Here is a 43,259-nt window from a genome sequence, read left to right on the forward strand (position 1 = left end):
GAACGGAAAGAAACAGCTTTCCATGAAGAATATGATAATTTCATCAAAGAACTGTCTACAGAATTTAACAATAAATTATGGGATAAGGTGACATTAGTGAAAGATGCTAAAATTGTAACTACAAGTTTTTTTGATGTATATAATGAGTATTATAATAATAACTGAGGAGGATTAAAATGTTGAATGATTCAAGAAACCAAAGAAGAAAAAATAGAAACAAACAGTTAATAAAATCTATAGCTATGATATGTGTATTAGGAATTGTTATTATAGCAGGTCTGGTAGGAATTGGTTATGGACTTTATAAAGGCGTTAAAAAGAATGAATCTTATCAAACGCGAGAAAATGCTATGAAAGAAGATTCTAATAAAAAAGGTGCGAAAGAAAAAGAGATCACTCCTGAACAAAAGGAAGAACTAGAAAAACAGAAGCGTGAGGAGTTACTTGCTCAAGCGAATAAAACAGCAGCAGGTTACGATTATGATAAAGCGATTGAAATGATCAAAGGATATGCAGATTATAGTAAATATGCAGAATTAACTGCAGCAATATCAAGTTATGAAGAAACGAAGAAAACGATGGTGAAATATGATGCAGTAGATACCATAACACATATTTTCTTTCATTCTTTGATCGTAGATACGAAAAAAGCATTTGATGGTGATGATAAAGAAAAAGGTTATAATCAGGTCATGACTACAGTAGATGAATTTAATAAAATTTTGCAGCAAATGTATGATAAAGGATATGTTTTAGTAAGTATTCATGATATGGCTGTGAAAAAAGCGAATGGGGAAGGAAAAGAAGTATTTACTCCTGGTGAAATTTATCTGCCGGAAGGGAAAAAACCTTTTGTTTTGTCACAGGATGACGTATGTTATTATGAATATATGGAAGGAGATGGATTTGCCTCTAAAATTATTATTGATAAGAATGGCCGTCCAACCTGTGAATACATAAAAGATGATGGAACTGTAGTAACAGGTGATTATGATTTGGTACCGATAATTGAGAGTTTTATTGAGAAACACCCTGATTTTTCATATCGTGGTGCAAGAGGAATTCTTGCAGTAACAGGTTATAATGGTGTATTTGGTTATCGTACTGACCCGGATTATGCATCCAATCCTACGTATCAAAAAGACTGTGAAGATGCCAAAAAAGTAGCCCAAGGTTTGAAAGATGCCGGTTGGGAAATTGCTAGCCATAGCTATGGACATAGAAGTTATCAGGCGATAGATATGGATAAATTCAAAAAGGATGTTGATAAATGGGAAGATACGGTTCAACCTATAGTAGGAGACACAGATATTTTGATTTATCCTTTTGGAGCAGATGTCGGATCTTGGAAAGGTTATGAAGGAGAACGTTACGAATATTTGAAAAATGCCGGTTTTAATTACTTCTGTAACGTAGATTCTTCTAAATACTGGGTACAAATTAAAGATGATTATGTAAGACAAGGGCGTAGAAATATAGATGGTGTACGGATGTATTACGATATGATTGATGATTCTATTGATCAATTATCTGATATCATTGATGTGAAATCAGTCTTTGATCCAGCAAGACCAACACCTGTAGATAAAATGTAGATGCTTAATATAAGAATTCATATACAGTTAGAGATGAAAATTCTCTAACTGTTTTTTTGTGTAAATATTAAAGAAATAGATAAATATTTTCTTTAAAGAGTGGAATACTATGAAATGAAAGTGAGGGAATTATTATGAGTAAAACTAAGATAAGATTATATTTATTTACATTAGTTATTGCTGCGGTCATGATTGGAGCCGTCTATTATATGAATTATTTAAATAAAGATAAAAAAATAACAGAAGGAACTTTGGTAGAAAACTGTATGGAGGAGAAAAGTGGCTGGAGAAATATTATATATCAAGATCGAACGTAGAGTAAGAGTAGAATCTAAAGAAGTAAACCTAGGTGATATTGCATCATTAGAATGCAAAAATAAAAATATTTTAAATCGCTTAAAAACATTAAAAGTGCTGCAGCTGGATACGAATAAAACAAGACAAGAAGTAGTATCTATCATGAAAGTTATTTCTTTAATCCATAAAGTAGTTCCTGATCTTCAAGTAGAGAATCAGGGAGAGAAAGATTTTATTCTTTATTACGGAGAACAAAATCAAAAAAATGAGATTAAGAAGTGGTTAAAAACGATTTTTATTACTTTGATTGTTTTCTTTGGCGCTATGTTTACTATTATGACATTTCATAATGATGTTAATTTAACTGGTGTATTCAAAAACATTTATTTTTTGGTAATGAATAAAAAGCCAGATGGTTTTTCTGTTTTAGAAATTAGCTATTCGATTGGTTTAGCAGTTGGAATTATTGTATTTTTTAACCATTTGGGTGGTAAATTTCTGACAAGTGATCCGACTCCTATGCAAGTAGAAATGAAAACTTATGAAGAAGAAGTAGACAAAACAATTATAGAAGAAAAAAATAGAAAAGGAATTGATATCGATGTGGATTAAGCAGATATTTTTATGCTTTTTGGGATTGGCTTATGGTGGTGTTATTTCAGGAGCTGTATTTGCATTTGTTGTATCAATTGGTGTGATACAGCGTTTGGTCCAAAAAACAAAAACAGCTGGAAATGTTCTTCTTTATGAAGATGCCATTTTATTAGGAGGAGTTATCGGTACCATTATCTCTATATTCCAAGTTCCGTTACATCAATATTTATTTGGTGTAGGGTGGATATTACTATTGCTTTTCGGTTTATTTTCAGGAATTTATGTTGGGTGTTTAGCGATATCTCTTGTAGAGGTAATCAATACGATACCAATCATTACACGACGTATTAAAATGAAACATGGTATCAGATGGATGTTACTAGGTATTGCTTTAGGAAAAATGATAGGTTCTTTGATTTATTTTTATAAAGGATGGTAAAACAAAAAATTAAAAAGAAAGAAGGAATATCTATGGATGAAGCTACGAAAAATCAACAAAAAAAATACAACGAGTATGTCAAAGCGGTAACACCGACACATAGTTTATTTAGAAATATGTTACAAGCTTTTTTGGTAGGCGGACTAATTTGTGCAGCAGGTCAGGGGATTTTGAATTATTGTCAGAGCCTAGGACTTAATAAAGATATAGCAGGTGGTTGGACAAGTTTAATTCTGATTTTATGTAGTGTCTTACTTACAGGGTTTAATTTGTATCCGAGCATTGCCAAATTTGCAGGAGCTGGTGCTTTAGTTCCAATAACAGGTTTTGCCAACTCAATAGCAGCACCTGCGATTGAATTTAAAAAAGAAGGTCAGGTATTTGGTATTGGAAGTAAAATTTTTACGATTGCCGGACCGGTCATTCTATTTGGTATTTTTACTTCATGGATAGTGGGGCTTATTTATTTTTTATTAGGTATTGCAGGAGCCGTCAGTCTTTAAACTTGAATAAATCTAATGGTAAAATAGTAGAAAAGGAGATAAAAGTATGTCACAAACGAAAGGTCAAAGCAGTATTCAATTTGCAGAGGCTCCTTATATAATTGAATCATCATCGATTGTAGGGCAAAAGGAAGGAGAAGGGCCGCTTGGGAAATTGTTCGACTCTGTAGAGCAAGATCCTATGTTACAAAAGAAAACATGGGAAGAAGCTGAAAGTGAACTACAAAGAAAGGCAGTACAGAAAGCAATAGATAAATCAAATTTGACGCAGCAGGATCTAAGATATTTGTTTGCAGGAGACCTGTTGGGTCAGTCAATCGCATCATCGTTTGGTCTTATGCAATTTCAGATTCCTTTATTTGGTCTATATGGAGCGTGTTCGACGGCAGGAGAATCCCTATGTGTTGCAGCCATGACAGTAGCGGCAGGATATGCGGATAATGCAGTTGCAGTTACTTCCAGTCATTTTGCAAGTGCTGAAAAGCAATTCCGTTACCCGTTAGAATATGCAAATCAAAGACCGTTGTCAGCAAACTGGACAGTAACCGGAAGTGGTGCCTTTATTTTGGGAACGAAAAGGAGTAAAGCAAGAATTACAGGAATAACTCCCGGTAAAATCGTAGATTATGGTATAAAAGATTCTTTTAATATGGGCGCAGCAATGGCTCCGGCCGCTTGTGATACGATCTATCAGAATTTTATGGATTTTAATCGTTCAGACAAAGATTATGATAAAATAATTACAGGTGATTTAGGACTGATAGGAAGCAAGATATTAATTGATCTGTTGAAGGAAAAAGGCTTTGATATTAGTCAGATTCATATGGACTGCGGTGTGGAAATATATGATGGGGATAATCAAGATACTCATGCAGGTGGCAGTGGATGTGGCTGTTCGGCAGTTACATTATCAGCTTATATATTACCTAAAATTCATAAGGGTGAGTGGAAAAAAATTCTTTTCCTTCCTACCGGAGCTTTATTATCAACCGTTAGTTTCAACGAAGGGCAAAGTGTTCCGGGTATTGCACATGGAGTCGTAATTGAACATTGCTAAATATTTGGAAACAATTTTATAGTATTGGTTGATAGCCTACTTTTTGTATGGTAAAATAAGTAAGAACTATAAAATATCATAGCAGACAGGTTGAAAGGAATAAAAATGAAATTATTAATAAAAAATGGCAGAGTAATTGATCCGGCATCAGGAAAAGATGGTCAGTATGATGTTCTCGTTGTAGATGGAACTATAAAAAAGGTTGCAAAAACAATTGAGGAAGAGGCTGATAATGTTCTTGATGCTAAGGATTGTTTTGTCATGCCCGGACTTATTGATTTACATGTACATTTAAGAGAACCGGGATTCGAATATAAAGAAACGATTGAAACAGGATGTAGAGCAGCAGCAAGTGGTGGGTTCACTACAATTGTTGCTATGCCAAATACAAAACCTGTAGCAGATTCGAAAGAAATCATTCAATTGGTTCAGCAAAAAGCAGAATCCTGTTCAAAAGTCAATGTTTTACAGGCGGGAGCCATTACAAAGGGACAATTGGGACAAGAGTTGGCAGACATAGAAGGAATGGTATCAATAGGCTGCCCTGCAATCAGTGAAGATGGAAAAAGTGTAAGGAACGCCCATTTATATAAGCAGGCTATGGAAATTGCAGCAAAGAAAAACATTCCCGTTCTTGCTCATTGTGAAGATATAGATCTGGTGAACAGCGGCGTGGTAAATCAAGATGATAGAATGAAAGAACTGAATCTACCCGGGATTAGTAATTGTGTAGAAGATGTCATAATAGCCAGGGATATTTTATTAGCAAAAGAAACAGGCACAAAGCTGCATTTGTGTCACTGTTCTACAAAAGACAGCGTTCAATTGGTAAAAATGGCGAAAGAAGAAGGCCTGTCAGTTACTGCAGAAGTTTGTCCTCATCATTTTACATTAACTACAGATGATTTGGATCCTCAAAATTCCAATTTTAAAATGAACCCGCCTCTTCGTACCAAAGAGGATGTTGAGGCATTAAAGTTAGGATTGAAGAATAATATTATGGATGTGATTTCTACGGACCATGCACCTCATGGTGAAGAGGAAAAGAAAGCAGGTATGTTAAAAGCACCATTTGGAATAGTAGGGCTTGAGACAGCTGTACCATTAACGATAACAGAATTAGTGGAAACAGGCTATTTAACCCCTATGCAGATGGCAGAAAAATTGAGTTATAATCCTGCAAAAGTGTTAGGAATAGACAAAGGTACACTCTTAGAAGGGAAAACTGCTGATATTGTTATAATAAATCCAAACGAAGAATATTCCATTGATACAGCACAATTTGAATCCAAGGGAAAGAATACACCTTTCCATGGAAGAAGAGTAAAAGGAAAAGTATGTGCGACAATTGCAGATGGGACTATTATATACAAAAGATAGAGAAACAAGGAGAGGTCAGGACAATGATTAATAAATTGATTAATAAGATTAAAAAAACAAATGCACCAATTGTAGTAGGTTTAGATCCGATGTTAAGTTATGTACCGGAACATATTCAAAGAAAATCTTTTCAAGAGTATGGGGAAACATTGGAAGGCGCTGCAGATGCCATTTGGCAATTTAATAAAGAGATAATTGATAAAATATATGACTTGATTCCGGCGGTTAAACCTCAAATTGCAATGTATGAGCAATTTGGAATTGAGGGTCTGAAAGCTTATCAAAAGACTGTGAATTATTGTAAAGAGAAAGATTTAATTGTAATAGGTGATATCAAACGAGGTGATATAGGTTCGACTTCTGAAGCATATGCAATTGGACATTTAGGAAAAGTGCAGATTGGTTCGAAGAAAATTTCAGCTTTTAATGAAGATTTTGTAACAGTAAATCCTTATTTGGGAACAGATGGAATAAAACCGTTTGTAGATGTATGTAAAGAAGAGAAAAAAGGTCTATTTATTTTGGTTAAAACATCCAATCCATCCAGCGGAGAGTTTCAAGACAGATTAGTAGACGGACGACCTTTATATGAATATGTAGGTGAGAAAGTTGCCAAATGGGGAGAAGGGCATATGGGAGATTCTTACAGTTACATTGGAGCAGTCGTAGGGGCTACGTATCCTGAAATCGGAAAAGAATTAAGAAAAATTATGCCAAAAGCATTTATTCTTGTGCCGGGTTATGGTGCACAAGGAGGAAAAGGGGCTGATTTAGTTCATTATTTTGACGATAATGGATTGGGAGCAATCGTAAATTCCAGCAGGGGAATCATAGCAGCCTATAAACAGGAAACTTATAGTCATTTTGGTGCAGAAAATTTTGCTGACGCTTCTCGTCAGGCAGTTATTCATATGATAAAAGATATCAGTAATGCTTTGGATAGATGTTAATGGAATGAATTTTAAAATATTATTTCAGGAAATAGGAGAAAAGGTATGGAACAGAAGTTTAGAGAGAAGGCAGTTATTATTCGTCAGGAAGAAATTGCAACCGGTATATTTAGCATGTGGCTTAAAACAGAAAAGATTGCTAAGGCTGCAAGAGCAGGCCAATTTATTGCTGTATATTGTAATGATGGAAGCCGGTTATTACCCAGACCGATCAGTATTTGTGAAATAGATAAAGATGATGATGCAGTTCGCATTGTTTATCGTGTTGCCGGAAAGGGAACTGATGAAATTTCATTTATGAGAACAAGTATGCAGCTGGATGTAATGGGACCTTTAGGAAACGGATTTCCTATTAAAGAAAAAAAAGCATTACTGATTGGAGGAGGTATTGGGATTCCGCCGTTATTACAGCTGGCAAAAGATTTAAAATGTGAAACACAGATTGCAGCAGGTTATAAAGAACAACTTTTTTTAAATGAAGAATTTAAAAAGGTTGGTAATTTATACATAGCCACAGAAGATGGTGAGCATGGAACAGAAGGTAATGTAATGGATGCTGTTAAGAGAAATGATTTGGATGCTGAAATTATTTATGCATGTGGACCTACTCCTATGTTGAAAGCTGTGAAAGAATATGCGAAAGAAAAGAATATCGAAGCGTGGCTGTCTTTAGAAGAAAAAATGGCATGTGGAATCGGAGCTTGTTTATCATGTGTCTGCAAATCTAAACATAAAGATGCTCATACCAATGTAAATAATAAACGTGTTTGTAAAGAAGGACCTGTCTTCAGAGCGGAGGAGGTTGAGTTATCATGAATACAAAAGTCAATATTGCAGGCGTAATTTTGAATAATCCGGTAATGACAGCTTCCGGAACATTTGGATCGGGAGAAGAATACAGTCAATTTGTGAATTTAAGTCAATTGGGTGCAGTAGTAACGAAAGGTGTATCCATTGTTCCTTGGGAGGGGAATCCTACACCAAGAATAGCAGAAACTTATGGTGGCATGATTAATGCAATTGGATTGCAGAATCCCGGTATTGATTTATTTATTGAAAGAGATATACCATTTTTGACACAGTTTGATTCGAAAATTGTAGTAAATGTATGTGGAAAAACGATGGAAGATTATTGTGAAGTTGTAGAAAAACTTTCGGATATGCCGGTGGATTTATTAGAGATGAATGTATCTTGTCCCAATGTCAAAGAAGGAGGGATTGCATTTGGTCAAAATCCAAACGCATTAGAAAAAATAACGAAAGAAGTTAAAAAATTTGCACGTCAGCCAATCATTATGAAACTCAGTCCGAACGTAACTGATATTGCAGAGATGGCTAAAGCAGCTACAGCCGGAGGGGCAGATGCTTTATCACTTATTAATACTCTGACAGGGATGAAAATTGATATAAACCGCAAATCATTCGCAGTAGCGAATAAAACCGGAGGTCTTTCCGGTCCTGCAATTAAGCCGGTAGCAGTCAGAATGGTTTATGAAGCAGCAAATGCTGTAGACATTCCAATTATAGGAATGGGTGGAATCGTGAATGCAGAAGATGCATTGGAATTTATTATGGCTGGTGCTTCTGCCGTAGCTGTTGGGACAGGAAATTTCATAAATCCTTATGCAACATTGAATGTATTAAAAGGTATCGAAGAATATATGGAAAAGAATCATATTGAAGATATCAATGAAATAATTGGATGTGTCAGATAGTTATATGAATATGAAATAATATACAATAATAAAATTTGAGGAGAATAAGATGGAGCAATATAAAAAAGAGTTTATAGAATTTATGGTAGACTGTGGTGTTTTAAAATTTGGTGATTTTGTTACTAAAAGTGGAAGGAAAACTCCATTTTTTGTTAATACTGGTTTTTATAGAACCGGTTCACAACTTCACAAATTAGGTGAATACTATGCGAAAGCAATTGAAAGTACATTTGGAACAGATTTTGATGTTCTATTTGGACCGGCATATAAAGGGATTCCTTTAGCAGTTTCAACAACCATGGCTCTTAGCGAACAATATGGAAAAGATATTAGATATTGTTCCAATCGAAAAGAAATAAAGGACCATGGAGATACCGGTATCCTTCTTGGGAGTCCAATTGCAGATGGAGATAAAGTATTGATTATTGAAGATGTAACTACAGCCGGCACCTCTATTCAAGAAACATTACCTATCATCAAAGAACAAGGAGATGTAAAGGTAGTAGGGCTTGTTGTATCAGTGGATCGTTTAGAACGAGGTCAGGGTAAGAAAAGTGCTTTGGCAGAGATTAGTGAAACATATGGTTTGAAAACGACTTCTATCGTAACAATGAAGGAAGTAGTTGAACATTTGTATAACAAAGAATATAAAGGTAAAATAATCATCGATGATCATTTAAAATCAGCAATAGATGCATATTATAAGCAATATGGAGTGGAGTAGAGGAGGAATTTTAATGGGTGAAAAAATATATAAATCAATGGCAATTACAGGTGCAGGAAACATTGTAATCGGAATTATAATCATAGCCACGGGAGTCGCTTGTGGAGTAATATCCATAATTAACGGTGCCCGTTTGTTGAAAAATAAATCAGATTTGATATTTTAATAAGGGGAGCAAACCCCTTAATTTCTGTTGTTACAATAGTTTTTCTGCATAAAGAGAGGAACAGAAAATGAAAGTGAAACATGCGAAAATAATTCGAAGGTTAGGATGGATTGCATTTGTTATCTACTTAATCTTTCTAATCTATTTCATGTTCTTTGCAGAAGGATTTGGAAGAGTTAATTCTCAAAATCGAGAATATAGTTATAATATAGTTCCATTTCGAGAAATAAAAAGATTTATTCGTTATTCGAACCTTTTGGGGGGAAAGGCAGTTTTAATAAACCTAGTGGGTAATGTAGTAGGATTTATGCCGATTGGATTTATCCCGCCTATCATTACCAAAAGATGCAGGAGTATATGTTTTATGACATTGTTGGGATTAGAGTGCAGTCTGCTTATAGAGATTTCTCAATTGATTTTTAAAGTGGGCAGCTTTGATGTTGATGATTTAATATTAAATACTTTAGGAGCAGCCGCAGGGTATTTGGTTTTTGCAATCTGCAATTTATTAAGGAGAAAGTATTATGGCTAGGAAACAAAAGAGAAGACGTAAAGTGAAGTTTGGAAACCGTAAACATTCGATAAGAGGTATTTTGTCAACGATAATGGCAGTTTTTTCCTTGATAATATTTTGTATATTAATCATTGTTTCTTACAAAATGAAGGGAAATGGAGGCATATATCTTGGAACTATAGGTATTGCGGCACTATTTATCAATATTGTAGGGATTATGGCAGGTATAAATAGTTTCAAAGAGAGGGAGAGAAATTACTTATATTCTAAGATCGGTCTGGTGGTTAATGTTATTTTGTTAATAACCTGGGGTATCATTTATGCCTTAGGTATGTAAAAAAATAGAAGGGGTATAAAATGGAACGATTAAAACAACAAATGAAGTTTATTTTAGAAATTGACAATTTAAAGAAAGTACAAAGGCAATCATATCTGAGCGATGGTAGTCGCAAAGAAAATGACACAGAACATTCATGGCATCTGGCAATGATGTGTTTTCTTTTAAAAGAATATGCACCAAAGGAAATTGATGTTTTAAAAACCATGACAATGGTATTGATTCATGACATTGTAGAACTAGATGCCGGAGATACTTATGCGTATGATGATGCCGGAAACAGTACCAAGAGGGAGAGAGAAGTGAAGGCAGCAGAACGTATTTATGGTATACTTCCAAAGGAGCAGGATAAGGAATTAAGAAATCTTTGGGAAGAATTTGAAGAAGGTACTTCTGAGGAAGCTAAATTTGCAAACGCATTAGATAAAATACAACCGATTCTTTTAAACGATGCTTCAGAGGGAAAAGCATGGAGAGAACATGCGGTTGAAATAAATCAAATCTTAAAAAGAAATGAAAAGACTCCGAAAGGAGCACCAGAATTGTGGGAGTATTGTGAAAAACTTCTAGAAGATAATATTAAGAAAGGAAATATCAAGGCAGAAGGAGGAGTAGTATGAAGGCTCAAAAAGAAATAGATCTGGAAGAATTGGAAGAAAGACTAGCCCTTTCTATTGATAGGATCACACAAATTCAAAAAGAAGAAACTGTTTCAGAAATTGTAAGGGACTATTTTGTAAAAACAGCATCTTTTATTTTAGATATGAAACAGTTGTTTGATGATGTACAAAATAATTTTTTAGATGAATTGACGATGGAAGAATGCAGGATGAAGAATCAAAAGCTTTATCTGGACATCATGCCTGAGTCTTATGAAAAAAGTTATGCAAATCCCAGATATGCGCAAACAGCATTAACAGAAGATTATGGAAAGATTTTATGTTTTTTGTATACAGAAATTCGTGGAATGATTGTTTATGCTTATGAAAAGCGAATGGAAGAAATGGTAATATTGTGTGAATTATTTATAGAGATATATAACTGTTTTGAAGCAGAAGAATTACCAACTTATCAGAGTTTACGCGATATTATTTATTGGTTTGAGAGTGATTATTCGGATTTGACGGTAGCTTATCGAATTCGGGAACAGTTGGATCCTGATCTTTCTTTTGCAACAGATATTATCATGCAATCAGATTTATCAGATTTAAGATATTTATATAAATTTGGTGAATATATTTCTGAAAATGAAATTAAGATTGCAGAATTTATGAATAATCTTCCCGAACAGCAAGTTCGGGAAATGGCAGATACTTATACCGAAGGATATCGAATAGGATTTGTAAATGGAAATAAAGATTTATCAAAAAAAGAAGTCGTAAATATCCGCTATTGCATAGGTTTTGAACGGATGATCCGGTATGCAATACAAAATTTTGAAAAGATGGGATTAAGGCCAACTATATACCGGGCTGCTGTTATGAGTATTCATAAGAGAAGCCATCATAAAATCGGTTATTTTTCTATGTCTCCAAATAAACAATATGATTATGATCACAAAGCAGACCAAGGTTTGTATTTAGATAAAAAATTTGTAGAACGAAAATTAGGTGTTATGCGGAATACCTATGAAACCTATAAAGAGTTAGCTTATAAGCATGCAGGTCCGGCAGTAGTTGAAATTTTCGGAGAAATTCCTTTTGTTCCGGAAAGTAAACCAGAAGCAGTTGATTTTGATGATACACAGCAAAAACTTTTAGTATACTTTGATAGTGAGTCCGGGCAGTTGGTGAACCAATATATTAAAGGGGAAGAAAGAAGTTTTACTATTATTGCTTTTCCAGTTCCAACGATTGGAGACAAATTTGAAGAAATATTTAAAGAAACCGTAAAAATTAATACACTTGATTATACTTTATACCAAAATATCCAACAGACGATCATAGATGCTTTGGATGGAGCTTTGTATGTAGAGATTCTGGGAGAAGGAGAAAACAGGACTAATTTAAAAGTATCTCTGCATCAATTAAAGAATCCGGAAACAGAAACTGTTTTTGAGAATTGTGTGGCAGATGTTAATATACCGGTTGGAGAAGTGTTTACATCACCAGTATTGAAAGGAACTACAGGAACCCTTCATGTAAGTCGTGTTTATTTAAATGAGTTAGAGTATAATGATTTAGAGATTGAATTTAAAGATGGTATGGTCGCTTCTTATATTTGCAAAAATTTTGCAAAAGAAGAAGAAAATCAAAAATATATCAGAGAAAATGTACTATATCATCACGATACACTACCAATGGGTGAATTTGCGATCGGCACAAATACAACTGCATATATTATGGCTCAGAAATATAATATTGCAGAAAAACTTCCAATTCTGATAGCGGAAAAAATGGGACCTCACTTTGCGATAGGAGATACTTGTTATAGTCATTCTGAAGAGGTTAAAGTTTTGAATCCAAACGGAAAAGAAGTCGTAGCAAAAGATAATGAAATTTCCATTCAAAGAAAAGAAAATCCAAGTAAAGCGTACTTTCATTGTCATACAGATATTACGATTCCATATGATGAATTACAACAATTATCGGCAGTTATGGCTGATGGTACAAAGCATTTGATCATCCAAAATGGCAGATTTGTATTACTGGGTACAGAAGAATTAAATAAGCCATTTGAGTAAATTTCTAAGCTATTGGTTGAAAGAGTACTTGAAACGAATGGGAAAATAGGATAAAGTATAGAAGATATTAAGATAATGCCAATCGTAGGAGGAATTAAGAAATGGATTACAAAAAAGCAGGTGTAGACATTGAAGCTGGTTATAAATCAGTGGAACTAATGAAAAAACATGTACAGGGAACCATGAGACCGGAAGTTTTAACTAACATTGGTGGTTTTTCAGGTGCTTTTTCAGCAGAAGCTTTTAAAAATATGGAAAAACCAACTTTAGTATCAGGTACAGATGGAGTGGGTACAAAGTTAAAACTAGCTTTTCTCTTAGATAAACATGATACCATTGGAATCGATTGTGTAGCTATGTGTGTCAATGATATTGCATGTGCAGGAGGAGAACCTCTTTTCTTTCTAGATTATATTGCTTGCGGTAAAAATGATCCTGAGAAAATTGCTACCATTGTAAGTGGAGTGGCAGAAGGATGTAAGCAGTCCGGTGCGGCATTAATCGGGGGAGAAACAGCTGAGATGCCAGGGTTTTATCCTATCGATGAATACGATTTGGCGGGTTTTGCAGTAGGTGTAGTAGACGAAAAAGATTTAATTACCGGTAAAGAATTAAAAGAGAATGATGTATTAATAGGAATTGCATCCTCTGGAGTACACAGTAATGGATTTTCTTTAGTAAGAAAAGTATTCAGCATGACAGAAGAAGCACTGAATACATATTATGATTCTTTGGAGAAGACATTAGGAGAAGCTCTTATTGAACCAACTAAAATCTATGTGAAAGCATTACGCTCTATTAAGGAAACAGGTGTTACCATAAGAGCATGCAGCCATATAACCGGTGGTGGATTTTATGAAAATGTTCCAAGGATGTTATCGGAAGGAATGCATGCAGTAATTGAAAAGAATAGTTATAAAGTACCTGCTATTTTTGAAATGCTTGCAAAAGATGGTGATATCAAAGAAGATATTATGTACAATACATTTAATATGGGAATTGGTATGGTAGTTGCCGTGAGTCCTGAAGATGTTGATAAGACAATAGATGGAATAGAAGCTGCAGGAGAAAAAGCTTTCAAGATAGGCTATGTTAAGAATGGCGAAAAAGGAGTTACTTTATGTTAAAGATTGCAGTATTAGTATCTGGAGGTGGAACGAACCTACAGGCTATTATTGATGCAGTAGAACAGAGAACGATTACAAATACAAAAATTGAAGTTGTAATTAGTAATAATAAAAATGCGTATGCTTTAGAAAGAGCAAAAAAACACAACATAGACAGTAAATGTATTTCACCAAAGGATTTTGAAACAAGAGAAGAATTTCATGATGCTTTGTTAAAAACCTTGGAAGACCATCAAATTGATTTGATTGTTTTAGCTGGTTACCTGGTTGTGATTTCAGAAAAAATGATACAAAGATATGAAGATAAAATTATTAATATTCATCCATCGTTGATTCCGGCATTTTGCGGAACAGGTTATTATGGACTTAAAGTTCATGAAGCTGCATTAGAACGTGGTGTGAAGGTAGCAGGTGCTACCGTACATTTTGTGGATGAAGGTACAGATACAGGTCCAATTATTTTACAAAAACCAGTACAAGTGGAAGAAGGAGATACTCCGAAAATCTTGCAACAAAGAGTGATGGAGCAGGCGGAATGGATTATTTTACCTCAGGCCATTGATTTAATTGCAAATAAAAAAATACAAGTAGTAAATAAAAAGGTGAAAATACTTATTTAAGTATTTTCCCTTTTGATGTAATAAAAGGAGGAACCTATGAAAGTTTTAATCGTTGGAAGCGGAGGAAGAGAACATGCTATTGCATGGAAAGTGTCACAAAGCTCCAAAGTAGAAAAAATATACTGTGCACCTGGAAATGCAGGAATTGCGGAATATGCACAGTGTCTGCCTATTGGTGCAATGGAATTTGAGAAATTAGTGGCTTTTGCTGAAGAAGAAAAGATTGGTTTAACAATTATTGGAATGGATGATCCTTTAGTTGGAGGAATTGTTGATGTATTTGAAAAGAAAGGACTTAGAGTTTTTGGTCCAAGGGAAAATGCAGCTATATTAGAAGGGTCTAAAGCTTTTTCAAAAGATTTAATGAAAAAGTATAATATTCCAACTGCAGCTTATGAAAATTTTGATGATGCGCAAGAGGCTTACGAATATTTAGAAAAAGCAGAGTTTCCGATTGTTTTAAAAGCGGATGGGCTGGCACTTGGTAAAGGAGTACTCATTTGTAATACGATAGAGGAAGCGAAGGAAGGCGTAAAAACAATTATGCTTGATAAACAATTCGGGGCGGCAGGAAATCGTCTTGTAATTGAAGAATTTATGGTCGGAAGAGAAGTTTCCGTTTTGTCTTTTGTAGATGGAAAAACGATAAAGACAATGACATCAGCTCAGGATCATAAGCGGGCAAAAGATGGAGATGAAGGACTTAATACAGGCGGAATGGGAACTTTTTCGCCAAGTCCATTTTATACGGATGAAGTAGATGAATTTTGTAAAAAATACATTTATCAGGCAACCGTTGATGCTATGAAATCAGAAGGAAGAGAATTTAAAGGAATTATATTCTTTGGATTGATGCTTACCAAGAATGGTCCAAAAGTATTGGAGTATAATGCTAGATTTGGAGATCCGGAAGCACAGGTAGTATTGCCGAGAATGAAAAATGATATCATTGAAGTTATGGAAGCATGTATCGATGGAACGTTGGATCAATTAGAATTAGAATTTGAAAACAATGCTGCTGTATGTGTGGTTCTTGCTTCAGACGGTTATCCGTTAGCATATGATAAAGGTTTAGAAATTAAGGGATTAGAAAATTTTAAAGAAAAAGAAGGGTATTATGTTTTCCATGCAGGTACAAAATTTGATAATGAAAAAATTGTTACCAATGGAGGGCGTGTATTAGGTGTGGTTGCAAAAGGGGAAGATTTGAAGGCAGCCAGAACTAATGCGTATGAAGCAACCAAGTGGATTGATTTTGCCAATAAGTATATGCGTAGTGATATTGGTAAAGCAATTGATGAGGTATAAGGAGAAGGTAATTATGTTAAAAAAATGGTGGAAACAAACAGCTGCAATTGCTCTGGCATTTGCATTAATATTTCAAAGTCCAGCTGCCTTACTTAATGTAGCTGCAACAGCGACGAATGAAAATGAAGAGAATACAGTACCTTCTAATAACGAAGAAACGAATGGCTCTGACACGAATCAGAATCCAACTGAAACGGAGAAAAATGAGTCAGACAACAATGAAACAGATACAGAAAAAAGCAATGATGAATCCAATCAAGATTCACAAGAATCAGAAAATACAGAGAATACAGAAGAAAATGCTCCCCAAGAGACGAGTTCACAACCGGAAACAACGGTACAAGAGAATCCAGAAGAAAACACCACCCAGACTGAAACTAATACAAATACTACAAAAACGCAAGAAACAGTTTCTCAGCCAACTGGTGATAAAACGATTCAAATCGATGGAGTAAATTATAAGATTTCAGACGGTTTTTCTCAAGACGATGCTCCTGCTAATTTTTCAATTACTTCTTTAGATTATAACGGAAACACAGTTTCAGCATTAAAATTTAATAATGGTGAAATTTATCTTTTGTATTTGGTCAAGGACGGTAATTATAGCGGATCATTCTTTGTATATAATCAAACGGATAAAAGTGCTTATCCGTTCCATAAGATTGGAAATGATGAAAATTATATTTTTGTATTAAAAACTCCGGAGGGAGAGAATGTACCGGATGGATTTGCTGAAACTACATTATTAATAGAAGAAAATACTGTAAGTGCATATCGTTATAATGCAGCTACAACATCATCAGGAAATCAACCTAATGCTGATAGTTCGAAAACTGAAACTGCAACTGAGGAAACGGATTCTGATGATACTACAAATACATTATCACCTGCAGATTTTTATCTTATTTATGGAATGAGCAGTGATGGTTACCGAGGTTGGTTTCAATATGATGCAGGATTAAAAAATTATCTTCGTTACATATCTTTTGGGGAGAAAGATAAAGAAGAAAATTCAGATTCTGTAAAGCAACTGGAAAAAGTCCAGGGACAATTAGATAGTTTAAATAAGAAGTATGAGACAGTAATAAAAAATAGAGTACTGATTATAAGTGGTCTTATCATTTTCATATTTGTTCTAATTATTATTATTACCGGACTAATTTTTAAAGTCAGAGATTTAAAATACAGTAGTGACTGGGATGATGATGACGACGATGATGATAATGATGACATTGGGGACGGTAAGCGCAAATGGAATGATGATTACGATTATGATGTAGATGATGAAGATGATTATAGCCAGGAAGTAGATTTAACAGACGTAGACTATAAAAATAATAAATTAGAAAAAAAGGTAGAAGAAGGGATAAAAGATGAAAGTAATAATCAAAGTTTTATACAAGATAATAAAACGTCTCTGCCTACTATGGGTTCTGATTTTAGAGAAGAAAATAGGATATCTCCAAAAGATATTATGCCGAGTATGGAAATTAGCAGTGAAGAAACAATAATGGCTGAATCTGAGTTGGCTAAAGAAGTTGCTAAAGCAATGAGTGGACAGCAAGAAAGACCTAAACCTGAATTCGATGAATCTTCTGAAGACAATTTTAATTTCGAATTCGTTGACTTGGATTAGTTTTACAGGGAGGAAACGAAAGATGGCGTATATGTGGGGATACATCGGAGGTATGATAACTGTTTTATATATGGTTATTGCGCTTGTAAGAAAAGTAATTTTTAGAGATAAATATCTTATACTTAAAGATGGAGTATTGGGATGGATTCTTTCAATTTTTTGGCTTTATATTTATTTAATTGCTTGTTTAATTATTTTTATTATTACTAAGGTGCAGGGGAAACCATTTACAATAAAAAAGTCAAAAATTATAGTAAGTGCAGTACTTACAATTTTCTTTTTATTTCTAAGCATGTTATAAAAAAATAAGAATCTTCTGAATTTTATTTAAATTCAGAAGATTTTTTATAGTAGATATTGTTAGAGTTGTGAAAAATAATAGTAAATAGAAATGAAATATAATTCTTGAAAAATATTATACTTGTGATAACATATATATAACAGAGGTGATACTATGATTATAGAAATTGATTTTAATAGTGATGAGGCCATCTATATTCAACTTCGCAATCAGATTATAATAGGGATTGCAACTTCCAGATATCAAGAAGGTGATACGCTCCCTTCCGTTCGTCAATTGGCAGATCATATTGGAATAAACATGCATACCGTTAATAAAGCATATAGTGTGTTAAAACAGGAAGGTTTCATTAAGCTGGACCGCAGAAAAGGTGCAGTTATTGCGCTCGATGTGGATAAGTTAAGAGGGCTTGAAGAGATGAAACGAGATTTGCGTGTTTTGTTAGCTAAGGGAAGATGTAAGAATATAACGGCAGATGAAGTCCATCAAATTATTGATGAAATTTATTGCGAATATAAATATGAAGAACCATAAGAAAGTCAAACTTTAGGAGGATTATCATGCAGAATCATTATACAAATAAAGCAGAAAAAGCACTCGTATTAGCAGAGAAGGCTTCCAAAATGCTGCATCAAAGTTATATAGGAACAGAACATATTTTAGTGGGTCTACTAAAAGAAGGGAGTGGCGTGGCTGCTCAGACTTTAATGTCTGGAGGTCTGGAAGAAGGTGCATTGTTAGAAGCCATAGAAAATCTTATAGCTTTGGATGGACGCGTTCAAGTAATGGATCCACAAGGATATTCACCAAGTGTAAAAAGAGTTTTAGAGTCATCAGCAAAAGAGGCAGAAAGATTCAAATCAAACTTGGTTGGAACGGAACATATACTAATGGCAATTATTAAAGAGACGGATTGTGCAGCAGCTCGTTTATTAAATACCCTTGGAATCAATATCCAGAAACTTTATGTTGAAATATTAGTTTCAATGGGGCAGGATGGAAACTTGTATAAAGAAGATTTTCAAAACGGAAAACCTTTACGTAAATCTTCAGATAACCTAACACCAACGTTAGACCAATACTCCAGAGATTTAACAGAATTAGCTAAGGAAAGAAAACTTGATCCGGTAATAGGAAGAATGGAAGAAATCCATAGATTAATTCAAATCTTAAGCAGAAGGACAAAAAATAATCCATGTTTGATCGGAGAGCCTGGAGTGGGAAAATCTGCTATTATAGAGGGACTTGCACAACGTATTATAGCAGGTGATGTTCCTGAGACTGTATTTGGAAAGAGAGTTGTGATATTGGACTTGTCAAGTATGATAGCAGGTTCAAAATATCGTGGAGAATTTGAAGAACGTATCAAAAAAGTATTAAAGGAAGTTAAAAATGACGGAAATATTTTAATGTTTATAGATGAAATTCATACAATTATTGGAGCAGGAGGAGCAGAAGGAGCTCTTGATGCATCTAATATATTAAAACCATCTCTGGCAAGGGGTGAGATACAATTAATAGGTGCGACAACAATTGAGGAATATCGAAAATATATCGAAAAAGATGCAGCTTTAGAACGAAGGTTCCAACCAATAATGGTGGAAGAACCAACAGAAGAACAAACTTTAGAAATATTAAAAGGGTTAAGAGCGAATTATGAAAAGCATCATCAAGTTATAATTACAGAAGAGGCGATGATAGCAGCAGTAAAAATGTCGAAACGATATATTAATGATAGATTTTTGCCTGATAAAGCAATTGATTTAATAGATGAGGCATCTTCCAGAGTGCGTCTGGGTGGATTCAAAGAGCCGGAAGAACTGCAAGAATTAGATCAATTTATTGGAAAGCTGGAACAACAGATCGAAGAAGCTATTTCGAATGCACAATATGATGAAGTGAAACAGCTGAAAGAGTTACAGACAAAAAAAGTAAAAGAAAAAGAGACGCTTTTGAATAAAAAAGTAAGAAGCCGATCTAGAAAGAAATTAATTGTTGGAGAAAGTGAAGTAGCAGAAATTGTTTCCAATTGGACAAAAATACCTGTCAAAAAATTAGAAGAAGGCGAGACTGCAAGACTTCGTAAGTTAGAAAAAATTCTCCATAAACGAGTGATAGGACAGGAAGAAGCTGTTTTGGCAGTAGCGAAAGCTGTGAAAAGAGGAAGAGTTGGATTGAAAGACCCGAATCGTCCGATTGGTTCCTTTTTGATGCTTGGACCTACCGGAGTAGGAAAGACTGAATTATCTAAAGCACTTGCAGAGGCTATGTTTGGTAATGAATCAGCAATTATCAGAATGGATATGTCAGAATATATGGAAAAACACAGTGTATCGAAAATGATAGGATCTCCTCCTGGTTATGTGGGTTATGATGAAGGAGGACAGCTAAGTGAAAAAGTAAGAAGAAATCCTTATTCAGTTATCCTGTTTGATGAAATTGAAAAAGCCCATCCAGATGTATTTAATATATTACTGCAGGTTTTAGATGACGGACATATTACAGATGCTCAGGGAAGAAAAATTGATTTTAAGAATACGGTAATTATCATGACATCTAATGCCGGAGCCCAATCGATCATATCACCAAAGAAATTAGGATTTACTTCTACGAACGATGAAAAACAGAATTATGAAATGATGAAGCGAAATGTAATGGAAGAGGTAAAACGCATTTTTAAACCTGAATTTTTAAACCGGATTGACGAAACGATAGTATTTCATGCTTTGAATAAAGAACATATGAAGAAGATCGTATCCATTATGCTTGGTGTTTTAATAGAACGATGCAATAAGCAGATGAGTATTCAATTAACTGTCAGAGATTCTGTAAAAGCTTTTATTGTAGAGAGTTCTTTTGATGAAAAATATGGAGCCAGACCCTTACGCCGTAAAATTCAAACCGAAATAGAAGATAAACTTGCAGAGGAAATTTTAGCAGGAAAAGTCAAAGAAGGAGACCAAGTTGCTGTCGGAATGAGCAAGAAACAAATAACATTTGAAGTTAAATAAAAATTTCCAGTCGAAATTTTCATAAAATTGAAGATTATGCACTAGAAAAAATGCAAGTTCTATTATATAATAAAGTATGAAGAATAGGAGGGCGAAAGATGGCAGTAATATCAGAGTTAATCCGTAAAGAAGCTGATGGAAGCATTAGTTTTGGTGACTACTCATTAGAAAAAAAAACCAAGGTTGAAGACTATAAGCATAATGGTGATTTATACAAAGTAAAAACATTCAAAGAGATTACCAAACTAGAAAAAAATGGTATGTTTGTATATGAGTCAGTTCCGGGAACAACAGTCTTACAGTTAAAACAAACAGAGGACGGTATGCAATTTCAGGTAGAAGGAAAAGACGATGCCCAAATTACGGTTGAGTTGGAAGATAAGGCATGTTATGCAATTACCATTGATGGTGAAAGTGCAGGCAAAATGGAAACAAATGTTGGGGGCAAACTCAATCTCAGCGTGGAACTTGGTCAAGCACCGGTGGATGTTAAAATTACAAAATGTGATTAAAATATTAAGGCGGATACGAGTTATCCGCCTTCTTGTCTGAAGGGAGAACAAAAATGGCAAAAGCAAGTACCATTTATTTTTGTCAAGAATGTGGTTACGAATCTTCGAAATGGATGGGGCAATGTCCTGGATGCAAACAGTGGAACACTTTTGTTGAAGAAAAAGTAACACATACAAAAGGAAATTCTCATAAAAAAATAGAGAAAGCGGAAGTTTCCAAACTCTCCGCAATTGAACTACGGGAAGACCAAAGAATACATACACAAATAAAAGAACTTGACAGAGTTTTGGGAGGCGGGATTGTACAAGGTTCCCTTACTCTAATTGGGGGAGATCCGGGGATAGGAAAATCAACTTTATTATTACAGGTATGCAAAGAATTAACAGACCAGAAGAAACGTATCTTGTATATATCTGGGGAAGAATCGCTGCAGCAGATAAAAATCCGGGCAAAAAGAATAGGAACTTTTGAAAATGATTTAATGCTACTTTGTGAAACAAATCTGGATATAATTGAAACTGTAATCAAAAAGGAGAACCCTGAAGTAGTTATCATCGATTCCATACAGACGATGTATAATGAAGCGGTTTCTTCTGCACCTGGAAGTGTATCACAAGTACGTGAATCTACAGGGGTTTTAATGCAGATTGCAAAAAAATTAAACATTTCTATTTTTATAGTAGGGCATGTGACGAAAGAAGGTGTGGTAGCCGGTCCGAGAGTATTGGAGCATATGGTCGATACGGTATTATATTTTGAAGGAGACCGTCATGCAGCTTATCGAATTCTTAGAGGAGTGAAGAACCGATTTGGTTCTACCAATGAAATCGGGGTATTTGAAATGGTCTCTACTGGTTTAAGAGAGGTGGAGAATCCTTCAGAGTTTATGCTGAACGGAAAACCCAAGGAAGCTTCCGGGTCTATTGTTGCCTGTTCTATGGAGGGGACCCGTCCAATTTTAATAGAGATACAGGCTTTGGTCTGTCAAACCAACTTTGGAATACCGAGAAGAACAGCAGCCGGTACGGATTTTAACCGAGTCAATTTATTAATGGCAGTCTTAGAGAAGAGATTAGGACTTCAATTATCAAATTGTGATGCCTATGTTAATATTGCCGGAGGCATTAAGATGACAGAACCTGCAGTTGATTTGGGTATCGTAATGGCACTTGTATCCAGTTACAAAGATCGTCCAATAGATGAGAAAACGATATGTTTTGGTGAAGTGGGACTTAGCGGTGAAGTGAGAGCTGTCAACATGGCAGAGCAAAGAGTGTTAGAAGCCAAAAAATTAGGATTTGAAACCGTAATTCTGCCGGCAGTCTGTCTCTCGAGCGTCAAAGAAATTGCAGGAATAAAACTGTCAGGAGTACAAACAGTAAGGGATGCCATTCATTTGCTTTAGAAAAAAATATGCATTTTTCTTGACAAAAATTGTAGCTTATGATATAAATAATAGGCAGGTCAAAACAGCCTGTTATTTGTTAAAGGGATATAGTTCAGTTGGTAGAACGTTGGTCTCCAAAACCAAATGTCGAGGGTTCGAGTCCTTCTGTCCCTGTTGAAAGATGATGAGAAAAAGAGTTAAAACCTAGTGAAATCAAGGGTTTTAGCTCTTTTTTCTTCTGGAAAGAATATGAAAGTAAGCTTTGCAGAAATAAAATTATTAGAAGAGAAGAATAAAAAAAATTGAATACGAAGGGCAATATAATTAAAAGAACGTTAAAAGGTAGTCCACAAATGCTATCTTTTGTGTCTTTACAACATATCTTTGCTCTTCTGTTAATTTTTTGCTTTCTGCTCAAAACATCTCACTACTCAAACAAATCCGTTCTTCTTCGCAACCCGCAGCCATTGGCAGTATCTGCTTTTGCTTTCTTACCAATTCCAGCATATTTCCTTTATTCGATTTATAAATACGCAGCTTCGCCATCTGCTGCACCCCCTGTCTGCGTTAATCATCTCCTGCTGAATCCAATAAATGGGATGATGCTGCAATAATATATTTCTGCATATGAAACTTATCCAAGACAAAGGTCGATTCACCTATCCATTTACATCCACTTTTAATCCAGGATGCTCCATCTCCATTGATATAAATGTGTTTGACGCAATTAAGGTCATAAGTCGCACTGATATAATGATAAATTTCTCGCCAGAATTGTTCTACTCCTTTACTCCCTTCATACAGTCCTCCGAAATACTTGGGATTTACAAGTCTTATCTGCTCGCTTCTTGGTGCTTCTTGTTCTACCCCTTCATATACATATGCCAGTTTTTGCATCCTGGTATTCTTTCTGGTTCCTTTGATGTCTCCCTTTTCCTGTAAATATTGTAGTGCAACATGATCTTCATCTGCATCAATATAAAGGTAGGTATCTGCTTTTTGGTTTTAGGTTGCTGCGCTTCTAATGGAAAATTCAATTTATGAATCTTATTTTTTACGGTCTGTTTACTTACTTTATCCGTCATATGTTGTATACTTTTAATCATAGAGAACACCTTTCTTTTGTATCTGATTTTTGTTTGGTCACTAAATCTTAACATAAAATGGTGTTCTCTTTTTATTTTTCCGATTAATATCCTACAAAAATTTTACCCTAGCATATCAATAACAATATAACTGTAAATGGAGTCATTGCCAATAGATATATTGGTCATTTTATATGAGAGGGAAAATGTTTAAGGGGTATTCAAGAAAGGTGCTTTCGCATACAAGAAGATTATCTAAGGGATATCAGTTATTTTTAGTCACCAAAAGACTGAAATAGCATATGCTTATTTAAATATAACAGATAAAATTTAATAATATTATAATTGTAAATAAGCGTTGAAATAATATCTTGCTAATGTTAAAGTAGTATTAAAATGCTATTAGTGAGGTGTGATTTATATTATGGCAAGTTTGAAAGATGAAATAGTAAAGCAAGAAAAAAAGGTAACTCAACCTAAGAAATCTCCTGTAACTAAATTGACTTCTACCCGAAATAAGAAAAAGAATTTTGCTTCAGCAAGCATTCAAGTTGAACCAGTGATGTATCAAAGGTTTAAACAAATTAATCAAATGAATGGACAAAGTAATAATGCTGTTATACGAAATTTGATTGCTCAATATGTACGAGAAAATAAGGAATTACTCGACCAAGAGTTTTAAAATTAGACATGATAATGATATTATTATGATATTATTGAAACATTATATTAATATTACATTAGATAACCTGTGAAAATATTGTCAATGAACATGTGTTGATTATATGTACAGGTTATTTTATTATTTTCATGTATTAGTAAATAAAAATGTAAAGGAGGGTAGAGCTATATATTTTGTGGACAAACTTAATGTTGCATAATTATGGAAGGGGATATATAATGAAGAAAATGTGTTGTATAAAAAATAAAATAGTTGCAATTATGCTAATGATTTGTTTTGTTGGGGGAACTGTATTAACTTGTCCTCAAAAAGTGTATGCTAGTAAAGCTAAATCTATTTATTGTTATGATGATGAAATTATGAATCAGATATATTATGGATTCAAAATTGAAAAGAAAAATGGTGCTTACTATGCAAAATACACGTGGAGTGGAAAAAATAACACAGTATTATTGTCAAGAAATAAGAAGATGACTTTTGATGAGTTTGGTAAAAAATTAGGATTTAAAATAATAACTAATAAAAGGAAAAGAAAAATTACAACAACAGAGTATGAATTAAAAAAATATGGAACTAGTGCTCTTATCGCGTTTATTTGTCAGGATGTCAATTGGTTAACTGGATTTGCGGCGGCGGTAGCTACTGATAAAGCCTTAGAACAAATTTTAAGAAAACCTGGTACATATAAGTTTGTAAGAAAACAAGCTATACTTATAACTAATTTTCTAGGACTAGAAAAAACACATGTTGTTGTTATATTGACCAAGGTGAAAAAAAAGATTAATGGAAAGTGGAAAACTATTCAAAAAATGAACGACCCATTTTATCTGACATGGTATTAAAGTATTGATTTAAGGAGTATATTATGAAAACAATTTGTCCAGAATGTAAAAGTGAACAAGACATTACATTAAAATTACTGTTTTTTCAAAAATGCAAGGTATGTAATGCAAAAATTTATAAACAGCAAGATGTTGTCTATACAACATTAAAGGTATTTTTAAGGTTAGTTTGTATTATAATATTTGGTATTTTAATGCAGAATAAATTAGCTTTAAAAAACTATCTGAAAATAGATTCTGGAATAATTCTAGTTAGTATATATGTTTTTACATTATTACTCTTTGGAATAGTAGAGGTATTTTTGATGCATTTTGCATATATCAGAATTAAAAAAAGTCTCTAAGTCAATAGTTGGGGTATGAATCTGAATCCAAGTATTCATAAATAAAAGTTCTTTTGTTCATTGGTGATATCTTGAAATAAAAGAATAATTTTCAAAAATCATTTGCCGCATGAACATTGATAACGACGTTTATTCAGAATTAGATAACATTAGGATAGGTCTTGTATACAAGATAAGTCATAAAGACAAAAAATAAACCGCCCCTAGCCTGAGAAACTTGGACGGTTTATTTTAGTTCATATTCAATTGAAAGGGGTACAACTTAGTACCACTCTTTATAATGTTATTGTAGCATAGGTGTTAACAAATTTCAACTAAAGTTAAAGCCCCTATAATTGATTATAATTTAAAGATCTACATATTTCTTTAAAAAGTGGTTCACATTTAGATAAATTTGGAGGTAGAGTGGTTTCATCTGTGATAAGTAAATTTAACTCTTCTAATAATCCAAACAATGATTTAGGCGTATATAAAAACATTTTAGAGTAAGCTGTTTTATATCGATCAGATACACCAGTTGTATGCAATTCTTTTGAGGTAATTGTTATGTATTCTTCTACAATATCCAAGCCCCTGTTTGAAAATAATTCAATTTGTTTCATTTTTCTTTGTTGATAATTCACAATAATTATTGTGATAATTGGTGAAATAATTGCAACAGCTAATGCAATCCAAGCTGTTTTTGTATTCTTATGGGTATTAGCAGTTTGCGAAGTAAGAGTAATAAAGTTCATGTCTATTCATCCTTTACGTAACTTTGATATTAAAATTTTAACATAGCATTAGCTAAAAAACAAATCAAAAAAGGGACGGTCAAATTTTACATTTGTTTTTAATTCAAAAGGAATTGCAGAAGAAGTATTGGAGAGTATTGATGAAGAGATTGTTACGTAGCAATGAAAAGTTGATAAATGACTGTTAAGATATTAAATTAAATATTATTTGCAGGTTGTTTAGGTGCTATTATGAAAAGCATTTGAAATTATAATTGGTAAAAAAGAAAAAGGGGAGAATAAAGAATGAGAAAACAAAAGAGAAAATTAATTATCGTATTATTTATGTTTATTGTTTTATTTACTAACAAACAAGAAGTATTTGCAATTGAAGGAACTGAGAGTATCACTTATGATGAATTATGGTCCGGAGATTATAAAATTTTAAATTATGTTATTAAAATAGATGTTAATAAAGATGGATCTCTAAATGCAGAGCACTCCGTACGTGCAGTAGTACTAAATAATGAAGAAGATACTATTAAAATAAATATAAATAAAACAGATTGGGAAATTAGTGAAATAGTACCAATAAGTAATAATTTAAAAAAAGTATCTATGGTCCAAGAGGAAAGTGACAAGGATATAAAGTGTGAGTTTAATAAAGTGTTTGAAAAAAAAGATATAGTTGATTTTAAATTTAAAACACGTATAGTTAATTTATTTATGGTAAACTATGATAAAGGAGAAGCAGTTTATGACTTTAAACTTGGAAATTTAATAGATATGGGAATCGATAACATAAAAATACTTTGGAACAGTGAAAATATGCTGCGAGTCTTATCTGATAAGAAGGAAAATAATTATTATGCATGGGAGTATTCATTAGATTCAAGAAATGAATATAAAGTCGAAGTCATATATTCATCTCAAGCTTATGATTATACATTTGAAAATAATTGGAGTAATCGACTGGGAGAGTGGAAGAAATCTTTAAAAAAGTATGGAAATGTATATATTTATATGATAATTGGAGTTCCTATATCTATCTGGATTGCAATTAAAGAAGGACGTGCAAGGAGAGATGTAATAAGTATGTATAAACAAAAATATGGGAAAGATTGGTGGAAGGAATATTTCTGGTTGGATTAGATAATTATTTATAAATTAAAACTTTACAATAACACCATTTTATAATATAATTACTCAATGTACTGTATACATACAGTACATCCCCAAGTTAATTTCCCGGGTTCGATGAACTCGGGGATTCCCCAATAAATAATTACGTGCATAGCCGATAAAGTTATGCACTTTTTTTAATTTTAAATCCCATACAAAGGAGAAATCAAGATGGCTATTTGGAATCCATGGCGAGGTTGTCACAGATATAGTGAAGGATGTAAATTTTGCTATATCCATAAAGGAGATAAGAAAAAAGGAATAGACACTGATCAAATAATTCGCACAGACAAGTTTTATGCCCCTATTGAAAAGAAGAAATCAGGAGAATATAAAATGAAGCCGAGCCAAATGGTATATTTATGCTTTTCCACAGATTTTTTGATTGAGGATGCCGATTCTATGCGTAAGGAATGTTGGGATATGATAAAAGAACGGTCTGATTTAAATTTCTTATTTCTTACAAAAAGAATAGAACGATTTATGGAGTGTGTTCCTATAGATTGGAATGATGGATATGATAATGTAACGGTTGGGTGTACCATAGAGAATCAAAAAGCAGCTGATTATCGCTTATCTATATTTTCTTCTCTGCCAATAAAGCATAAGGATATTATTTGTCAGCCTTTAATTGAATATGTAGATATTGAGAAATATTTAAATGATATTGAGTTAGTTGTAGTTGGAGGCGAGTCTGATAAAAAGGCACGTCCTCTCAATTACGACTGGGTATTAGATATTAGAGAACAGTGTATGAGAAATAATACTCATTTTGAATTTCGACAATGTGGCACAAATTTTATCAAAGATGGGAAGATATATCACTTAGCTGTAAGGGACTTGTTCAGCCAGGCTCGGAAAGCAGATATTAATTTATGATATGATTTGATAATAACTAAATATTTTATAAAAAAAGCAGTAGTTAATTACTACTGTTTTTTATTGAATATTAGTGTGAAAATTATTCGCCAATATTCTACATATGTTGTGAAAAATGTATAAAAATGTAAAAAACATAGAAAATTAAAAATATTTGAGTTATAATTAATATGTTTTTTGATTTATTAAATTAGGGAGGATGCTTATGAAAAAAAGAGGGATATCAAAATGCGTAGTAGTAGCAATATTTATTAGTTTGAGCTTTACAATTCAAACGAAAGCTAAGACTTATGAATATGACAAGTTAAATAGGTTAATAAAGGTGATTTATGATGATGGAAGTTATATAAAGTATTCTTATGATAAAAATGGTAACATAGAAAAAATTAATAAATATATAATTAAATCAAAAGATGATACACCGAACGATAGCAAAAATAAAAAGCCAAATAATACATCAGATAATACAAAAAATGATAACTCAGAAGACAATACAAATCAAAGTTCAAATGATACATCAAGAGATAACATAAATCAAAATCCAAATGACACATCGAGTAATAATACAAATCAAAATTCAAATGGCACATCAAGTGATAGCACAAATAATCAAAATCCAAAAGACACATCAAGTAATAACACAAATCAAAATTCAAATGGCACATCAAATGATAATACAAATCAAAATTCAAAAGACACATCAAGTGATAACACAAATCAAAATCCAAATGACGCAATAAGTGATGACACAAATAAAAATCCTAATAATATCTCAAATGAAAAGGAAAGTTCAAATGACACTTCATCAGAAGATTCTAAAGAGGAGAAAAATTCATTTTTTGATAAGCTAGGAAAAGCAATAGAAAAAGTAGCGAGCGGAATCGTAAATGCTATAAGAGATTTTTTTATATTTATTTTTTCTTTATTTAAGTAAAATATCTAAAATAACTAATGATAAAAGGGTGAGTTAAGGAGAATGAAATTGTTTGCAAATTATAAAAATACAAAATTAAAAAGAATAGTAGCATTAATATTAGCGATTTGTTTATTACCATTGTCAGATTTTGTAGATGTCAGAGCAAAAGAAATAAATATACAAAATGAGGAAAAGCCAAGTGAAAAAAACGAAAAGCAGAAAGAATTAAATGCTACAGAAGACGGAGGCAATAAAGAAAATGAAAACGTTATAGTAAAAACTTTTCCTATACATAGTGAAATAAAAAAAGATGGAATTACTTTAACGTGGGAAGCAATAGCTGGTAATGAGGTTACTTATAAAATATATCGTAATGATACATTATTAAGCGACACCAAAGAATTAGAATTTTCAGATAAAGATATTTCAGCATCAACGGACTATTCCTATAAAGTAATTGCACTGGATAAAGAGGGAAAGACTCTTGCTGAAAGTGAAATTACTAAAACAGTAGTTCCTGATAAAATGGAGATTACAGGAGACACAACTTTAACAAAGAATGAAACCGTTTATAGCCTTGATGTTAAAGGTGGAACATTAAATCTTAATGGATATAAGTTGACAGTTATTAAAGACGCAAATTTATATAGAGGACTTCAATTTTCGGATGGATCATTGTTTTGTAATGGAAATGCAAATTTCGATAACTTAGTTGAAGTGAATATGACAAATGCAAATGATTATTTATACGTAGGCGGTAATTTTACATGGAATAGTGCATATACTTCTTATAATAAACTTACAAATGGAGTCATTGAAATAAAAGGAGATTTTAACAGTAATATATATGATTCTTTTATTGCATCCAATCATCATAAAATTTTATTAAGTGGTGAAAGTAAACAGACAATCTCGATGAAAGAGGGGAATTCTTGCTTTAATACACTTGAATTGCAAAACTATAGTGAAGAAGGGATTTATTCAGAATCTATTTTTCCCTATATAGAATTAATTCGTAATAATTGCCGTTTAGAAATTAATGGTCTAGATGGACAATATGGTTTTAAATTGGAAGAAGATGTTACCATAGAGGGTGATTTTGCCCTTGGTATGGATACGTTAGATTTAAATGGGCATATATTAACGATTAAAGGTAATTTGATTCAGTCTGGTGGAGAAGTCTTTATCAATGCTGGTAAATTATTTGTAGAAGGTGATTATAGAATACAAAGACCTATAAAAACTGGAAATGAGACAAGTGTTAGTTATGGAGTCAGTTCAGGTACTCTTAAGATGACAAATGAGAACGATTATATTTGCGTTTTAGGAAATTTTTGTACAGATTCTCAAATAAATCATACAGATAAGTTAACCAATGGTATTTTGGAAGTGAAAGGAGATTTTACTCAGTTAAAAACGAAATCATCCTATAATTTTATGGCTTCACAAAATCATAAAGTAGTGCTTAGTGGAGAAAAAAAACAAACAGTTTCATTTTCAGTATGTACAATTGATCAATCGCAAATATCTAATCTGGAGATAACGAATCAGAGTGATGAGGGAGTTGAATTTAAAAATAGGCCTTACGTAAAAGGAAATGTAACAGATCATAAAAATAAAGTGTTAGGATATATTTCGATTGGCAGTAATACAGTTTTGACAGATAACTCTTTTCAAGGAGGGATCTGTAACTTAGAGCGTTTGGAGATAAAAGAACCATGGTTTATTGGTGGAGATTTTGAATTAAGGGAGGATATTACTATCTCTAAATCTTTAAATGTTGAAGGTGACTATAAAGCTATATTAGGTAGAACTAAAATGGAAAACGGAACCTTGATAGTAAAGAAGAATTTGGAATGTATTTATGGTTCGTATAATGATACTAGTATAAGTATGACACATGAAACAGATAAAATTAGGATTTATGGAAGTTTTAAATATAATCCATATTATTCCTCAGATATAACAGCCGGTATCATTGAAATCAAGGGAAATGTTGAAATCAGCAGGCTTTTTTCACCTTCCGGTTCCCATAAAGTTTTATTAAATGGAGATAAAAAGCAAACGATTAATATTGCAGACAGCTGCTGTTTCAATATACTAGAAATTCAAAATCATAGTGAAGAAGGCATATATTCTGTAACATCTTTTCAGAAAGCATCATTAATCAGAAATGGATGTAGATTAATTTATGGAGATATGGAAGGTGTTTTTGGATGGACATTGACAGAAGATACGGTTATTAATGATAATTTAATCTTAATGGATGATACATTAGATCTTAATGGTTTTACTTTAACGGTAAAAGGGAATTTTATTCAGTCTGGCGGAACTGTAAATATAAATGGAGGAAAGTTACTTGTCGAGAAAGATTACCGCATGCAGATACCTACCGGTAAGGAGGGTAATTATACATATAGTGGTTGCTCGTCTGTTTTGAAGATGGTGAAGGATAAAGATTATGTATTAGTCAAAGGTAGTTTTTACTTTCATTCTTATATGGACCATAACAATTTATTAACGGATGGAATTTTAGAAATTCAAAAAGATTTTTACCAACCGCAAGAGGGATCTTCTACTTATTATAAATTTATAGCTACGAAAAATCATAAATTATTATTAAGTGGAGATGGAAAACAAATTATTTGTGCTGCAAAAACGCAGGTAAATAATCTGCAAATAGCTAATCTTGAAATTACCAATAACACTTTGGAAGGGGTAGAATTTCAGAATGAACCTTTTGTTATAGGAAAAATTACGGATCATAAAAATAGTGTAAGTGGAACTATTGCAGTAGGAGGAAACCTTAATTTAGACAATGGTTATTATGGAGGAAATATTAGTATTGTTAAAGATACCTATGTAAACAATGAGGCGCATATAGGAGGCAATGTATCAATAAATGCGAGTCATACTTATCTTTATGTAAATAATAAATTAATAATAGATGGGAATTATTTACAAAAAAGTGGTTGTTTATTTATGAATAATGGGTATTTGCATATTCAGGGTAATTGCACGGCTTTAAATGAATCATGGGGTTCGTATGGAATAAAAATGACACATGCAGCTGATTACATAAAGGTAGATGGTAATTTTAATTATTATTATGGGTATAAAGGTGAATTTAACGCAGGTACTTTGGAAGTAAAAAAAAGTTTAGAAATAAATAATAATTTTAAAGCATCTGGAACTCATCGAATTCTTTTGAGTGGTACAAGTTTACAAACATTGAATATCGATGAACGATCCAAACTAAATATACTGGAATTAAAAAATTACAGTAATGAAGGGATTTATTCACCTACTATTTTTAATAAAGAATCTTTAATTAGAAACGGATGTAAATTTAAGTGTGGAGATATTGAAGGAGAATTTGGCTGGCAATTAACAGATGATACAGTATTACAAAAAGATTTTGTGCTGGTTGATGATACGTTAGATTTAAATGGACATACATTAACCGTAAAGGGGAATTTAATTCAGGCTGGTGGAGTAATAAAAGTCAATGGTGGTAAACTGATTATTGAAGGTGATTATAGAATACAGGTAAGAAAAGGAGAAGAAGGTAATTATACTTATGATAAAAGTGCGGGTTATCTTTTGATGAATCATGCAAAAGATTATGTTTTAGTACAAGGAAGTTTTTATACAGCGTCTATTGCAAATCGAAATGATAATTTGACAGACGGTGTGTTGGAGATAAAAGGGGATATACAACAGATCGATGAAGTGACGCAATCTTATAATAACTTCTATTGTTCTAAGAATCATAAAATACTGTTAAGTGCGAAGACTGGACAAACTGTAAAATTTACAAGTCAGGGGTATTCCAGAATACAAAATCTAGAGATAAAAAATGATAGTAAAGAAGGTGTCAAGTTTATTAATCGTCCATTTGTAATGGGAACGGTTGTAACGAATAATAACGAAGTGAATGGAATGATATCCATTGGTCGAACTACCTTGTTTTCTGATAATAGATTTAGTGGTGGAATTGCCTTTGTTGAAAGTCTTGATATAAAAAATACATTTATTGTCGAAGAAGATGTAGAAGTTAATGATAAAATATACATTTCCGGTGAATTAACGGTTAATGGGAATTATAGAAGTTCTTCAAATGGATTAACTTGTATGGAGCATGGTAAGTTATTTATAAAAAAAGATTTGGATTTCACCTATTATTCAGGTGGAATTGAAATGGAAAATGAAGACGATTTTGTCAGAATAGATGGAAAATTTTTATATAGCTCGTATTATAATAAGAGTTTAATTGCAGGTACGATGGAATTAAATGGTGATGCTTTAATATCAAGAAATTTCTATCCAAAAGGAAATCACAAGGTTATATTAGGCAGTGATAAAAAGCAGACAATAAAGTCAGAAGGTGATTGTAACTTTAATATATTAGAATTAAAGAATTATAGTAATGATGGTATTTATTCAGAAGAACCACTTTTAATTAAAAAACTGATTCGGAATGGTTGTAAATTAGTATATGGAAGTGTAAAAGGTGAATTTGGTTATACATTAACAGAAGATACGGTAATAGAAGGGGATTACACTCTTATTGGAGATACATTAGATTTGAATGGTCATTCATTGACGATTAAAGGAAATTTTCTTCATGTGGCTGGAAATATAATATTTCATGGTGGAACTTTGGTTGTTGAGGAGGATTATAGATTCCAAAGTTATAAAGAAAATAGCGGAATAAAAACTTATATTCCTAGTGCTGGTAATATAACAATGAATCATACCAATGATAGATTTACGATAAAAGGAAATTGCATTTTACAGAACAAGGATAGTATGAGTGATTGGTTTTATAAAGGGACGTTAGAAATTAAAGGGAACTTTACACAAATTGGAAGTTATAGTTTTAGAAATAATTTAGAGCATCAATTTTTATTATCTGGTTCTGAGTTTCAAAATCTTACTTTTAATACGACACCATTAATAAGTAATTTTATCGTTACTAATACAAGTGAAAAAGGTGTGCATTTAAATAAAAATGTTTATATAAATAATGCTATTTCAGATTTAAATGAAAAAGTTACAGGTACAGGTGTAGCAATCATTAATTTCGCAAATCAATTAAAAGATGGGATTTGGGGTGGAAATCTAATAATTTCTAAAGATAGTAAATTAGATAAGAATATGATAATAGGTGGAAATCTTACAATAAATGCTCCCTTCAATGTTGATAAGTATACAGTTTCTGTAGGTGGAAATTTTTATTTAGATCAAAACTCCAGATTAATTATGCAGAATCCAGAAGCGTATGTAAAAGTAGGTAATGATTTTACAATTGATTCTTACAATTCTCATAATGGTTCATTATCAGATGGAGTATTAGAGATAAAAGGTGATTTCAGACAATTAAGAACTACCAATTTTATAGCAACAGGTAATCACAAAACAATTTTTACTCGAAAATTAGCTGTTTCTGGTAAAGCGTTTATTCAAACGATTCACTTTAATAATGTTGGAACAGCAAAATTTCATACATTAATATTGAAAAAAGATTTGGCTTCCGGATATCAATTAAATTGCGATATTAACAAAATAGCAGATGAAATCCTTTATGAGATTGAAGATATGAAACCACCATCAAATATTAAGACACTTACTAAAAGTCAAGTTACATCTTCATCGGTTACATTAAATTACTCAGGAGCATCTGATGATACTGCAATTGTTGGGTATGCAATTTATCGAGATGGAACACAAATTGCTATTACGAGCAGTACAAGTTTTAAAGATAGTAGTGTAAAGCCGGATCAAACTTATACCTATACTGTATTTGCTTTTGATGATGCCAAAAATATAGCGGAGGATTCTCCTAAATTATCAGTTTCAACTCCTGCAGATACACAACCTCCATCAAAGGTGGAAGGATTGCAGGTTAGCAAAAGAACAGGTTCTTCTATTACTTTGAAATGGGATAAGTCAACGGATAACGTTGGTACAACCGGATATAAACTGTATCGAAATGGACAGATATTAGCTAATAATTTAGAAAAGACTACATATAAAGATGAAACTGTAAAAGAAAATGTTATTTATTCTTATTCTATAGTGGCGAATGATGCGGCTGGCAATCAATCTGAAAAGAGTGAAGAAGTAGAAAGTGCCGCTGCTATGCCTCAAATTACTTACCTATCTCCAGAAGATAATAGCAGGATGAGTGGAAATGATATGAATCTTGTTTTACGGTTTAAAAACGTTGGAAGTAGTGAAGACAGTAAAGTTAATATTGAATATCAAGATGAAACAAGTAATGAGTGGGTTCCACTTACTCCTCAGAAGCTTAGTCCGAAAAAATATGATGAAAAAGAACTTTATGTAAGTTATAAGTGGGATATAAGCGGATTAAAGGTTAGTGGTGATTATAAAATTCGTTTTACACTGTATGATGCAGATGGGAATAAGGATCAAGAAATTTTAACTTATAATTTAGATAAAACAGCACCCAAAATACCTGCTGAATTTTCAGGTGAGGATGACAACCAAGTTGTAGTATTACATTGGAAACCTTCTATCAGTGCTGACTGCAACGGATACTATATTTATAAAAAAGCAGAGAGCCAAAGCGAATATCAAAAACTGGCTGCGATAGAAGGCAGAGAGACAATGACATTTCGCGATAAAGAGGTAGAGTTAGGCAAAAAATATTCTTATATTATTACTGCATATGATGAATGTAAAAATGAAAGCGAATCAAGTGAAACAGTAGTTGTACAGGCAGGAGAAGATAAAATAGCTCCGGAAATTGATGCAATGACCCCCGAAGGTGGAAAAATTACTGGAATTACCAATCTCTATGTACATGCTGTAGATAATCATAAAGTGAGTTCGATAAAGTTAGAATATAAAGAACTACAGGAAGAATCATGGAAATCCATGACGGAAAAAGAATGTAAGGATGGCCAGATTACATATCCATGGAGTACAGTAGGGCTAAAGGATGGAACATATCTTATTCGTGCATCGGTTAGAGATGATTCAGGGAATGTAAACATTAAATTAGTGACAAGAACTTATGAGATTGACAATACTGGTATCAGTAAGATTCAATTAGGAACATGTACTGCGGGCAGCTGTAATATCCAATTGACATGGCAGGATGTTAAAGAAGAAGATTTTGGTTATTTTCGAGTTGAACAATTAAAGGATGGGAAATTTGTTAAGGTTGCAGATGTAACGAATCAACTAGGATATGTTGTCTCCGGATTAAAACCGAATACGGAATATACTATGCGTGTAGTAGGTTATGATAAGTCAGATAATCGTGGGAATGAATCCGATGAAATAAAACTTAAAACGGTATCAGATACAACAGCACCATCTATACTTATGGTGAATCCGTCCTCATCCTATTTTAAAGATAAGATTCGCTTTTCCGTAAAAGTAAGAGATAATCATGGTGTAGATAAAGTAGTATTTAGTTATTCTACGGATAAGATAAATTATACAGAGGCAGCAAATGTTGCATCAAAAGAAAAAGCATCAGAAGAAACATTGACTTATGACTGGGATGTGAGCGGTCTAAAAGAAGGGGAAGTTTATGTAAAGGTTGAAGCCTATGATTTATCAGGCAATAAAAATGTCTTACTCAAAAATGGACAGGATATCATTGCTGAATATAGTATAGATAGGACAGCACCTGCAGCAGTTAAGGATTTAAATGCGGTCGGAGGAGAAGGATACATCAGTCTTTCGTGGAATGATAACGAAGAAAAAGATATTAAATCTTTTCAAATTTTTAGAGCAAAAGCGAAGGATGGAATCTATATAATTTTAGAATCCTCTTGTACAACGAAAAATTATTATGATACATCAGTAAAATCAGGAGAATCGTATTTATATAAGCTGGCTGTAGTTGATATAGCAGGAAATATTAGTGAGTTATCCAATGAGGCAGCAGGTACAGCAGTACCGGATACAGTTTCACCGGAAATTCTGGGATTATCACCAGGAGATGCTAGTATTGTCGGAGGGAAAGAAAAAATAACCATAGCGGCTACTGATAATGCTCAATTAAAGAAAGTGATTTTAGAGTATCAGAATACAAAAAGTTCAGACGGAATCTGGTATGAAATAGGTACTTGTGATACAAATGAAAGATATCAATATTATTCTACAGAATGGAATACAAAAGGTTTGACGGAAGGTTCTTACAAATTAAGAGCAAAAGCAATTGACTCCAGTGGTAATATAAGCAAAAGTTTTATTGTCACGTATACGTTAGATTTAACGGCACCAGAACCAGTATCTGTTACTACAAAACCATTAAGTTATATGGTTGGAATAACAATAGGAACCTGTGAAGCAGATGATTTCGAAAAATATAAGATTTATAGAAGAGAATTGTCAGAAACTTCTTTTACTTGTATTGCAGAAACAGCAGAAAATAGTTATCAAGATGAAACAGCAGAAGTAGGAAACAATTATTATTATAAAGTGGAAACCTACGATTCAAGAGGAAATTGTTCAGAATCGGCGGTTGTATCGGGATATGCCGGAAATTTTGATAATATTGCACCAAAAGCAGTTTTACCACAATCGATGATAGCAAAAGAAGGTTATGAAGTTGCCTTTGACGCAACGGCGTCGACAGATAATAACCGTATCATAAAATATTCATGGGATTTTGGAGATGGAAGTAAAAAGCAAGGTGCAAAACCGATACATACATTTAATAAATCCGGAAACTATACAGTAATTCTGACAGTAACGGATGCTGGTGGTAACGAAGATAAAACTTATACAACGGTGAAAGTTTTGGATAAAACCAATGTTGGTACAACAGAAGTTACGATACAGGACAAGCTGGGAAAAGCGATTCCGCGTGCTTATGTTTATGTAAAATTGAATGATGATGAGACGATAAATACAAGAGCAGATGATGCAGGTATCGTAAAAATTACTGCAGAAGCCGGTATCTATGATATCTCTGCATATGCACAAGGATATCAAGTAGCTGAGAGTTCCATTAAAATTAGTAGTTTTGAAGATTTAAAGAGTACTTTACAGCTCAATTCAGGAGAGGTTATAGAAGGTAAAGTTTCTGTCAAAAGAATGAACTTAGAAGAAATGGTTGAAGCTGGCGTAGATTTAACTGATCCAGAAAATATGTTGACCTACACGTTTGAACTGTCACTTGCTTTTGAAGAAGCGCCATTGCCCATTGAGTATACCTATACAGGTGGTTATGGTTCTAATAAAGAAATAAAATTATATGGCGGAAGAGGCGGAATGCTGATGTTCAGCGGCGACTATTCTGGCAAAAAAAATACATCGGATAATAACCATGAAGTTGTGGAACCGGACAAACCTGTATTGTTATTATTATCCACACAACAATCTGTAACATGGTTAAAAGAGATGTATGATGTACAACTTGATATCTTTAATACGGCACAGGAAGAATATAAATTAGAAAGTTCTACAGCAACGCTCAATCTACCAGATGGAGTTAGTCTTGCTGAAACGGCCAATGGACAAAATTTAATTCAAAGTATGGGAACCATTGGAGGTCAAGAACATAAATCAGCTTCCTGGGTGATAAAAGGTGATAAGAGTGGTAAATACAAAGTAGGTGCATCTTTTTATGGCACTATGATGCCTTTTGAAGCAGAAATAAAGGGTAATTTTGAAAGTGATACAGAGTTTGATGTAAAAACAGGAGAGGGAATTCATATTTATGTAATGCCAGAATCCTCTGCATTTGTAAATGAAAATTACTATGTTCAGTTTGCAATTGTAAATGAATCAAATAGAGATCTATATGGATTTAAAACGACCTTGGGCCCTTATATACAGCCAGCAGCCAAACAAGAAGTGGTTGTCAAAGATGAAGAAACAGGAGAAGAAATTGATAGAATTGTACGAACGAGTGGAGAACAGTATACAGTAACAGGCGCATCAGAAACAAGCCAGTTACCGGTGTGTTATAACGGAGATACAATAAAAGTAAATATATTATCACCAGGGGAAAGTGTTTATGGAACCTGGGTAACATCTATCCCAAATCGAATTGATGGAGATGAGTCTTATTTTAAGTTAATAGAAACAATAGTAACAGAATTAGAAGGAGCTAATACAGGAGTTGAAGTTACAGTCAAGCCAATACCGAGCCACATGACCAAAAGTCAGTTATTAGTCTCTATGCCGAAAGAAACTTATGGAGACCCGGTAGATACAACTACGGGTGCTTTCGCAGACGAAATTAATGCTCTAACTGTAAAAGGTGCAACAACTCTTTCTTTAGATTTATCATATGATTCTATGATGGCGCAACAAGCTGCAGATCAGGATATACAACAAGAAGAAGGAGAAGTAGGGTTTGGATGGAGTAGCAATTACGAAAATTGTATAAAGGCAGAAGGAGGAATTTTAAAGTTTTATGAAAATCCAAATTCATATGGAATTTTTGTCAGCGAAGAAAGTCTGAATGGAATCGTATATGGAAAACAAGTAGGTAAAGAAACCTTAGTTTCTAATTACAAACAGGGTTCCGGGAAATACATAGGTACGACAGCTGGAATGAAAGATTATTATATAATAAAAAATGAAGATGGTACCTATGAACTTCATTCGGATTCAGATTATACATTTTATTATACTCAAAATGGAAAACTGGCTAGAATAAAAGAGGTATCAGGTAAATCCGTATCATTTGAACATAAAGACAAACAAACGATTGTTAAAGAAGAGGTTTCGGGTAAAAAGCTATACATTCATTACAATGAAACAGGTAAGATTGTATCAGTAACAGATGATATTGGAAGAAAAGCTGGTTTTTCATACGATAATAATGGAAATTTAAAGACATTTACAAATGCAGCCGGGGAAAGTACGATATATAATTATGACCAAAATCATAGAATTATTTCCGCAGTGAATAATAATAATGTTACCTTTGTTAAAAATACTTATGATGAAAAAGGTAGAGTTTTGTCTCAGGAGGAAGCAGGATTAGCAGGGAAAGCTATGTTTTCTTATGAAGATAAAGATGAAAAAACGGTTATAAAGATTACCAATCATGTTGGTGATACAACGACAATCATGACGGATGAAAAGGGTAGAGTTGTAAAATCCATAGATCCGTTAGGTGCAGAATGTGTTTACACCTATGATAGAAATGGGAATCGTACTGGTGAAAGGCAGCCGGATGGAACAAAAGTAATAAAGCAGTATGATGAAGACGGCAATATGACAGTCATGTACGATACCGCATCCAATGCTACTTATATGACATATGATGAAAAGGGTAATTTAATTTCTACAAAGAATCAAGTAGGTGAAACTACATCCTACCAGTATGATGAAAATAATAATATGATAAGTTTGACCGCACCTAGTGGTACAACAACGACTTATGAATATAATTCTTATGGTCTCGTTGTTGCAGAAACTACAGCAGGACTGGGTACAAAACGATATTCCTATTCAGGTGGTTTACTAACATCTACGACAGATTATAATGGGAATATATCGATATGCAGTTATGATGGTGCCGGTAATCTAAAAAAAGTGGTAGATGCAGAAAATGGTGTGATAGAGTATTCATATGATGCAATAGGAAGAGTATTATCTATCAATTATCCGGAACAGGGATTTACAGGTTATGAATACGATGGTGTCGGAAATCAAAGATGTGTGATAGATGCAAAAGGAAATTTTACTCAGTATGAATACGATACTGGAGGAAGAAAAACGAAAGAAATAGCTCCAGATGGTTCCGAAATTTCATATACCTATGATGGAGAAGGAAGGGTTATAAAAGTAACGTATCCAGATAATACAACGACGACCTATTCTTATGATGGTGCTGGAAATGTACTTACCCAAAAAGAGCCGAATGGTTTAGAATATTCCTATCAATACGATTTGTGTGGGAACTTAATTCAAGAAACTAGTACAGGTGGAGCTGTTACAAAATATGAATATTATCCAAATGGTATTTTATATAAAAAGACCATGGAAGATGGACAGTCAATTCTCTATACTTATGATGGTAAATGGAATAAGATAAGTGAAACTGTGAATGGGAAGTATACGACTTCTTATCTCTATGATTGTATGGGAAAAGTAACTGCAATCATGGACCCATTAGGAAATAAAACGACCAATTCATATGACAATCATGGTAGGTTAATTTCAACTACAGATGCAAATAACAACACAACTACTTATACCTATGATGGAAATGGAAATTGTTTAAGTGTTACGAATGCTGAGAATGTTACAACAGAAATGAAATATGATGGTTTAAATCGACTAAAAGAAATTGTAACGCATACATCAAAAGGAGATATTAAAGTAAGTAGTTTCACATACGATAAGGAAGGAAGAATTAAGTCCTCAACGGATGCCGAGGGAAATTTAACAAGAGTGGAATACGATGCGCTTGGAAATGTAGTTCGAGTGTTCGATGCATATGGAAATATAATAAAAGAAAATACATATGATAATGTAAACCAATTATCAAAAAGTACAGATGCAAATGGAAGCGTTACACAATATAATCATAATAAAGCCGGTGAAGTGACAAAAATCATAGAATGTTTAAACTCAAATCTAAAAACTGAGACGGAATATAGTTATGATGTCCTTGGAAGAGTAAAAAAGGTAATAGATCCAGAAAAGGGAACAAGTGAATATACTTATGATCATGCAGGAAATATCACACAAGTGAAAGATCCAATGGGTGGAGTCACAAAGTATTCCTACGATTCTATGAAACGTATTACAGAAGTAGTGAATGCAATGGGAAGTAAAAGCACTTACAAATATAATGCGGATGGACTATTGGCAGAATCAAAGAATGCGAGACTTCAAAATACAACTTATACCTATGATAAATTAGGCAGAATCAGAACCAAAAAAGACCAAGCAGGAACGGTTACCTATACTTATGATAATGTTGGGAATATTGTTAAAGTAAAAGATAGCAAAGGTACGATTACAAGGGAATATGATAAGCTGAATCGAGTGAAAAAATATACGGATTGTAACGGAAAGACCGTAACATATAATTACGATGAGCTAGGCAACCGAATTGAACTGACGTACCCTGGTGGACAAGTAGTGCGTTATACCTACTATAAGAATGGCTGGTTACATACCGTAACAGATGCAGAGAAAAAGGTAACTACTTACACCTATGATAAAAATGGAAGACTGACAAATACAAAAAGAGCAAATGGTACCATAGAATCAAGGACTTATGATAAAGCCGGGAATTTAAAAACACAGCTAGACAAGAAAGGCAGTACTGTTTTAAATCGATATTCCTATCAGTATGACGCAAGAGGAAATATTACTTCTGTCTCACAAACAGAAAAGGAAAATATTGCAAGCCTTACTCAAACACAAATGAAATATGATAAGGCGAATCGTCTAATCTCTTATAATGGTAAACAGGTAAAATACGATGCTGACGGCAATATGACATATGGTCCACTAAACGGTACAATGACAACCTTCCAATACGATTGCAGAAACCGTTTGATACAAGCAGGCGACACCAAATATGAGTATGATGCAGAAGATACTAGAATTGCAGTACAGACCAAGAATATTCGTGAGGAATATGTAACCGATAAAGAAGCAGCCTATTCTCAGACTCTAAGTGTAACGACATATAAAAAGAATATACTAGGCATTTTTAATAAGAAAGAAGATACGACAACTTATATTTATGGAAATGGTCTTATAAGTGAAACGAGTAAAACGAATGTATATTTGA

At 33.2% G+C, this 43,259-nt stretch carries 37 protein-coding genes and 1 tRNA gene (1 of these 38 only partly in view); 34 read left to right on the plus strand and 4 right to left on the minus strand.

Translation table 11 applies throughout. The features are described from left to right. The 27 genes from DWV06_RS09980 to DWV06_RS10105 all read left to right on the plus strand — a co-directional run. On the plus strand, nucleotides 1–165 hold the 3' end of the coding sequence (locus DWV06_RS09980) for a peptidylprolyl isomerase (protein ID WP_115482043.1). The gene continues 861 nt to the left of window position 1, outside the view; the window shows 165 of its 1,026 coding nt (coding positions 862–1,026); its start codon lies off the left edge, out of view; its stop codon occupies nucleotides 163–165. An 11-nt stretch (nucleotides 166–176) separates the two neighbouring features. Then, complete coding sequence (locus DWV06_RS09985) at nucleotides 177–1,595, plus strand: polysaccharide deacetylase family protein (RefSeq protein WP_115482044.1); 1,419 nt, start codon at nucleotides 177–179, stop codon at nucleotides 1,593–1,595. 134 nt (nucleotides 1,596–1,729) lie between these two features. Then, entirely contained in the window at nucleotides 1,730–1,912 is a 183-nt protein-coding gene (locus DWV06_RS09990; protein WP_115482045.1) for a hypothetical protein, read from the plus strand. Next, a complete protein-coding gene (locus tag DWV06_RS09995; protein ID WP_115482046.1) occupies nucleotides 1,875–2,504 on the plus strand; it encodes a stage V sporulation protein AA in 630 nt (209 codons plus the stop codon). The genes DWV06_RS09990 and DWV06_RS09995 overlap by 38 nt, the downstream gene beginning before the upstream one ends. Continuing rightward, complete coding sequence (locus DWV06_RS10000; RefSeq protein ID WP_115482047.1) at nucleotides 2,494–2,925, plus strand: stage V sporulation protein AB; 432 nt, start codon at nucleotides 2,494–2,496, stop codon at nucleotides 2,923–2,925. Before DWV06_RS09995 ends, DWV06_RS10000 begins: the two co-directional genes overlap by 11 nt. A gap of 32 nt (nucleotides 2,926–2,957) precedes the next feature. After that, nucleotides 2,958–3,428: a SpoVA/SpoVAEb family sporulation membrane protein gene (locus DWV06_RS10005; RefSeq protein WP_115482078.1), complete on the plus strand. Its 471-nt coding sequence runs from the start codon at nucleotides 2,958–2,960 to the stop codon at nucleotides 3,426–3,428. A 46-nt stretch (nucleotides 3,429–3,474) separates the two neighbouring features. Beyond that, nucleotides 3,475–4,485 (plus strand): stage V sporulation protein AD, encoded by a 1,011-nt coding sequence (spoVAD, locus tag DWV06_RS10010; protein WP_115482048.1) that lies wholly within the window; start codon nucleotides 3,475–3,477, stop codon nucleotides 4,483–4,485. Nucleotides 4,486–4,590: 105 nt separating this feature from the next. Next, nucleotides 4,591–5,865, plus strand: coding sequence for a dihydroorotase (locus DWV06_RS10015; protein WP_115482049.1), 1,275 nt, complete (start codon nucleotides 4,591–4,593; stop codon nucleotides 5,863–5,865). Nucleotides 5,866–5,888: 23 nt separating this feature from the next. Then, on the plus strand, nucleotides 5,889–6,815 hold the full coding sequence (gene pyrF / locus DWV06_RS10020) for an orotidine-5'-phosphate decarboxylase (RefSeq protein WP_115482050.1): 927 nt from the start codon (nucleotides 5,889–5,891) through the stop codon (nucleotides 6,813–6,815). 45 nt (nucleotides 6,816–6,860) lie between these two features. After that, nucleotides 6,861–7,631 (plus strand): dihydroorotate dehydrogenase electron transfer subunit, encoded by a 771-nt coding sequence (locus tag DWV06_RS10025; protein ID WP_115482051.1) that lies wholly within the window; start codon nucleotides 6,861–6,863, stop codon nucleotides 7,629–7,631. Beyond that, nucleotides 7,628–8,530: a dihydroorotate dehydrogenase gene (locus tag DWV06_RS10030; RefSeq protein ID WP_115482052.1), complete on the plus strand. Its 903-nt coding sequence runs from the start codon at nucleotides 7,628–7,630 to the stop codon at nucleotides 8,528–8,530. Before DWV06_RS10025 ends, DWV06_RS10030 begins: the two co-directional genes overlap by 4 nt. Before the next feature lie 49 nt (nucleotides 8,531–8,579). Continuing rightward, nucleotides 8,580–9,254, plus strand: coding sequence for an orotate phosphoribosyltransferase (gene pyrE / locus DWV06_RS10035; RefSeq protein WP_115482053.1), 675 nt, complete (start codon nucleotides 8,580–8,582; stop codon nucleotides 9,252–9,254). A gap of 13 nt (nucleotides 9,255–9,267) precedes the next feature. Next, the gene (locus DWV06_RS18640) at nucleotides 9,268–9,420 is read left to right on the plus strand and encodes a hypothetical protein (protein WP_193726014.1); all 153 of its coding nucleotides are present in this window, start codon (nucleotides 9,268–9,270) and stop codon (nucleotides 9,418–9,420) included. A gap of 67 nt (nucleotides 9,421–9,487) precedes the next feature. Then, entirely contained in the window at nucleotides 9,488–9,952 is a 465-nt protein-coding gene (locus DWV06_RS10040) for a VanZ family protein (protein WP_115482054.1), read from the plus strand. After that, a complete protein-coding gene (locus DWV06_RS10045; RefSeq protein ID WP_115482055.1) occupies nucleotides 9,945–10,271 on the plus strand; it encodes a DUF6142 family protein in 327 nt (108 codons plus the stop codon). Before DWV06_RS10040 ends, DWV06_RS10045 begins: the two co-directional genes overlap by 8 nt. 20 nt (nucleotides 10,272–10,291) lie before the next feature. After that, entirely contained in the window at nucleotides 10,292–10,891 is a 600-nt protein-coding gene (locus DWV06_RS10050; protein ID WP_115482056.1) for an HD domain-containing protein, read from the plus strand. After that, on the plus strand, nucleotides 10,888–12,954 hold the full coding sequence (locus tag DWV06_RS10055) for an aminopeptidase (protein WP_115482057.1): 2,067 nt from the start codon (nucleotides 10,888–10,890) through the stop codon (nucleotides 12,952–12,954). The genes DWV06_RS10050 and DWV06_RS10055 overlap by 4 nt, the downstream gene beginning before the upstream one ends. 101 nt (nucleotides 12,955–13,055) lie before the next feature. Next, a complete protein-coding gene (purM, locus tag DWV06_RS10060; protein ID WP_115482058.1) occupies nucleotides 13,056–14,081 on the plus strand; it encodes a phosphoribosylformylglycinamidine cyclo-ligase in 1,026 nt (341 codons plus the stop codon). Then, complete coding sequence (purN, locus tag DWV06_RS10065) at nucleotides 14,075–14,701, plus strand: phosphoribosylglycinamide formyltransferase (RefSeq protein ID WP_115482059.1); 627 nt, start codon at nucleotides 14,075–14,077, stop codon at nucleotides 14,699–14,701. The genes purM and purN overlap by 7 nt, the downstream gene beginning before the upstream one ends. A 36-nt stretch (nucleotides 14,702–14,737) precedes the next feature. Beyond that, the gene (gene purD / locus DWV06_RS10070; protein WP_115482060.1) at nucleotides 14,738–16,009 is read left to right on the plus strand and encodes a phosphoribosylamine--glycine ligase; all 1,272 of its coding nucleotides are present in this window, start codon (nucleotides 14,738–14,740) and stop codon (nucleotides 16,007–16,009) included. Between the two features lie 13 nt (nucleotides 16,010–16,022). Then, a complete protein-coding gene (locus DWV06_RS10075; protein WP_115482061.1) occupies nucleotides 16,023–17,645 on the plus strand; it encodes a hypothetical protein in 1,623 nt (540 codons plus the stop codon). A 22-nt stretch (nucleotides 17,646–17,667) separates the two neighbouring features. After that, entirely contained in the window at nucleotides 17,668–17,946 is a 279-nt protein-coding gene (locus DWV06_RS10080) for a hypothetical protein (protein WP_115482062.1), read from the plus strand. Nucleotides 17,947–18,099: 153 nt separating this feature from the next. After that, on the plus strand, nucleotides 18,100–18,480 hold the full coding sequence (locus tag DWV06_RS10085) for a GntR family transcriptional regulator (protein ID WP_115482063.1): 381 nt from the start codon (nucleotides 18,100–18,102) through the stop codon (nucleotides 18,478–18,480). 26 nt (nucleotides 18,481–18,506) lie between these two features. Further along, nucleotides 18,507–20,957: an ATP-dependent Clp protease ATP-binding subunit gene (locus tag DWV06_RS10090; RefSeq protein ID WP_115482064.1), complete on the plus strand. Its 2,451-nt coding sequence runs from the start codon at nucleotides 18,507–18,509 to the stop codon at nucleotides 20,955–20,957. A 98-nt stretch (nucleotides 20,958–21,055) separates the two neighbouring features. Continuing rightward, the gene (locus tag DWV06_RS10095) at nucleotides 21,056–21,469 is read left to right on the plus strand and encodes an endosialidase (protein ID WP_115482065.1); all 414 of its coding nucleotides are present in this window, start codon (nucleotides 21,056–21,058) and stop codon (nucleotides 21,467–21,469) included. A 53-nt stretch (nucleotides 21,470–21,522) separates the two neighbouring features. Continuing rightward, entirely contained in the window at nucleotides 21,523–22,875 is a 1,353-nt protein-coding gene (radA, locus tag DWV06_RS10100; RefSeq protein WP_115482066.1) for a DNA repair protein RadA, read from the plus strand. 83 nt (nucleotides 22,876–22,958) lie between these two features. Beyond that, nucleotides 22,959–23,031 (plus strand) — tRNA-Trp (locus DWV06_RS10105). Between the two features lie 240 nt (nucleotides 23,032–23,271). Here the strand turns inward: DWV06_RS10105 and DWV06_RS18905 are convergent. The 3 genes from DWV06_RS18905 to DWV06_RS18260 are packed head-to-tail and all read right to left on the minus strand — an operon-like array spanning nucleotide 23,272 to nucleotide 23,963. Continuing rightward, nucleotides 23,272–23,403 carry a hypothetical protein gene (locus DWV06_RS18905; protein WP_268877875.1) on the minus strand — a complete coding sequence of 44 codons (132 nt, stop codon included), beginning with the start codon at nucleotides 23,401–23,403 and terminating at the stop codon, nucleotides 23,272–23,274. 21 nt (nucleotides 23,404–23,424) lie between these two features. Continuing rightward, on the minus strand, nucleotides 23,425–23,835 hold the full coding sequence (locus tag DWV06_RS10110; protein ID WP_115482067.1) for a UPF0236 family transposase-like protein: 411 nt from the start codon (nucleotides 23,833–23,835) through the stop codon (nucleotides 23,425–23,427). After that, nucleotides 23,721–23,963: a hypothetical protein gene (locus DWV06_RS18260; protein WP_147289852.1), complete on the minus strand. Its 243-nt coding sequence runs from the start codon at nucleotides 23,961–23,963 to the stop codon at nucleotides 23,721–23,723. The genes DWV06_RS10110 and DWV06_RS18260 overlap by 115 nt, the downstream gene beginning before the upstream one ends. A 403-nt stretch (nucleotides 23,964–24,366) precedes the next feature. Between DWV06_RS18260 and DWV06_RS10115 the strand changes: the two genes are divergently transcribed. The 3 genes from DWV06_RS10115 (at nucleotide 24,367) to DWV06_RS10125 (ending at nucleotide 25,810) form a co-directional block, all read left to right on the plus strand. Then, nucleotides 24,367–24,624, plus strand: coding sequence for a hypothetical protein (locus DWV06_RS10115; protein ID WP_115482068.1), 258 nt, complete (start codon nucleotides 24,367–24,369; stop codon nucleotides 24,622–24,624). 218 nt (nucleotides 24,625–24,842) lie between these two features. Beyond that, nucleotides 24,843–25,466 (plus strand): hypothetical protein, encoded by a 624-nt coding sequence (locus DWV06_RS10120; RefSeq protein ID WP_147289853.1) that lies wholly within the window; start codon nucleotides 24,843–24,845, stop codon nucleotides 25,464–25,466. A 23-nt stretch (nucleotides 25,467–25,489) separates the two neighbouring features. Then, complete coding sequence (locus DWV06_RS10125) at nucleotides 25,490–25,810, plus strand: hypothetical protein (RefSeq protein WP_115482070.1); 321 nt, start codon at nucleotides 25,490–25,492, stop codon at nucleotides 25,808–25,810. 329 nt (nucleotides 25,811–26,139) lie between these two features. Here the strand turns inward: DWV06_RS10125 and DWV06_RS10130 are convergent, their stop codons facing one another. Further along, nucleotides 26,140–26,544: a hypothetical protein gene (locus DWV06_RS10130; RefSeq protein ID WP_115482071.1), complete on the minus strand. Its 405-nt coding sequence runs from the start codon at nucleotides 26,542–26,544 to the stop codon at nucleotides 26,140–26,142. 285 nt (nucleotides 26,545–26,829) lie between these two features. On the opposite strand from DWV06_RS10130, the gene DWV06_RS10135 reads away from it, so the two are divergent. The 4 genes from DWV06_RS10135 to DWV06_RS10150 all read left to right on the plus strand — a co-directional run. Beyond that, nucleotides 26,830–27,675 carry a hypothetical protein gene (locus tag DWV06_RS10135; RefSeq protein WP_115482072.1) on the plus strand — a complete coding sequence of 282 codons (846 nt, stop codon included), beginning with the start codon at nucleotides 26,830–26,832 and terminating at the stop codon, nucleotides 27,673–27,675. A gap of 201 nt (nucleotides 27,676–27,876) precedes the next feature. Continuing rightward, nucleotides 27,877–28,584: a DUF5131 family protein gene (locus tag DWV06_RS10140; RefSeq protein WP_115482073.1), complete on the plus strand. Its 708-nt coding sequence runs from the start codon at nucleotides 27,877–27,879 to the stop codon at nucleotides 28,582–28,584. Nucleotides 28,585–28,789: 205 nt separating this feature from the next. Continuing rightward, nucleotides 28,790–29,518 (plus strand): RHS repeat domain-containing protein, encoded by a 729-nt coding sequence (locus DWV06_RS10145; RefSeq protein WP_115482074.1) that lies wholly within the window; start codon nucleotides 28,790–28,792, stop codon nucleotides 29,516–29,518. Between the two features lie 42 nt (nucleotides 29,519–29,560). Next, on the plus strand, nucleotides 29,561–43,259 hold a 13,699-nt coding region (locus DWV06_RS10150; protein ID WP_147289854.1), incomplete at its 3' end, for a PKD domain-containing protein.

It is taken from the genome of Anaerosacchariphilus polymeriproducens, assembly GCF_003363435.1.
In the GTDB taxonomy this organism is placed as follows: domain Bacteria; phylum Bacillota; class Clostridia; order Lachnospirales; family Lachnospiraceae; genus Anaerosacchariphilus; species Anaerosacchariphilus polymeriproducens.

Coding starts and splice junctions, on each gene's coding strand:
- DWV06_RS10145 (WP_115482074.1), top strand. CDS start 28,790: ATGAAAAAAAGAGGGATATCAAAATGCGTAGTAGTAGCAATATTTATT.
- DWV06_RS10015 (WP_115482049.1), top strand. CDS start 4,591: ATGAAATTATTAATAAAAAATGGCAGAGTAATTGATCCGGCATCAGGA.
- DWV06_RS10090 (WP_115482064.1), top strand. CDS start 18,507: ATGCAGAATCATTATACAAATAAAGCAGAAAAAGCACTCGTATTAGCA.
- DWV06_RS10125 (WP_115482070.1), top strand. CDS start 25,490: ATGAAAACAATTTGTCCAGAATGTAAAAGTGAACAAGACATTACATTA.
- pyrF (WP_115482050.1), top strand. CDS start 5,889: ATGATTAATAAATTGATTAATAAGATTAAAAAAACAAATGCACCAATT.
- DWV06_RS18640 (WP_193726014.1), top strand. CDS start 9,268: ATGGGTGAAAAAATATATAAATCAATGGCAATTACAGGTGCAGGAAAC.
- DWV06_RS10025 (WP_115482051.1), top strand. CDS start 6,861: ATGGAACAGAAGTTTAGAGAGAAGGCAGTTATTATTCGTCAGGAAGAA.
- DWV06_RS10075 (WP_115482061.1), top strand. CDS start 16,023: ATGTTAAAAAAATGGTGGAAACAAACAGCTGCAATTGCTCTGGCATTT.
- DWV06_RS10130 (WP_115482071.1), bottom strand. CDS start 26,544: ATGAACTTTATTACTCTTACTTCGCAAACTGCTAATACCCATAAGAAT.
- DWV06_RS10040 (WP_115482054.1), top strand. CDS start 9,488: ATGAAAGTGAAACATGCGAAAATAATTCGAAGGTTAGGATGGATTGCA.
- purD (WP_115482060.1), top strand. CDS start 14,738: ATGAAAGTTTTAATCGTTGGAAGCGGAGGAAGAGAACATGCTATTGCA.
- DWV06_RS10045 (WP_115482055.1), top strand. CDS start 9,945: ATGGCTAGGAAACAAAAGAGAAGACGTAAAGTGAAGTTTGGAAACCGT.
- DWV06_RS10080 (WP_115482062.1), top strand. CDS start 17,668: ATGGCGTATATGTGGGGATACATCGGAGGTATGATAACTGTTTTATAT.
- DWV06_RS18260 (WP_147289852.1), bottom strand. CDS start 23,963: ATGATTAAAAGTATACAACATATGACGGATAAAGTAAGTAAACAGACC.
- purN (WP_115482059.1), top strand. CDS start 14,075: ATGTTAAAGATTGCAGTATTAGTATCTGGAGGTGGAACGAACCTACAG.
- DWV06_RS10050 (WP_115482056.1), top strand. CDS start 10,292: ATGGAACGATTAAAACAACAAATGAAGTTTATTTTAGAAATTGACAAT.
- spoVAD (WP_115482048.1), top strand. CDS start 3,475: ATGTCACAAACGAAAGGTCAAAGCAGTATTCAATTTGCAGAGGCTCCT.
- DWV06_RS10120 (WP_147289853.1), top strand. CDS start 24,843: ATGAAGAAAATGTGTTGTATAAAAAATAAAATAGTTGCAATTATGCTA.
- DWV06_RS10135 (WP_115482072.1), top strand. CDS start 26,830: ATGAGAAAACAAAAGAGAAAATTAATTATCGTATTATTTATGTTTATT.
- DWV06_RS10140 (WP_115482073.1), top strand. CDS start 27,877: ATGGCTATTTGGAATCCATGGCGAGGTTGTCACAGATATAGTGAAGGA.
- radA (WP_115482066.1), top strand. CDS start 21,523: ATGGCAAAAGCAAGTACCATTTATTTTTGTCAAGAATGTGGTTACGAA.
- pyrE (WP_115482053.1), top strand. CDS start 8,580: ATGGAGCAATATAAAAAAGAGTTTATAGAATTTATGGTAGACTGTGGT.
- DWV06_RS09985 (WP_115482044.1), top strand. CDS start 177: ATGTTGAATGATTCAAGAAACCAAAGAAGAAAAAATAGAAACAAACAG.
- DWV06_RS09990 (WP_115482045.1), top strand. CDS start 1,730: ATGAGTAAAACTAAGATAAGATTATATTTATTTACATTAGTTATTGCT.
- DWV06_RS10005 (WP_115482078.1), top strand. CDS start 2,958: ATGGATGAAGCTACGAAAAATCAACAAAAAAAATACAACGAGTATGTC.
- DWV06_RS18905 (WP_268877875.1), bottom strand. CDS start 23,403: ATGGCGAAGCTGCGTATTTATAAATCGAATAAAGGAAATATGCTGGAA.
- DWV06_RS10030 (WP_115482052.1), top strand. CDS start 7,628: ATGAATACAAAAGTCAATATTGCAGGCGTAATTTTGAATAATCCGGTA.
- DWV06_RS10000 (WP_115482047.1), top strand. CDS start 2,494: ATGTGGATTAAGCAGATATTTTTATGCTTTTTGGGATTGGCTTATGGT.
- DWV06_RS10055 (WP_115482057.1), top strand. CDS start 10,888: ATGAAGGCTCAAAAAGAAATAGATCTGGAAGAATTGGAAGAAAGACTA.
- purM (WP_115482058.1), top strand. CDS start 13,056: ATGGATTACAAAAAAGCAGGTGTAGACATTGAAGCTGGTTATAAATCA.
- DWV06_RS10115 (WP_115482068.1), top strand. CDS start 24,367: ATGGCAAGTTTGAAAGATGAAATAGTAAAGCAAGAAAAAAAGGTAACT.
- DWV06_RS10095 (WP_115482065.1), top strand. CDS start 21,056: ATGGCAGTAATATCAGAGTTAATCCGTAAAGAAGCTGATGGAAGCATT.
- DWV06_RS10085 (WP_115482063.1), top strand. CDS start 18,100: ATGATTATAGAAATTGATTTTAATAGTGATGAGGCCATCTATATTCAA.